General features: G+C 60.6%; 46 protein-coding genes (1 of these 46 running past the window's edge). 29 read left to right on the top strand and 17 right to left on the bottom strand.

Annotated elements, in window-relative coordinates; all coding sequences use genetic code 11:
- The 26 genes from carB to HMPREF9720_RS06025 all read left to right on the top strand — a co-directional run.
- Positions 1–1535, top strand: partial view of a carbamoyl-phosphate synthase large subunit gene (carB, locus tag HMPREF9720_RS06150; protein ID WP_009597371.1) — the end only. It extends 1648 nt beyond the left edge of the window; the window shows 1535 of its 3183 coding nt (coding positions 1649–3183); its start codon lies off the left edge, out of view; the stop codon is at positions 1533–1535.
- A gap of 123 nt (positions 1536–1658) precedes the next feature.
- The gene (locus tag HMPREF9720_RS06145) at positions 1659–2399 is read left to right on the top strand and encodes a dihydroorotate dehydrogenase electron transfer subunit (protein ID WP_009597414.1); all 741 of its coding nucleotides are present in this window, start codon (positions 1659–1661) and stop codon (positions 2397–2399) included.
- Positions 2393–3352, top strand: coding sequence for a dihydroorotate dehydrogenase (locus HMPREF9720_RS06140; RefSeq protein WP_009597387.1), 960 nt, complete (start codon positions 2393–2395; stop codon positions 3350–3352). The genes HMPREF9720_RS06145 and HMPREF9720_RS06140 overlap by 7 nt, the downstream gene beginning before the upstream one ends.
- Before the next feature lie 17 nt (positions 3353–3369).
- Positions 3370–4074 carry an orotidine-5'-phosphate decarboxylase gene (gene pyrF / locus HMPREF9720_RS06135; RefSeq protein WP_039940061.1) on the top strand — a complete coding sequence of 235 codons (705 nt, stop codon included), beginning with the start codon at positions 3370–3372 and terminating at the stop codon, positions 4072–4074.
- A 22-nt stretch (positions 4075–4096) separates the two neighbouring features.
- Positions 4097–4357: a TlpA family protein disulfide reductase gene (locus HMPREF9720_RS06130; protein ID WP_009597357.1), complete on the top strand. Its 261-nt coding sequence runs from the start codon at positions 4097–4099 to the stop codon at positions 4355–4357.
- A gap of 16 nt (positions 4358–4373) precedes the next feature.
- Entirely contained in the window at positions 4374–5006 is a 633-nt protein-coding gene (gene pyrE, locus HMPREF9720_RS06125) for an orotate phosphoribosyltransferase (RefSeq protein WP_009597415.1), read from the top strand.
- Between the two features lie 151 nt (positions 5007–5157).
- The gene (pyrB, locus tag HMPREF9720_RS06120; protein ID WP_009597373.1) at positions 5158–6243 is read left to right on the top strand and encodes an aspartate carbamoyltransferase; all 1086 of its coding nucleotides are present in this window, start codon (positions 5158–5160) and stop codon (positions 6241–6243) included.
- A 341-nt stretch (positions 6244–6584) separates the two neighbouring features.
- Positions 6585–7898 (top strand): MFS transporter, encoded by a 1314-nt coding sequence (locus HMPREF9720_RS06115; protein WP_009597335.1) that lies wholly within the window; start codon positions 6585–6587, stop codon positions 7896–7898.
- Positions 7899–7915: 17 nt separating this feature from the next.
- Positions 7916–8926, top strand: coding sequence for a glycoside hydrolase family 130 protein (locus tag HMPREF9720_RS06110; RefSeq protein ID WP_009597427.1), 1011 nt, complete (start codon positions 7916–7918; stop codon positions 8924–8926).
- 5 nt (positions 8927–8931) lie between these two features.
- Positions 8932–11196: a GH92 family glycosyl hydrolase gene (locus HMPREF9720_RS06105; protein WP_039940059.1), complete on the top strand. Its 2265-nt coding sequence runs from the start codon at positions 8932–8934 to the stop codon at positions 11194–11196.
- A complete protein-coding gene (locus HMPREF9720_RS06100; RefSeq protein ID WP_009597348.1) occupies positions 11197–13392 on the top strand; it encodes a DUF4838 domain-containing protein in 2196 nt (731 codons plus the stop codon). It abuts the gene before it with no gap.
- A gap of 31 nt (positions 13393–13423) precedes the next feature.
- Positions 13424–15640, top strand: coding sequence for a GH92 family glycosyl hydrolase (locus tag HMPREF9720_RS06095; RefSeq protein WP_039940037.1), 2217 nt, complete (start codon positions 13424–13426; stop codon positions 15638–15640).
- A gap of 15 nt (positions 15641–15655) precedes the next feature.
- Complete coding sequence (locus tag HMPREF9720_RS06090) at positions 15656–17986, top strand: GH92 family glycosyl hydrolase (RefSeq protein ID WP_009597336.1); 2331 nt, start codon at positions 15656–15658, stop codon at positions 17984–17986.
- A 313-nt stretch (positions 17987–18299) separates the two neighbouring features.
- Positions 18300–18767: a 5-(carboxyamino)imidazole ribonucleotide mutase gene (purE, locus tag HMPREF9720_RS06085; protein ID WP_009597424.1), complete on the top strand. Its 468-nt coding sequence runs from the start codon at positions 18300–18302 to the stop codon at positions 18765–18767.
- Entirely contained in the window at positions 18768–19862 is a 1095-nt protein-coding gene (gene purK / locus HMPREF9720_RS06080) for a 5-(carboxyamino)imidazole ribonucleotide synthase (protein WP_009597368.1), read from the top strand. It abuts the gene before it with no gap.
- A gap of 116 nt (positions 19863–19978) precedes the next feature.
- Positions 19979–23689 carry a phosphoribosylformylglycinamidine synthase gene (locus HMPREF9720_RS06075; protein ID WP_039940035.1) on the top strand — a complete coding sequence of 1237 codons (3711 nt, stop codon included), beginning with the start codon at positions 19979–19981 and terminating at the stop codon, positions 23687–23689.
- A 22-nt stretch (positions 23690–23711) separates the two neighbouring features.
- Positions 23712–24674, top strand: coding sequence for an endonuclease/exonuclease/phosphatase family protein (locus HMPREF9720_RS06070; protein WP_009597411.1), 963 nt, complete (start codon positions 23712–23714; stop codon positions 24672–24674).
- Between the two features lie 37 nt (positions 24675–24711).
- The gene (gene purC, locus HMPREF9720_RS06065) at positions 24712–25428 is read left to right on the top strand and encodes a phosphoribosylaminoimidazolesuccinocarboxamide synthase (RefSeq protein ID WP_009597338.1); all 717 of its coding nucleotides are present in this window, start codon (positions 24712–24714) and stop codon (positions 25426–25428) included.
- Complete coding sequence (purF, locus tag HMPREF9720_RS06060) at positions 25428–26849, top strand: amidophosphoribosyltransferase (protein ID WP_009597386.1); 1422 nt, start codon at positions 25428–25430, stop codon at positions 26847–26849. The genes purC and purF overlap by 1 nt, the downstream gene beginning before the upstream one ends.
- 23 nt (positions 26850–26872) lie before the next feature.
- A complete protein-coding gene (gene purM / locus HMPREF9720_RS06055) occupies positions 26873–27898 on the top strand; it encodes a phosphoribosylformylglycinamidine cyclo-ligase (protein WP_009597426.1) in 1026 nt (341 codons plus the stop codon).
- 4 nt (positions 27899–27902) lie between these two features.
- A complete protein-coding gene (gene purN / locus HMPREF9720_RS06050) occupies positions 27903–28466 on the top strand; it encodes a phosphoribosylglycinamide formyltransferase (RefSeq protein ID WP_009597404.1) in 564 nt (187 codons plus the stop codon).
- Positions 28463–28882 carry a pyridoxamine 5'-phosphate oxidase family protein gene (locus HMPREF9720_RS06045; RefSeq protein ID WP_009597366.1) on the top strand — a complete coding sequence of 140 codons (420 nt, stop codon included), beginning with the start codon at positions 28463–28465 and terminating at the stop codon, positions 28880–28882. The genes purN and HMPREF9720_RS06045 overlap by 4 nt, the downstream gene beginning before the upstream one ends.
- A gap of 6 nt (positions 28883–28888) precedes the next feature.
- Positions 28889–30418, top strand: coding sequence for a bifunctional phosphoribosylaminoimidazolecarboxamide formyltransferase/IMP cyclohydrolase (gene purH, locus HMPREF9720_RS06040; protein ID WP_009597345.1), 1530 nt, complete (start codon positions 28889–28891; stop codon positions 30416–30418).
- A 171-nt stretch (positions 30419–30589) separates the two neighbouring features.
- Entirely contained in the window at positions 30590–31837 is a 1248-nt protein-coding gene (gene purD, locus HMPREF9720_RS06035; protein ID WP_009597384.1) for a phosphoribosylamine--glycine ligase, read from the top strand.
- Between the two features lie 9 nt (positions 31838–31846).
- On the top strand, positions 31847–32701 hold the full coding sequence (gene folD / locus HMPREF9720_RS06030; protein WP_039940033.1) for a bifunctional methylenetetrahydrofolate dehydrogenase/methenyltetrahydrofolate cyclohydrolase FolD: 855 nt from the start codon (positions 31847–31849) through the stop codon (positions 32699–32701).
- A gap of 681 nt (positions 32702–33382) precedes the next feature.
- On the top strand, positions 33383–34132 hold the full coding sequence (locus HMPREF9720_RS06025; protein WP_175282397.1) for a fimbrillin family protein: 750 nt from the start codon (positions 33383–33385) through the stop codon (positions 34130–34132).
- Between the two features lie 103 nt (positions 34133–34235).
- Here the strand turns inward: HMPREF9720_RS06025 and HMPREF9720_RS06020 are convergent, their stop codons facing one another.
- The 8 genes from HMPREF9720_RS06020 to HMPREF9720_RS05985 form a co-directional block, all read right to left on the bottom strand.
- Positions 34236–35621, bottom strand: coding sequence for a GNAT family N-acetyltransferase (locus HMPREF9720_RS06020; protein WP_009597385.1), 1386 nt, complete (start codon positions 35619–35621; stop codon positions 34236–34238).
- Positions 35614–37524 (bottom strand): LTA synthase family protein, encoded by a 1911-nt coding sequence (locus tag HMPREF9720_RS06015; protein ID WP_009597349.1) that lies wholly within the window; start codon positions 37522–37524, stop codon positions 35614–35616. The genes HMPREF9720_RS06020 and HMPREF9720_RS06015 overlap by 8 nt, the downstream gene beginning before the upstream one ends.
- Positions 37525–37560: 36 nt before the next feature.
- Positions 37561–38415, bottom strand: coding sequence for a carboxylating nicotinate-nucleotide diphosphorylase (nadC, locus tag HMPREF9720_RS06010; RefSeq protein WP_009597398.1), 855 nt, complete (start codon positions 38413–38415; stop codon positions 37561–37563).
- 4 nt (positions 38416–38419) lie between these two features.
- Positions 38420–38896: a hypothetical protein gene (locus tag HMPREF9720_RS06005; RefSeq protein WP_009597374.1), complete on the bottom strand. Its 477-nt coding sequence runs from the start codon at positions 38894–38896 to the stop codon at positions 38420–38422.
- A 15-nt stretch (positions 38897–38911) separates the two neighbouring features.
- Complete coding sequence (locus HMPREF9720_RS06000; RefSeq protein ID WP_009597418.1) at positions 38912–41275, bottom strand: TonB-dependent receptor; 2364 nt, start codon at positions 41273–41275, stop codon at positions 38912–38914.
- 76 nt (positions 41276–41351) lie between these two features.
- Positions 41352–41939, bottom strand: coding sequence for a helix-turn-helix transcriptional regulator (locus tag HMPREF9720_RS05995; protein ID WP_009597406.1), 588 nt, complete (start codon positions 41937–41939; stop codon positions 41352–41354).
- Between the two features lie 4 nt (positions 41940–41943).
- Positions 41944–42417, bottom strand: a complete 474-nt coding sequence (gene rlmH, locus HMPREF9720_RS05990; protein WP_009597397.1) for a 23S rRNA (pseudouridine(1915)-N(3))-methyltransferase RlmH — start codon at positions 42415–42417, stop codon at positions 41944–41946.
- A gap of 141 nt (positions 42418–42558) precedes the next feature.
- On the bottom strand, positions 42559–43917 hold the full coding sequence (locus tag HMPREF9720_RS05985) for a glycoside hydrolase family 2 TIM barrel-domain containing protein (protein WP_039940031.1): 1359 nt from the start codon (positions 43915–43917) through the stop codon (positions 42559–42561).
- Positions 43918–44032: 115 nt separating this feature from the next.
- On the opposite strand from HMPREF9720_RS05985, the gene asnS reads away from it, so the two are divergent.
- The 3 genes from asnS (at position 44033) to HMPREF9720_RS05970 (ending at position 47783) form a co-directional block, all read left to right on the top strand.
- The gene (gene asnS / locus HMPREF9720_RS05980) at positions 44033–45421 is read left to right on the top strand and encodes an asparagine--tRNA ligase (RefSeq protein WP_009597341.1); all 1389 of its coding nucleotides are present in this window, start codon (positions 44033–44035) and stop codon (positions 45419–45421) included.
- A 185-nt stretch (positions 45422–45606) separates the two neighbouring features.
- On the top strand, positions 45607–47028 hold the full coding sequence (rpoN, locus tag HMPREF9720_RS05975) for an RNA polymerase factor sigma-54 (RefSeq protein ID WP_009597405.1): 1422 nt from the start codon (positions 45607–45609) through the stop codon (positions 47026–47028).
- Positions 47029–47177: 149 nt separating this feature from the next.
- Complete coding sequence (locus HMPREF9720_RS05970) at positions 47178–47783, top strand: hypothetical protein (RefSeq protein WP_009597364.1); 606 nt, start codon at positions 47178–47180, stop codon at positions 47781–47783.
- Between the two features lie 67 nt (positions 47784–47850).
- Here HMPREF9720_RS05970 and gdhA read toward each other — a convergent pair whose 3' ends face one another.
- The 9 genes from gdhA to HMPREF9720_RS05930 form a co-directional block, all read right to left on the bottom strand.
- Positions 47851–49206, bottom strand: a complete 1356-nt coding sequence (gdhA, locus tag HMPREF9720_RS05965) for an NADP-specific glutamate dehydrogenase (protein WP_009597394.1) — start codon at positions 49204–49206, stop codon at positions 47851–47853.
- Positions 49207–49444: 238 nt separating this feature from the next.
- Entirely contained in the window at positions 49445–50071 is a 627-nt protein-coding gene (locus HMPREF9720_RS05960) for a DUF4923 family protein (RefSeq protein WP_009597420.1), read from the bottom strand.
- Entirely contained in the window at positions 50068–52005 is a 1938-nt protein-coding gene (locus HMPREF9720_RS05955) for an NAD(+) synthase (RefSeq protein ID WP_175282395.1), read from the bottom strand. The genes HMPREF9720_RS05960 and HMPREF9720_RS05955 overlap by 4 nt, the downstream gene beginning before the upstream one ends.
- 118 nt (positions 52006–52123) lie before the next feature.
- Positions 52124–53341: a peptidase T gene (pepT, locus tag HMPREF9720_RS05950; protein ID WP_009597383.1), complete on the bottom strand. Its 1218-nt coding sequence runs from the start codon at positions 53339–53341 to the stop codon at positions 52124–52126.
- A 13-nt stretch (positions 53342–53354) separates the two neighbouring features.
- Positions 53355–53657 carry a hypothetical protein gene (locus tag HMPREF9720_RS15050; protein ID WP_009597339.1) on the bottom strand — a complete coding sequence of 101 codons (303 nt, stop codon included), beginning with the start codon at positions 53655–53657 and terminating at the stop codon, positions 53355–53357.
- Positions 53658–53670: 13 nt separating this feature from the next.
- Positions 53671–55677, bottom strand: a complete 2007-nt coding sequence (locus tag HMPREF9720_RS05945) for an OPT family oligopeptide transporter (protein WP_009597343.1) — start codon at positions 55675–55677, stop codon at positions 53671–53673.
- Entirely contained in the window at positions 55678–56085 is a 408-nt protein-coding gene (locus tag HMPREF9720_RS05940; RefSeq protein WP_009597340.1) for a hypothetical protein, read from the bottom strand. It lies immediately after the preceding gene.
- A gap of 2 nt (positions 56086–56087) precedes the next feature.
- Complete coding sequence (locus HMPREF9720_RS05935; protein ID WP_009597369.1) at positions 56088–56414, bottom strand: nucleoside triphosphate pyrophosphohydrolase family protein; 327 nt, start codon at positions 56412–56414, stop codon at positions 56088–56090.
- A gap of 275 nt (positions 56415–56689) precedes the next feature.
- A partial coding sequence (locus HMPREF9720_RS05930) for a 4-alpha-glucanotransferase (RefSeq protein WP_009597356.1) occupies positions 56690–57671 on the bottom strand: 982 nt, incomplete at its 5' end.

Genomic DNA, 57671 nt, shown 5'->3' with positions numbered 1-57671 from the left:
AGATCGTGGTGCTCGGTTCCGGTCCGATCCGCATCGGTCAGGGCGTCGAGTTCGACTATTCGACCGTACACGCCATCTGGTCGATCCGCGAAGCGGGCTATGAAGCCATCATCATCAACAACAACCCCGAAACCGTCTCGACCGACTATACCACCAGCGACAAACTCTACTTCGAGCCGCTGATGGTCGAGGACGTGATGAACGTCATCCACCTCGAAAAACCGAAGGCGATCGTCGTGTCGCTCGGCGGACAGACCGCCATCAACCTCGCCGAGCCGCTCTCCCGGCTGGGCGTGCCCATCATCGGCACCGACTGCGAAGCCATCCGCAACGCCGAGGACCGCGGCTGCTTCGAGAAGATCATGGAGGAGCTGCGCATCCCGCAGCCCGAAGCCGAAGCCGTCACCGACATCGAGTCGGGCGTGAAGGCCGCCGCCCGCATCGGCTATCCGGTGCTGGTGCGTCCGAGTTACGTGCTGGGCGGCCGCGCCATGCAGATCGTTTCGAACGAGGAGCGCCTGCGCCACTACCTGCAGACGGCCGTCGAGGTCAACGACGACTCGCCGGTGCTGGTAGACCGCTACATCATGGGCAAGGAGCTTGAGGTGGACGCCATCTGCGACGGCAAGGACGTCTTTATCCCCGGCATCATGGAGCATGTCGAGCGCACGGGTATCCATTCGGGCGACTCGATCAGCGTCTATCCGACCTTCAGCGTCAGCCAGAAGGCCAAGGACAAGATCATCGACTACACGGTGAAACTCGGTCTGCGGATCGGCATCATCGGTCTCTACAATATCCAGTTCATCCTCGACGGCAACGACGAAGTCTACGTCATCGAGGTCAATCCCCGCTCGTCGCGCACGGTGCCGTTCCTCTCCAAATCGACGGGCGTCCCGATGGCCCATATCGCCACGCAGGTGATTCTGGGCAAGACGCTGAAGGAACTGGGCGTCACCGAAGTATACGGCAAGGAGAAGAAACGCTGGTACGTCAAGGCGCCGGCCTTCTCGTTCGCCAAGATCCGCGGCATGGATTCCTACCTCTCGCCTGAGATGAAATCCACGGGCGAGGCCATCGGCTACGACGACAAGCTCACCCGCGCGCTTTACAAGGCGTTGCAGGCGACGGGCATGAACGTCTGCAACTACGGCACGATCTTCGTCACCATCGCCGACCACGACAAGGAGCAGGCGCTGCCCCTCGTGCGGCGTTTCTACGACCTTGGCTTCAACGTCGAGGCGACGACCGGGACCGCCGAATTCCTGCGCGAACACGGCATCCGCACCCGCACGCGGCGCAAGCTGAGCGAGGGCAGTTCGGAGATCATCGACGCGCTCCGTCAGGGCCACGTGAGCTACGTGATCAATACCATCGACATCAACCAGCACAATACCCGGCTCGACGGATACGAAATCCGCCGCACGGCCGTCGAGAACAACGTGACGATCTTCACGGCGCTCGAAACGGTGCAGGTGCTGCTGGACGTGCTCGAAGAGATCACCTTCGGAGTCTCGACCATCGACGCGAAGTGATTTCCGGCGTGAGGACGCCTTCCGTACGCACCTCTTTCGCTCCGAACGGGATACGGTCCCGTCCGGAGCGAAACGAACGAAGCGCGGGGGCTGTTCTCCGGATCAAAAATCGAAAGGGAATACATGTATAAGAAAGGCATCTATAAGATTCTTGCGAACGAGCCGCTGACGGCCTCGGTGTGGCGCATGGTGCTGGAGGGCGATACCGAATGGATCGTCCGTCCGGGACAGTTCGTCAATATCGCGCTCGAAGGCCGCTACCTGCGCCGTCCGATTTCGGTGTGCGACTGCGATGCACGGACCCTCACGCTCATCTATAAGGTCGTGGGCGGAGGTACGGAGCAGATGAGCCGCATGGCGGCGGGCGCGGAGCTGGACCTGCTGACGGGACTCGGCAACGGCTTCGACACCTCCAACGATGCGCGGCGGCCCCTGCTGGTGGGCGGCGGCGTAGGCGTGCCTCCGCTCTACAAGCTGGCCAAAGCGCTGCTGGCGGAGGGCAAACCGGTGAGCGTCGTGCTGGGATTCAACACGGCGGACGAGATCTTCTACGCCGACGAATTCCGGGCGCTGGGGTGCGACGTGCATGTCGCCACGGCCGACGGTTCGGCCGGGACGAAAGGCTTCGTCACGACGGCCATCGCCGGCGACGGCATCGACTTCGACTACTTCTATGCCTGCGGTCCGCTGCCGATGCTGCGCGCGCTGTGCGACTCGGTCGCGCAGGACGGCCAGCTGTCGTTCGAGGAGCGTATGGGATGCGGTTTCGGCGCCTGCATGGGCTGTTCGTGCAAAACGAAATACGGCAACAAACGCATCTGCAAGGAGGGACCCGTATTAACGAAAGGGGAGATCATATGGTAAGCAAGCAGTTCATCGCACAGAACCGGCCGGCAGGAAAACCTGCCCCGGATATGTCCGTCACCCTGAGCGGTCTGAAGCTGGACAACCCGGTCGTTCCGGCCAGCGGTACGTTCGGATACGGCAACGAATTCCGGGATTTTTACGATATCAACATCCTCGGTTCGTTCTCGTTCAAGGGCACCACGCGCGAACCGCGCTTCGGCAATCCCACGCCCCGCATCGCCGAATGTGAGGCGGGGATGATCAACGCCGTGGGACTGCAGAATCCCGGCATCGACGCCGTGATCGCCGAGGAGCTGCCGCGCCTGAAGAGCTTCTTTCATAAACCCGTGATCGCCAATATCAGCGGCTTCTCGATCGAGGAGTACGCCTATTGCTGCGAGCGGATCGACCGCGAGGAGCAGGTCGGCATCATCGAGGTCAATGTCTCGTGCCCCAACGTGCGGCACGGCGGCATGTCGTTCGGCACTTCGCCCGAATGTGCGGCCGAGGTGACGCGCGCGGTGAAGACCGTGACCACCAAACCGGTCTATATCAAACTGTCGCCCAACGTGACGGACATCGTCTCGATCGCCCGCGCCTGCGAAGAGGCCGGTGCCGACGGCATCTGCCTGATCAACACCCTGCTGGGAATGCGGATCGACGTGAGGTGCCGCAAGGCGGTGATCGCCAATACGATGGGCGGTTTTTCGGGCGCTGCGGTCTTTCCCGTGGCCGTGCGGATGGTTTATCAGGTCGCCAAAGCCTGCTCCGTACCCGTCATGGGATGCGGCGGCGTGACGACGGCCCGCGACGTGATCGAAATGATGATGGCCGGAGCCACGGCCGTGCAGGTCGGCGCTGCGAATCTGGTGAATCCCTATGCCTCGAAGGAGATCGTCGAAGCCCTGCCCGCCGAGATGGAGCGGCTGGGGATCGAGCGGCTGAGCGACATTATAGGAATCGTAGAATAAAGTTAAAATCGGATATGATGCAACACGACGTAATTATCGCCTGCGACTTCAAGTCGGCGGAAGACACTTTCAAGTTCCTCGACCTGTTCCGGGACGAGGAGCGCAAACCGTTCCTCAAGATCGGCATGGAGCTTTTCTATGCCGAAGGCCCTGCCATCGTGCGCGAAATCAAGCGCCGGGGCCACCGGATTTTCCTCGACCTCAAACTGCACGACATTCCCAACACCGTGAAGAAGGCGATGGCCGTGCTGTCGCGTCTGGACGTCGATATGTGCAACGTCCATGCGGCCGGAACGGTCGAGATGATGAAATACGCCCTCGAAGGGCTTACCCGCGAGGACGGCACGCGGCCCCTGCTGATCGCCGTGACGCAGCTCACCTCGACCAGCGAGGAGCGCATGCGGCAGGAGCTGCTTATCAACGCTTCGATCAACGACACGATCGTCAAATACGCGCAGAACACCCGTGCCGCGGGGCTGGACGGCGTGGTTTGCTCGCCGCTCGAAGCGGGCATGGTGCACGAAGCCTGCGGAAAAGAGTTCCTGACCGTCACGCCCGGCGTGCGTTTTGCAGACGGAGACGTTGCGGACCAAGTGCGCGTCACCACGCCCGCCCGTGCGCGGGAGATCGGCTCCGACTTCATCGTCGTGGGCCGTCCGATCACCGCCGCTGCGGACCCCGTGGCCGCGTACCGCAGGTGCGTAAGCGAATTTTGCGATTAAACACGATTAAAAACAGTCGATTATGAAACCGGTAAAACTTTTCTACCTGAAAAACTGTCCCTTCTGCCGCAAGGTGCTGCGTTACATCGAAGAGGCCAAGGCCGCACACCCCGAACTGCAGCCGGTGGCGATCGAAATGATCGAGGAGTCGGAGCAGTCCGATTTGGCTGACACATTCGATTACTACTATGTGCCGACGTTTTACGTCGATGGCGTGAAGGTCCACGAGGGCGGCATCTATGCCGAGGAGGTGGAGAAGATTTTGCGTTCGGCGCTGGAATAAACCACTACAGAATATCATGGAGAAATCAATTGCTAAAGACCTGCTTTCGATCGGCGCGGTGTTCCTGCGCCCCGAACAGCCGTTTACATGGGCCAGCGGCATCAAAAGCCCTATTTACTGCGACAACCGCCTGACGCTGACGGCGCCTGTCGTGCGCGGACACGTCGAAGAGGGGCTGGCGCAGATCGTCCGCACCCGCTTTCCCGAAGCCGAGGTGCTGATGGGAACTTCGACCGCGGGCATCGCCCACGCCGCCATCACCGCGACGATCCTCGACCTGCCGATGGGCTATGTGCGCAGCGGTTCGAAGGATCACGGCCGCGGCAACCAGATCGAGGGCAAGCTCGAAAAGGGGCAGAAGGTGGTCGTGATCGAGGACCTGATCTCGACCGGCGGTTCGTGCATCGAGGTGGTGACCGCCCTGCGCGAAGCCGGCGCCGAGGTGCTGGGCGTGGCGTCGATCTTCACCTACGGCATGAAGAAGGGACTGGACCGCATGAAAGAGGCGAACGTCGTCAATTACAGTCTCTCGAATCTCGACGCATTGGTGGAAGTGGCCGCCGAGGAGGGATACATCAAGCCCGAAGACAAGGCCCGTCTGCTGAAATTCCGCGACAATCCGTCGGACGAAAGCTGGATGGAAAAATAGTTTGCCGGGATCGCACGACGCTTTTCCGCACCTCGCTTGGGGGCATGGAAATGCGGCTTGCACTCCCTCCGCACTCCGGTCGGCGCCGCGTGCAATCCGCAGCATGCCGCCGGCCGGCTGCAAACCCCGATTTTGATAAATGAAACAACCTATGAGACACCTGATTGACCCGACCGACCTGACGGTGGCCGAAACCGAACAAATCGTGGCGCTGGCCGAAGATATCATCGCCAACCGCGCCAAATACAGCGAAGCGTGCAAGGGGCGCAAGCTGGCGACGCTCTTTTACGAGCCTTCGACCCGCACCCGCCTGAGTTTCACCTCCGCCATGATGGAGCTGGGGGGCAGCGTCATCGGCTTTTCGGACGCCAATTCGTCGTCCGTGTCGAAAGGCGAAACCGTGGCGGACACCGTACGCGTGATCCGCTGTTTCGCGGACATTATCGCCATGCGCCACTTCAAGGAGGGCGCGCCGCTCGTAGCTTCGCAGTACGCCGGAATTCCGGTCATCAATGCGGGCGACGGCAGCCACAGCCACCCGACGCAGACCCTTACGGACCTTCTGACGATCAAGCGCGAGAAGGGGCGTTTCGACAACATGACGATCGGCTTCTGCGGCGACCTGAAATTCGGCCGCACGGTCCATTCGCTCATCAAGGCGCTGTCGCGCTATTCGGGGATCAAGGTGATCCTGATCGCCCCGCAGGAGCTGCGTCTTCCGGACTACATGCTGGCCGAGATGAGCGAGAATTCGAAACTCGAATTCCGCGAAGTCGAGACCATGGAGGAGGTGATGCCCGAACTGGACATACTCTACATGACGCGTGTGCAGAAGGAGCGTTTCCTCGACGAGGAGGAGTTCGACCGCGTGAAGAACAGCTTCGTGCTCGATCCCGGAAAGCTCGAAACCGCCAAGGAGGATATGATTATCCTGCACCCGCTGCCGCGCGTGAACGAAATCACGCGCGCCGTGGACAACGATCCCCGCGCAGCCTATTTCCGACAGGTCGAAAACGGCAAGTTCGTACGCATGGCGCTGATCCTTACGCTGCTGCGCTGGGCCGACGAAAACAAGCCCTTCGAGAAGACTCCCGTTTTCAGCGAAGACTACGTCGTCAATGAGATGGAGTGCTCCAACCGGCGCTGTATCTCGGCGACCGAAGATGTCGACCGGCTTTTCCACCGCCTGCCCGACGGCTCGTGCCGCTGCGCCTACTGCGAGGCCAAGGCGAAGTGATCTCCGGTATGGCCTTTCATATAAAGCTCCCATAAGGGAGCTTTTTTTCTTCCGCCTGCCTGAGTCTGTCTTCCGTTTTTCCTGAGTCCGCCGCTCTTCCGGGCCTTAGGGCGTGTTCCGGTCCGGGCGGTGCTTTCCGGCGGGTCGGACGGAGTGCATGCGCCCTGTTCGGCCGATTTTCCGGTTTCGAATGTAAAATTTGTTATTTCGATTAGTAACCTGTCTTGTGAAATTGTATTATTTATAGAAACAAAGGCGCAGAACGGGGTGCAATAACGTCTGCGGTTGCAAAAAGTTTTACTATCTTTGCATCAATTCTAACCTTAACCTGAAAAGAACCGATGTCTGCAAATTCCCGAAAAGTATCGCCGCTGGCATGGGTCCCCACGGTCTATTTTGCCATGGGGCTCCCGTTTATTATCGTAAACATGGTAGCGACGCTGATGTTCCGAGGGCTGGGTATCGACGATGCCCGCATTACGCTCTGGACTTCGCTGATTATCCTGCCGTGGTCGCTCAAACCCTTCTGGAGTCCCTTGATGGAGATGTTCAGGACCAAGAAATTCTGGGTCGTCGCCACGCAGCTGGTTTCGGGTCTGGGACTTGCGCTGGTCGCCCTGTCGCTTCCGCTTCCCAACTTTTTCCCCTATGCCATCGCCCTGATGGCTGTCGTGGCCTTCAGCGGCGCGACGCACGACATCGCCACCGACGGCGTCTATATCACCGAACTTTCCAAAGACCTGCAGGCCAAGTTCATCGGCTGGCAGGGCGCCTTTTACAACATCGCTAAGGTCTTCGCCATGGGCGGACTGGTCTATCTGGCCGGCGCGCTCAAGGACCATGTCGGAATCGTGCAGGCGTGGATGACCGTGATGGGCCTTTGCGGCGGCATTCTCTTCCTGCTTGGGCTGTACCACATCCGCATGCTGCCTTCGGGCGGCGCCGCGACGGCCCACGCCGATAGTTTCGGCGGCGCCATGCGCGAGACGAAGCGCATCTTTCTGGAGTTCTTCAAGAAGAAATACATCTGGATCTATTTCGCCTTCATCCTCTTCTACCGCTTCGCCGAAGGTCTGGTCATCAAGATCGTGCCGCTGTTCCTCAACGCTCCGCTCGATCAGCAGGGCATGGGCCTTACCGAACAGCAGATCGGACTCTATTACGGTACGTTCGGCGTGATCGCCTTCGTCGTGGGGTCCATTCTGGGCGGCTATTTCATTTCGTGGCTCAAACTGCGGCGCGCCTTGTTCCCGCTGGTCTGCATCTTCAACGTTCCGTTCGTGGTCTATGCGCTGCTGGCGTGGTTCCAGCCTTCGAGCCCCGTGCTGATCTGCGCGGCCATCGTGTTCGAATATTTCAGTTACGGCTTCGGCTTCGTGGGACTCACGCTCTTCATCATGCAGCAGGTGGCGCCCGGCCCGCACCAGATGGCGCACTACGCCTTCGGGTCGTCGCTTGCCAACCTCGGCGTGATGCTTCCGGGTATGATCAGCGGCTGGCTTTGTGACAGTTTGGGCGGCTATCACTACTTCTTCATGTGGGCGCTGCTGGCGACGGTTCCCGCCTTCCTGCTCGCCGCGCGCATTCCCTTCACCCATCCCGATACCGAAGAGGTGACGGCCGAGGAGATCGACAAAGAATTGATCAACGAATAAACAGATAACGTAAAACTATGGACAACAACCTGAAAATCGTAGGCCCGGCCATGCCGGATATGCCGTGGGAGGATCGTCCCGCCGGCTCCAAGGAAGTGATGTGGCGCTATTCGGCCAATCCGATCATCCCGCGCGACGCGCTTTCGACGTCGAACAGCATTTTCAACTCGGCGGTCATTCCCTTCAAGAAAGGCAAGTATAACTATGCGGGCGTTTTCCGCTGCGACGACACCAACCGCCGCATGCGCATCCACGCCGCTTTCTCGGTGGACGGCATCAAGTGGGATATCTGCGAGGAGGATTTCAAACTCGTGGGCGCCGATCCCGAAATCGCCGAGTGGGTTTACGGTTACGATCCCCGCGTAGCCAAGATCGAGGATAAGTATTATGTGACGTGGTGCAACGGCTACCACGGCCCGACGATCGGCATCGCGTGGACCGACGACTTCGAGACGTTCCACCAGCTGGAGAACGCCTTTATCCCCTTCAACCGCAACGGCGTGCTGTTCCCCCGCAAGATCAACGGCCGTTTCGCCATGCTGTCGCGTCCGAGCGACAACGGCCATACGGCTTTCGGCGACATTTTCTACTCGGAGTCGCCCGACATGGAGTTCTGGGGCCGCCACCGTCATGTGATGTCGCCCGCGGCCTTCGAGGTGTCGGCATGGCAGTGCATGAAGATCGGTGCAGGTCCCGTACCCATCGAGACGAGCGAGGGCTGGCTGCTGCTCTACCACGGCGTGCTGCGTTCGTGCAACGGTTATGTCTATGCGTTCGGTTCGGCGCTGCTCGACCTCGACCAGCCGTGGAAGACGATCGCCCGCAGCGGCCCGTACCTGATTTCGCCGCGCGAGATCTACGAGCTGACGGGCGACGTTCCGAACGTCACGTTCCCCTGCGCGTCGCTCCATGACCCCGAAACGGGCCGGATCGCCGTCTATTACGGATGCGCCGACACCGTCACGGGCCTTGCCTTCGGTTATATCCCCGAAATCGTCAAGTTTACCAAGGAAAACAATATTCTCTGACGATGCTGCGACGAACGCTCTTAACTGCTGCGCTCGCCGCAGCCGTTTTCTGCGCACCGCTGCGTGCGCAGGAACCTGCCGACTGGGTCGATCCTTTCGTCGGCACGACCAACTTCGGCACGACCAACCCCGGTGCGGTGTGTCCCAACGGCATGATGTCCGTGGTTCCCTTCAACGTGATGGGTTCCGACGAGAACGTCTACGACAAGGACGCCCGCTGGTGGTCCACGCCCTATGAGTTCCACAACAAGTTCTTCACGGGTTTCGCCCATGTCACGTTGAGCGGCGTGGGGTGCCCCGAACTGGGATCGCTGCTGGTGATGCCGACCACGGGCGCGCTCGACGTCGATTACCGCAATTACGGCAGTAAGTACACCGGTGAAACCGCTTCTCCGGGCTACTATTCGAACCGGCTCACCAAATACGGCGTTCTTGCCGAAGTGACGGCCACGCCGCGCAGCTCGGCCGAACGCTACACCTTCCCGGCGGGCGAGAGCCATATCCTGCTCAATCTGGGCGAGGGCCTTACCAACGAATCGGGGGCTTGGGTGCGCCGTGTGAGCGACACCGAGGTCGAGGGCATGAAACTGCTCGGCACGTTCTGCTACAACCCGCAGGCGGTGTTCCCGATCTATTTCGTGATGCGCGTCTCGAAACGCCCCTCCGCCACGGGATTCTGGAAGAAACAGCCCCCCAAATACGGCGTCGAAGCCGAGTGGGACAAGGATGCCGGCAATTACAAACTCTATACGCACTACGGCCGTGAACTCGCGGGCGACGATGTGGGCGTGTGGTTCAGCTACGATACGACGGAGGGCGAGCAGCTCGAAGTCCGCATGGGCGTTTCGTTCGTGTCGGTCGAGAATGCGCGCCTGAACCTCGAAGCCGAGCAGCAGGAGCGTTCGTTCGACGACATCCGTGCCGCGGCGCGCCGCTCGTGGAACGACGATCTGGGCCGCATCCGCGTCGAGGGCGGCACCGACGCGCAGAAGAAGGTCTTCTATACGGGGCTCTATCATGCGCTGATCCATCCCAACGTGCTGAGCGACGTCAACGGTGAATACCCCGCGATGGAGAGCGCCGAAATCCGCACCGCCGAGGGCAACCGCTATACGGTCTTCTCGCTCTGGGACACCTACCGCAACCTGCACCAGCTGATGACGCTGGTCTATCCCGAACGCCAGTTGGAAATGGTGCGTTCGATGATCGGCATGTACAAGGAGTGGGGCTGGCTGCCGAAATGGGAGCTTTACGGCCGCGAAACCTTCACCATGGAGGGCGATCCGGCCATCCCGGTGATCGTCGATACGTGGATGAAGGGCCTGCGCGATTTCGACATGGACGCCGCTTACGAGGCGATGCGCAAGTCGGCCACGACGCCCGGCGCGCAGAACAGGATGCGCCCCGACATCGATCCCTATGTCGAAAAGGGCTACGTGCCGCTGGGCTTCTACGCCCGCGACCTTTCGGGCGACAACTCCGTGTCGCACGCGCTGGAATACTACATCGCCGACCATGCCCTGTCGCTGCTGGCCGATTCGCTCGGCCGCAGGGAGGACGCGGCGCTGTTCCGGAACCGTTCGCTCGGCTATAAGAACTACTACAGTCCCGAATCGGGCACTTTCCGTCCGATCACCGGGGAGGGCGGTTTCCTGACGCCGTTCGATCCGCGGCAAGGCGAGAATTTCGAGCCGGTCCCCGGTTTTCACGAAGGCTCGGCATGGAACTATACGTTCTATGTCCCGCACGACGTCTACGGACTGTCGAAGCTGATGGGCGGCCGGCGCAAATTCATCGCCAAGCTGCAAATGGTCTTCGACGAGGGGCTTTACGATCCCGCGAACGAACCCGACATCGCCTATCCCTACCTTTTCAGCTATTTCCGGGGCGAGGAGTGGCGTACGCAGCGCGAGGTGAACCGCCTGCTGGCCAAATACTTCACCACCGCGCCCGACGGCATTCCCGGCAACGACGATACCGGAACCATGTCGGCGTGGGCCGTCTTCTCGATGATGGGCTTCTATCCCGACTGTCCGGGCGAGCCGTATTACACGCTTACCTCGCCCGTTTTCGATCGGGTGACCGTTACGCTCGACAGGAAATACTATCCGGCCGGGGAACTCGTCATCGAGACGAAGCGTCCCGATTCCGGCGCGGTCTATATCCGCTCGATGACGCTCGGCGGCAAACCGCTGAAGCGATACCGCATCGGCCACGACGAGCTGCTGCGGGGCGGACGGCTGACTTTCGAACTTCAAAACCGCAAATAGATGAGACTCTTCCGCTGGATATTCGTTGTGTCGCTGCTGCTCGTCTCGTCCGGAGTCCGGGCGCAGACCCGGCTGACCCGCAACGGCAAACCTGCGGCCCGGATCGTCGTGGCACAGCAAACTGCCGCCGATCTCACGGCCGCGCAGCTGCTGCAGCGATTCGTCCGCGAATCGACCGGTGCGACACTGCCCCTGCTGCATGACGTGACGCCCCGCAAGGGCAACATCCTGATCGGCGCTTCGGACACCGCGGGACTTGCCGAGGACGGCTTCCGCCTGCGCACGCAGGACGGCGTGCTGCGCATCAGCAGCGGCGGCGACAAGGGGGCGGTTTACGGCGTCATGACGCTGCTGGAACGTTACTTGGGGCTGGATTACTTCGCCGCCGGGGTCTATGACCTCGACCGGAATCCGACCGTCACGCTTCCGGCGATGGACTTCGCCGAAAATCCGGCGTTCCGCTATCGCCAGAGTCAGGGCTACGGCATGGCGCAGGACTCCGTGTACCGGCTGGCCCTGCGTCTGGAGGAGCCGCGCGACATCTTTGCCGGCGGGTTGTGGGTGCACACCTTCAACAGCCTGCTTCCGGCGTCGGTCTACGGCGCGGAGCATCCCGAATACTACTCGTTCATCAACGGCGAACGACGTCCCGGCCGCGCCAGCCAATGGTGTCTCACCAACGACGAACTCTTCGAACTGGTGGCGGCGAAAGTCGATTCGATCTTCCGGGCCAACCCCGGCATGAACATCATCTCCATAAGCCAGAACGACAGCAATTTCACCTACTGCCGCTGTGAGGAGTGCGAGAAGGTCAACCGGCACGAAGGCGCGCTTTCGGGCAACTATGTCCGCTTCCTGAACAAGCTGGCGGAGCGTTTCCCCGACAAGGAGTTTTCGACGCTGGCCTACCTCTTTACGATGCAGCCCCCGAAGCACGTGAAGCCGCTGCCCAATGTCAATATCATGCTGTGCGACATCGACTGCGACCGCGAAGTGCCCCTTACGGACAATGCGTCGGGCCGCGAGTTCATCGAAGCGATGGAGGGGTGGGCAGCCCTGTCGGACAATATCTTCGTGTGGGACTACGGCATCAATTTCGACAACATGGTCGCTCCGTTCCCCAACTTTCCGATACTCAAACCCAACATCGGGCTTTTCCGTCGCAACCACGCCACGATGCACTTCTCGCAGATCGGCGGCTCGTACGGCGGCGATTTCTCGGAGATGCGCACCTATGTGGTCGCCAAGCTGATGTGGAACCCCGATCAGGATACCGATTCGCTCATGCTGCGTTTCATGCGCGGTTATTACGGACCCGCTGCGCCTTATATTTATCAGTACGAAAAACTGCTCGAAGGCGCATTGCTGGCGGGCGGCCAGCGGTTGTGGATATACGATTCTCCCGTCTCGCACAAGGACGGCATGCTCAACGCCGCCTGCCGCAAGCGTTACGGAGAGCTGTTCGACTGCGCCGAGCGGGCTGTGGCGGGGGATTCCGTCCTGCTGCGCCGCGTGCGCCTGACGCGTCTGCCGCTGATGTACTCCAACCTCGAAATCGCCCGCACGACGGCCGACAAGGATCTCGGCGCCGTGGTGAGCGAGCTGGACGCGTTCGAGAAATACGTGACCCAATTCGGCGTGAAGACGCTCAACGAACGCAACAACAGCCCGCAGGAATACTGCCGGCTCTACCGCGAACGTTATCTTCCTGCGGAGAACTCCAATCTGGCGCTGGGCGCGCGGATCGTCTGGATCGACGCTCCTGCGGAGAAATACCGGGCGTCGGGCGAAAAGACCCTGACCGACGGTCTTTTCGGCGGCGCGTCGTTCGTCGAGAGCTGGACGGGCTGGGAGGGCAAGGACGGCGCCTTCGTCGTCGATCTGGGCCGCGACGTGGCCTTCTCGACGGTCGAGACCGATTTCCTGCACCAGCTGGGCCAGTGGATTCTGCTGCCCCGTTCGGTGCGCTACTCCGTTTCGTCCGACAACGCGGACTGGACACCGTTCGGGCAGGTGGAATTTCCTGAGGACCAGTCGGTGCCCGTGAAATTCGTTCCGGCTGCCGTCACGGCCGCACAGCCGGTGCGGGCCCGCTATGTCAAAGTCGAAATCGAAGGCGTCAAGACCTGTCCGCCGTGGCATTACGGCGTAGGCTGCCCCTGCTGGTTCTTCCTCGACGAAGTGACCGTGAAATAAAACGTTGCGAAAAATTTTAAACGATTGCATAATGAAACCCAAGCATCTTCTTTCCTTATCCGTTCTGCTGATTTCGGCCGCCTGTTCGCAGCCTGAGCAGAAGCCGCTGACGCAGTATGTCGATATGTACATCGGCACGGGCGGCCACGGCCATGTCTTCATGGGGGCCAACGTTCCGTTCGGCGCCGTGCAGCTCGGCCCCACCAGCATCCCGCAGTCGTGGGACTGGGTGTCGGGATACCACATTTCCGATACGACCGTCATCGGTTTCAGCCATACCCACCTCAACGGAACGGGTATCGGCGACCTGTTCGACGTCACGGTGATGCCTGTCGTGGGCGGGGTGACCTACGCCCGCGGCACGGAGGACGACCCGCAGTCGGGGCTTTGGTCCTATTTCAGCCGTAAGAACGAAAAAGCCCGTCCGGGCTATTACGCCACGCGGCTCGACCGCTATGGCGTCGATGTGGAGCTGACCGCCACCAAGCGCGTCGGGCTGCACAAATACACCTTCCCCGCGTCGCAGGAGGCCGCCGTGGTCTTTGACCTCGAAAACGGCGGCTGCTGGGACAAGGCCACCGAGACCGCATTCGTTTCCGACGGACTCCGGCTCAGCGGTTACCGCTATTCGACGGGCTGGGCCAAGGATCAGCGCGTTTACTTCACGGCCGAATTCTCGAAGCCGGTGAAGAATATCTCCTATCCCGATGCGTCGGAGACGGTTCCGGAGGAGGGCGACGTTACGGTCAAGGGCCGTTACGCCCGCGTGGAGTTCGATACGACCGACGGCGAGCCGCTCTATATGAAAGTGGCGATTTCGCCCGTGAGCATCGAGAACGCCAAGCTCAACATGCAGGCGGAACTTCCCGGCTGGGACTTCGAAGCCACGGCGGCGGCGGCCGACAAGGCGTGGAACGCCGAGCTGCAGAAGGTGCGTGTCGAGACTTCGGACGAAGCCGCCCGCCGCATCTTCTATACGGCGCTCTACCACACGATGGTCGCTCCGTCGGAGTTCTGCGACGTGAACGGCGACTATCGGGGCGCTGACGGCGAGATCTACCGCGCCGCGCCGTTCGTGAACTATACGACCTTCTCGTTGTGGGACACCTACCGCGCCGCCCAGCCGCTGATGACGATTCTCCATCCTGAGAAGATGCCCGACATCGCCAATACGATGCTTCATATCTACACGCAGCAGGGCAAGCTTCCCGTCTGGCACCTCGCGGGCAACGAGACCGACTGCATGGTCGGCAATCCCGGCATCCCGGCCATGGCCGACATCGTGCTGAAAGGTTACGACGGCTTCGACAAGGAGCTGGCCTACGAGGCGCTGAAGAAGTCCGCCATGCTCGGCGAGCGGGGTATGGACCTGCGCATGAAATACGGCTATATCCCCTGCGACCTCTTCAACGAAGCGGTGGCCTACGACATGGAGTACGCGCTGGCCGACTGGGCCGTGGCTCAGGTCGCGGCGCAGCGCGGCGATACGGCCGATTACGACTATTTCCTCGATCGCAGCAAATCCTACCGTCACTTCTTCGATCCCGAAACCCGCTTCATGCGCGGGCTCGATTCGAAAGGCGGCTTCCGCACGCCCTTCAACCCGTTCGCTTCGACCCACCGCGAGGACGACTACTGCGAGGGTAACGCATGGCAGTATACGTGGCTCGTGCCGCACGACGTCGAGGGGCTGATCGGGTGCTTCGGCGGCAAGGAGGCTTTCGTCGAAAAACTCGACTCGCTCTTCACGGTCAGCTCCGTGCTGGAGGGCGCCGCTTCGCCCGATATTTCGGGTCTGATCGGTCAGTACGCCCACGGCAACGAACCCAGCCACCACGTCGTCTACCTCTATACGATGATCGGCCAGCCCGCGAAGACCGCCGACAAGGTGCGCGAAATCCTGACCACGCTCTACCACGACCAACCCGACGGATTGTCGGGCAACGAGGACGTCGGCCAGATGTCGGCGTGGTACGTGCTTTCGTCGCTGGGATTCTATCAGGTCGAGCCGGCCGGAGGACGCTACTTCTTCGGTTCGCCGCTCTTCGACAAGGCCGAGCTGCGCGTGCGCGACGGCGTGTTTACCGTGATCGCGCACAACAATTCGGCGGCTGACAAATACATTCAGCGCGTGAAGCTCAACGGCAAGCCTTACGCCAAACCCTATATCGGTTTCGATGACATCGCCGCGGGCGGCACGCTCGAATTCGAAATGGGACCGGATCCTGCCGTATGGTACGAACTTTAAACGGAAATGACAGTTATGAAGAGTAGAAATATCTTTTTCGCGGCCCTTTGCGCCGCCGTTTTGGCCGGCTGTTCGTGCCCTTCGGCCGGGCAGCGATCCCCTCAGCGTCCGTCGGACTATGTTTCGACATTGGTAGGCTCGCAGTCGGATTTCACGCTTTCGACGGGCAATACCTATCCTGCCGTCGCTCTGCCTTGGGGTATGAACTTCTGGACGCCCCAGACCGGTAAGATGGGCGACGGCTGGGCCTATACCTACGGGGCGCACCGAATCCGGGGCTTCAAGCAGACCCATCAGCCCTCGCCGTGGATCAACGACTACGGCCAGTTCGCGCTGATGCCCGTGCGCGGGAATGATAAGCTGGACGAAGAGTCCCGCGCGAGCTGGTATTCGCACCAAGCCGAGGTGGCGAAGCCTTACTATTACAAGGTCTATCTGGCCGACCACGACATCCGCGCCGAGATCGCCCCGACCGAACGTGCCGCGATGATGCGCTTCACCTTTCCCGAAAGCGACGAGTCGGGCGTTGTGATCGACGCCTTCGACCGCGGTTCGCAGATCGGCATGCTCGACGCCCGCACGATCGTGGGTTACACCACGCGCAACAGCGGGGGTGTTCCTGATAATTTCCGAAATTACTTCGTCGTGCGTTTCGATACGCCGTTCACCGCCGTCGAACTGACCGACGCCCCCGGCGAGTACGAACCCGGCAGCAGCTTGCTCTATCCTGACGGCAGCAAGTCGGTGACGGGCGGACACGCCGTGGCGAAGGTGCACTTCCCGACCCGCCGCGGCCAGCAGGTCTGCGCCAGCGTGGCTTCGTCGTTCATCTCGCCCGAACAGGCCGTTCAGAATCTCAGGGAGCTGGGGGCCGACGACTTCGAGACCGTCAAGTCCAAGGCGCAGGAGCGCTGGGACGAAGTGCTGGGCCGCATCGAGGTCGAGGGCGGCGCCGAAGAGCAGATGCGCACCTTCTATTCGTGCCTGTACCGTTCGGTGCTTTTCCCGCGTAAATTCTATGAAGTGACCGCTTCGGGCGAAATCATGCACTACAGCCCCTACAACGGCGAAGTGCTGCCCGGCTACATGTATACCGACACCGGGTTCTGGGATACGTTCCGCAGTCTGTTCCCGCTGCTCAATCTGGTCTATCCTTCGGTGAACGCCGAAATCCAGCAGGGACTGGCCAACACGGCCCGCGAAAGCGGCTTCCTGCCCGAATGGGCCTCGCCGGGCCACCGCGGCTGCATGGTGGGCAACAACTCCGCATCGGTGGTGGCCGACGCGCTCCTCAAGGGCGTCACGCCCGAAAAGGAGTGGCAGACGCTCTACGAGGCCATGATGCACGCGCGCACGAACGTCCACCCCGGCGTCTCCTCGACCGGACGTCTGGGGCACGAGTATTACAACCGGCTGGGATACATTCCCTACGACGTGAAGATCAACGAGAATGTCGCCCGCACGCTCGAATACGCCTACGACGACTGGTGTATCGCGCAGGTGGCCCGCAAACTGGGTAAGACGGAGGATGCCGCGGCGCTTGAGGAGGCTTCGCGCAACTACCGCAACGTATTCGACAAGACGACCAAGCTGATGCGCGGCCGCAACGAGAACGGGGAGTTCCAGTCGCCGTTCAGCCCCTACAAGTGGGGCGACGCCTTCACCGAGGGCAACGCATGGCACTACACATGGTCGGTGTTCCACGATGTGCAGGGACTTGCCGAGCTGATGGGCGGCCGGGAAGGATTCGCCGAAATGCTCGACTCTGTGTTCGTCGTGCCGCCGATCTACGACGACAGCTATTACGGGACCCGCATTCACGAGATCACCGAAATGCAGGTGGCCGACATGGGCAACTACGCCCACGGCAACCAGCCTGCGCAGCATATGATCTACCTGTACGACTATGCGGGCCAGCCGTGGAAGGCGCAGTACTGGACGCGCGAGGTGATGGACCGTCTCTATTCGTCCAAGCCCGACGGCTACTGCGGCGACGAGGACAACGGCCAGACCTCCGCGTGGTATGTCTTCTCGGCCATGGGATTCTATCCCGTATGTCCGGCTTCGGACCAGTACGTCATAGGGTCGCCCCTGTTCCGCAAGGCGACCGTGAAACTGGAGAACGGAAAGAAGATCGTGATCGAGGCTCCGGACAACGCTCCCGAAAACCGCTATATCGGAACCATGAAGCTCGACGGGAAGCGATACGACCGCAACTTTATCCGCTGGTCGGACCTCGTAAAAGGCGCGAAAATAGACTTCGCGATGCAGCCCGATCCGGCGTACAAACGGGGTGTCGGCCCGCAGGACGCGCCCTATTCGCTCAGCCGTGAAGAATGTCGATAATTTGTCAATAGAATCTGACTTTCGGTTTTGAAAATTGGCCGGAAAATACTACTTTTGTAGCGTTGTTTTTACAATTGTTAGGTTAATCCGGACATATCTCATGACCTCCACAGGCAAAATCGATCAACGCGAACGAAAGAAACAACAGGGCCAAGCCGCTGCATTCTATTCGTCGTGCCGACAGCAGGGTCAGAGCGCGCAGTCGCAGGGGCAGCAAATGTCCTGCAGCGGGATGCGCGGATAGATACCAGACCGCCATGACATGCGATGTCGTGGCGGTCTGCTTTTTTGAAAAAACTTAAAACCAAAGGATATGAAGGTCGGTGTGATTATGGGCTCGGTGAGCGATTACGAGGTGATGGCCGACGCCGTCGCCACGCTCGAACAATTCGGTGTCGATTTCGAAAAGCGCGTCGTAAGCGCCCACCGGACGCCCGATCTGTTGTGCGAGTATGCCAAGACGGCCAAGGCGCGCGGTATCGGCGTGATCATCGCCGGTGCGGGCGGCGCGGCGCATCTGCCCGGCATGGTGGCTTCGATGACGACGCTGCCCGTGGTGGGCGTTCCGGTCAAGTCGCGCGCCCTGAACGGGCTGGACTCGCTGTTGTCGATCGTGCAGATGCCCGCGGGCGTTCCCGTGGCCACCACGGCGATCAACGGTTCGAAGAATGCGGCGCTGATCGCCGTCTCGATTCTCGCTTTGCAGGATGCGGAACTCGCGGCCCGGCTCGAAGCGTTCCGCGCCAAACAGACCGCCGACGTACTTAAAGCGGAACTTTAGATGAAGACGATCGGCATCATAGGCGGCGGCCAGCTGGGGCTGATGATTATCGAACAGGCGCACCTGCTCGGTGCGCGCACGGTGTGTCTCGATCCTGCGGCGGACGCTCCGGCCTTTGCGCTCAGCGACGAGCGGATCGTGGCGGCGTACGACGATCCTGCGGCGCTGGAGGAGCTTTGCCGCCGCAGCGACGCGGTGACCTACGAGTTCGAGAACGTGCCGGGCAGCGTGCTGATTCCGCTTGAGAAGAGATACAACATCCCGCAGGGCTTCCGTCCGTTGTACGATTCGCAGGACCGCCTGCGCGAGAAGGACAACGCCCGTGCCGGCGGGCTGGCGACGCCCGAATACGCCGCCGCGGACGACGAAGCGTCGCTGCGTGCCGCCGTGGCGAAGATCGGCCTGCCCGCCGTGCTGAAGACCCGGACGCTGGGGTACGACGGTCACGGACAGCTGGTGCTGAAGACCGAGACCGACATCGAGAAGGCTTTGCCGATGCTCGCCGTGCCCTGTATTCTGGAGCAGTTCGTGCCCTTCGATTTCGAAGCCAGCGTCGTGCTGGTCTCCGACGGCAGCCGTGTCGTCACCTTTCCGATCGGTCGCAATGTCCACCGCGACGGCATCCTCGATCTGTGCTTCGTGCCCGCCGGGGAGATGGACGACGAGCTGCGCGGACGGATGGCCGCCGCCGGCGAGCGGTTTATGCTGACGTGCGGTTACCGGGGAATTCTGGCGATCGAATTTTTCGTGAAGGGCCGCGAATTCTTCTTCAACGAAATGGCGCCGCGCCCCCACAATTCGGGACACTATACGATCGAAGGCTGTACGACCAACCAGTTCCGCGAGTTGGTGCGCTTCCTTTTGGGAGAGCCGCTGCAGGAGCCGCGGCTGGTGGCGCCGACCGTGATGAAGAATATCTTGGGACAGGACCTCGAAGCGGCCGAAGCGATCGCCGCCGAAAACCGTCCGGGCGTGCATGTCCGTCTCTACGGCAAGACCGAGAGCCGGCCGAAGCGCAAGATGGGACACATTACCTTCGTGGGCATGACTCCGGCGGAATACGGGGCCGTCTGGGCCGACCGGTTTGTGAAATAACGGGGGCCGGCCCCGCAGGCGGACGGGAGGAGCCCGGAAGCGGCGGCGAGGACGAAGACCGGCGGAACGGTCGGTAAGGACCGCAGAAACGAATGAAGAATATTAAACGATATAGGATGAAAAACTACCGGATTTTTGTTGAAAAACATCCCCGTTTCCGGGTCGAGGCCGAAAGCCTGCGCCGGGAACTGAACGCCAACCTGAACCTCGATATCCGCGAACTGCGGCTGCTGAACGTTTACGATCTGTTCGGCTTTTCGGAGGAATTGCTCGAAAAGACCCGCTACAGCGTCTTCGGCGAAGTGGTGACCGACAGCGTGACCGATGCGTGCGACCTTGCGGGGCAGAAGTATATCGCCGTGGAGTATCTTCCCGGCCAGTTCGACCAGCGCGCCGCGTCGGCCGTGGACTGCGTGCGGCTGATCGACCCGTCGGCCGAGGTGCGTATCCGTTCGTCGAAGCTGCTGCTGTTCGACGGCGCGGTGACCGACGAGGAGATCGCGCGGATCAAACGCTACTATATCAATGCCGTCGAGTCGCGCGAAAAGGACCTGAGCGTGCTCAGCGACATGGAGCAGGCCGAGGTGAAGCCCGTCGCCGTGCTCGAAGGCTTCACGAAGATGACCGACGCCGAGCTGGCGCCCTACTGCGCGCAGTACGGACTGGCGATGAACGCCGACGATCTGCGCGAGGTGGTGAAATATTTCCGCGCCGAGGGCCGCGATCCCTATGAAACCGAACTGCGCATCCTCGATACCTATTGGAGCGACCATTGCCGCCATACGACCTTCACGACCGAGCTGGAGGGAATTACGGTCGAGGAGTCGTTCGTCAAGGACGAAATCGAAGATTCGCTGGCCCTCTACCTGCGCATCCGGCGTGAGCTGGGCCGCGAACACAAGAGCATCTGCCTGATGGACATGGCCACGATCGGCGCCCGCTATCTGCGCAAGAAGGGGCTGCTGGACGATATGGAGGTGAGCGACGAGAACAACGCCTGCTCGGTCTATGTCGATGTCGACGTGGACGGCCGGACCGAGAAGTGGCTGCTGCAGTTCAAGAACGAAACCCACAACCATCCGACCGAGATCGAGCCGTTCGGCGGCGCTTCGACCTGTCTGGGCGGCGCTATCCGCGACCCGCTGTCAGGCCGCAGCTACGTCTATCAGGCGATGCGCGTGACGGGTGCGGGCGACATCTACCAGAAGGTGGGCGACACGCTCGAAGGCAAACTCCCGCAGAACGTGATTTCGAAAAAGGCCGCGGCCGGTTATTCGAGCTACGGCAACCAGATCGGTCTGGCTACGACCCACGTACGCGAGGTGTACCACGACGGCTATGTGGCCAAGCGTCTCGAAGTGGGCGCCGTGGTGGGCGCCGTGAAGGCGGAGAACGTCCGCCGCGAGAAACCCGCTCCGGGCGATAAGATCATCATGCTGGGCGGCCGTACGGGCCGCGACGGCATCGGCGGAGCTACCGGATCGTCGAAAGAGCACAACACCAAGTCGCTGGAGACCTGCGGCAGCGAGGTGCAGAAGGGCAACGCTCCTGAGGAGCGCAAGCTCGAACGTCTGTTCCGCCGTCCGGAGGTGACGCGGCTCATCAAGAAATCGAACGACTTCGGCGCAGGCGGCGTCAGCGTCGCCATCGGCGAGCTGGCCGACGGGCTGGACATTTACCTCGACCGCGTGAAGACCAAGTACAGCGGCCTGAACTCCACGGAGTTGGCCATCAGCGAGTCGCAGGAACGCATGGCGGTAGTCGTCGAAGCGAAGGACGTCGAGACGTTCATGCGCTACTGTCTCGAAGAGAATATCGAAGCCGTCGAGGTGGCCGACGTGACCGACACGGCCCGCATGCGGATGTTCAACAAGGACCGCAAGGTCGTGGACCTCTCGCGCGAATTCATCGACAGCGCAGGCGCCCGGCATTATGCCGAAGCGAAGGTCGGCGAGGTGGAAAACCGCAATCCGTTCGTACGTGAAATCGCCGGCGATACGCTTGCCGCGCGTTTTGAGAATAACCTCAGGGACAACAACGTCGTTTCGCAGCGGGGGCTTGTCGAAATGTTCGACTCGACGATCGGCGCCTCGACCGTACTGATGCCCTTCGGCGGCCGTACGCAGGGCAGCGAGACGCAGGTCTCGGTGCAGAAGCTTCCGACCGACGGCTACACCGACACGGCCAGCATCATGGCCTTCGGTTACAATCCCTTCATCGCTTCGTGGAGTCCCTACCATGGCGCAGCCTATGCCGTGGTGGAAGCCGCGGCGAAGGTCGTGGCGGCGGGTGCGCGCTACGACAGGATGCGTTACTCGTATCAGGAGTATTTCGAGCGCATGACCAAGAATCCCGAATCGTGGGGCAAGCCTCTCGGCGCACTGCTCGGCGCGCTGAAGATGCAGGTCGAGCTGGGACTTCCGTCGATCGGCGGCAAGGACTCGATGAGCGGCACGTTCCAGCATATCAACGTCCCGCCGATGCTGATGGCTTTCGGCATCACGACGGTCGATGCCGGAACGGTCATCTCGACCGACTTCAAAAAGGCCGGCAGCCGCATCTACCTCGTGCGCCATACCCCGGCGGAGAATTATATGCCCGACACGGCGCAACTGAAGGCCAACTTCGATTTCGTGTGCGGGCAGATCGAGAGCGGGAAGATACTTTCGGCGTGGTCCGTCGGATTCGGCGGCGTGGCCGAGGGCCTTGCGAAGATGGCTTTCGGCAACCGGATCGGCGCCGAGGTGACGACGGACGAAAGCAGACTTTACGAATACGCCTACGGTTCGATTCTCGTGGAGAGCGACGGCGAACTGGACTTCCCGGCGGCCGAACTGCTGGGTGCGACCGTCGCCGACGAAGCCCTGACCGTGAACGGCGTACGGATGCCGCTCGACGGGTTGTACGAAGCCAATACCGTGAAATTCACGACGGTTTACCCCGACAAGGGCGAGAACCGTGCCGACGTGATGAGCGCCGAACCCGAATGCCGCACCTTTGCCTATGAGGGCGAAGCCGTCGAGCGTCCGGTGGCCTACCTGCCCGTATTCCCCGGTACGAACTGCGATTACGATACGGCCAAGGCGTTCCGCAACGCGGGAGCCGAGGTGACGACCAGCGTATTGTGCAATCTGGGCGGCGACGACATCCTGCGCTCGATCGCCCAGATGAAGGAGCATATCCGCCGCGCCCATATTTTCGTGCTTTGCGGCGGCTTCTCGTCGGGCGACGAGCCGGACGGCAGCGCGAAGTTTATCGTGAACGTACTTAACAACAAGGATATACGCGAGGAAATTCACGCGTTGCTTGACCGCGGCGGCCTTATCCTCGGCATCTGCAACGGTTTTCAGGCGCTGGTCAAGTCGGGACTGCTGCCGTACGGCCGTCTGGGCATGGTGACGAAGGATTCCCCGACGCTGTTCCGCAACGACGTCAACCGGCATATCTCGCAAATCGTCTCGACGCGCGTCTCGACGCTCAACTCTCCGTGGCTCGCGGGCTTCGAACTGGGCGAGGTGCACTCGATCGCCGTCAGCCACGGCGAGGGCAAGTTCGTCGTCAGCGAGGAGCTGGCCAAGGAGCTTTTCGCCAACGGGCAGGTGGCCTTCCAGTACGTCGATGCCGAAGGCCGCGTGACGGCCGAGGCGCCCTATAATCCCAACGGCTCGTCGTACGCCATCGAAGGCATCGTATCGCGCGACGGCCGGATTCTGGGCAAGATGGGCCATACGGAGCGTTACGGGAAGAACCTTTTCAAGAATATCGCCGGCAACAAGGAGCAGGCGCTGTTCCGCAATGCCGTCGAGTATTTCCGCAAATCGAAATAGTGTAAACCGAAACCATATGCCTATGAAGACCTCTTTTTATCGTTTTGCGGCGCTCCTGCTTTTTGCGGCGGCGCTGACCGCAGGATGCGGCGAGCGGACGGACGACATGCGTCTGCTCTATTGGAATATTCAGAACGGCATGTGGTCGGACCAGAGCAACGGCTACGACAATTTCGTGGCGTGGGTCAAAGGCTACGATCCCGACGTATGCGTGTGGTGCGAGGCCCAGTCGATCTATAAGTCGGGTACGGCGGAGAGGGTGGATTCCGTCGATCGCTACCTGACGGCGAACTGGGGTGAGCTGGCGGCCCGTTACGGTCATAAATACTGGTATGTGGGCGGCCACCGCGACAATTTCCCGCAGGTCGTTACGTCGAAGTATCCGATCGAGAACGTGCGGCGGATCGTCGGCCAAGCTCCCGACAGCATCGTTTCGCACGGCGCGGGCTGGGCCCGGATCGTGAAGAACGGCAGGCCGGTCAATATCGTGACGCTCCATACGTGGCCGCAGGCGTATGCCTTTCAGGCCGTGGACCGCGACGCCAGCAAGGCCGAACACGGCGGTGACCGTTACCGGCGCATGGAGATCGAGTATATCTGCTCGCATACGATCGCTACGCAGTCTGACGCCGGACAGCAGTTGTGGATGATGATGGGCGACTTCAATTCGCGCTCGCGCCTCGACAACCGGATTTACAACTATCCCGACGACGACACGCGCCTGCTGGTGCATGATTATATCGCGGAGCATACGCCCTATGTCGACGTGATCGCGGAGAAGCACCCCGGCGAATTCCACACCACGACCCACGGGCAGAGCCGCATCGACTTCGTCTACTGCACGCCGCCGCTCTGCGAGCGGATCACCCGTGCCGAGGTGATTGCGGACGACTTCACCGAGCCGGTGCGCGATCCGGGCAAGTTGTCGAACTTCTACCACCCCTCGGACCACCGTCCGATTCTGGTGGACTTTGATATGAAATAGAACGAATCAACAAATAAACTTAAAAAACACAAACATCATGAAACAGCTCGAAATGCTCTACGAGGGCAAGGCAAAACAGGTTTTCCGCACCGACGATCCCGAAAAGATCATCATTCACTACAAGGATGCGGCGACGGCTTTCAACAACATCAAGAAGGCTACGATCGAGAACAAGGGCGTGCTGAACAACGCCATCTCGACCCTGATTTTCAAAGAGCTTCAGAAGGCGGGCATCAAGACGCACTACATCGAGACGATCAACGACCGCGACCAGATCTGCCGCAAGGTGACGATCATTCCGCTGGAGGTGATCGTGCGCAACATCATCGCAGGCTCGATGGCCCAGCGTCTGGGCATCGAGGAGGGCACGCAGCCGTCGAACACCATTTACGACATCTGCTACAAGAAGGACGAACTGGGCGACCCGCTGATCAACGACCACCACGCCGTAGCGCTGGGCGCCGTGACCTACGACGAGCTGGATCTGATTTACGCCATGACTTCGCGCATCAACGAAGTGCTGCGGAACATGTTCGCCAAGATGAACATCAACCTCGTGGACTTCAAGATCGAGTTCGGCCGCACGTCGGACGGCGAGATCGTCCTCGCCGACGAGGTGTCGCCCGACACCTGCCGTCTGTGGGACATGTCCACCAACGAGAAACTCGATAAGGACCGTTTCCGCCGCGATCTGGGCAAGGTGCGCGAGGCTTACGAGGAGATTCTTGCCCGTCTGCAGAAAATCGTGGAGTAATGGCGATGCGGCAGATTAGCGACCGGGAGTTGCATGAGGAGTGCGGTGTGTTCGGCGTCTTCGGGGTGCCCGACGCTGCATCGCTAAGCTATTACGGCCTGCATGCGCTGCAGCACCGCGGACAGGAGGGCGCGGGTATCGTGGCCGTCGACGAAGGGGGAACTTTCCGCCGCATCAAGGGCAGCGGACTGGTGACCGAGGTGTTCGACGAGGCGAAACTGGCGACGCTCAAGGGAAATACGGCCATCGGCCATGTGCGCTATACGACCGCCGGAGGCGGCGGCATCGAGAATGTGCAGCCGTTTCTGTTCCGTCACAACACGGGCGATTTCGCGCTGGCCCACAACGGCAACATCGTCAATTCGGCCCTGTTGCGCGAGTATCTGGAGAACAAGGGCAGCCTGTTCCAGTCCACGTCGGACAGCGAGATTCTGGCCCACCTGATCAAGAAGGAGACCCGCTACCACGACCGGCCGCGCATCTTTTCGATCATCGATGCGCTGAACATGCTGGAGGGGGCGTTCGCGTTCCTGATCATGACCGCCAACCGCATTTACGCCTGCCGGGACAAATACGGCCTGCGTCCGCTGGCCATCGGCCGGCTGGGCGACGGCTATGTCGTGTCGAGCGAAACCTGCGCGTTCGACGTGCTGGGTGCCGAGTTCGTGCGCGACGTCGAGCCGGGCGAGATCGTGACGATCGACAGGCAGGGTATCCGCAGCCGCGACTACTCGATGTACAAGCGCTGCGAGATGTGCTCGATGGAGTATATCTACTTCGCCCGTCCGGACAGCGACATCGACGGCTGCAACGTCCACGCCTACCGCAAGGAGTCGGGGCGTCTGCTCTTCAAGGAGTCGCCGGCCGATGCGGATATCGTGGTCGGTGTTCCCGATTCGAGCCTCAGCGCGGCGATGGGCTACGCCGAAGCGAGCGGCCTGCCGTACGAAATGGGACTCATCAAGAACAAGTATATCGGCCGTACGTTTATCCAGCCTTCGCAGGAGCTGCGCGAGAAGGGTGTGCGGATGAAGCTTTCGGCCGTGCGCAGCATCGTCAAGGGCAAGCGCGTCGTGCTGGTGGACGACTCGATCGTGCGCGGCACCACTTCGCGCCGCATCGTCACGATGCTCAAGGAGGCCGGGGCGACCGAGGTGCATGTGCGCATCGCCAGTCCGCAGATGACCCATCCGTGTTTTTACGGCGTGGACACTTCGACGCGCGACGAGCTGATTTCGGCCCGCAAGGACCTCGAAGGCGTACGCGAGGAGATTTGCGCCGATTCGCTGGCGTTCCTGACGCCCGGCGCGCTGCTCAAGGCCGGCAACCGCAAGGAGCTTTGCATGGCCTGCTTCACGGGCGAGTACCCCACGGCGCTGTACCAGTCGGTCGATGAGGCGAACAAAGATGTAAAATGTTAAGTAAACCATTCAAGTAGACTATAATGGCACAGAGTTATGAGAAGGCCGGCGTAAACCTCGAAGCCGGATACGAAGTGGTGCGGCGCATCAAGAAGCACGTCGCGTCGACCTCGCGTTTGGGCGTGATGGGCAATATCGGCGCCTTCGGCGGCATGTTCGACCTTTCGGCGCTGAACGTGAAGGAGCCGGTGCTGGTGAGCGGCACCGACGGCGTGGGCACCAAGCTCAAGCTGGCGTTCGAGATGGACAAGCACGACACGATCGGCGTCGATGCCGTGGCCATGTGCGTGAACGACGTGCTGGCGCAGGGCGCGGAACCGCTGGTGTTCCTCGATTACGTGGCCGTGGGCCACAACGAGCCGAAGAAGATCGAAGCCATCGTCAGCGGCGTGGCCGAGGGCTGCCGTCAGGCCGGCTGCGCGCTGGTGGGCGGCGAGACGGCCGAGATGCCGGGCATGTATGCGCAGGGTGAGTACGACATCGCGGGCTTTACGGTCGGCGTGGTCGAGAAGTCGAAACTGATCGACGGCTCGAAGGTCAAGGCGGGCGACGTGCTGGTCGGCATCGCGTCGAGCGGCGTGCACTCCAACGGTTTCAGCCTTGTGCGCAAGATCGTCGCCGACAACTGCTTCGACCTGCACGAGGTATATCCCGAACTGTCAAACAAACTGTTGGGCGAGGTGCTGCTGACTCCGACCAAAATCTATGTCAGGCAGGTGCTGGAGGTGATCCGCAACTGCGACGTACACGGCATCAGCCACATCACGGGCGGCGGATTCGACGAGAATATTCCCCGCATCCTGCACGACGGGCAGGGACTCGAAATTGAAGAGGGGGCATGGGAGATTCTGCCCGTGTTCCGCTTTCTCGAAAAGTACGGCAAGGTGGCGCACCGCGAGATGTTCAACATCTTCAACATGGGTATCGGCATGGTCATCGCCCTCGATGCGTCGGAGGCGGACAAGGCCATCGGCATCCTGACCGCGCAGGGCGAAAAGGCCTCGGTGATAGGACGTGTAACCGACGCCGAAGGTGTCGTAATCCGCTAAGGTCGTGCGACGCCTCGCAGTCTTCGCCAGCGGCAGCGGCACCAATTTCGAAGCCATCGTCTCGGCCTGCGAGCAGGGCGTGACCGGGGGCGAGGTGGTGCTCATGGTCTGCGACAAACCCGGAGCGCGGGTTGTCGAACGCGCCGCCGCGCACGGTGTCGAAACGTTTGTCTTCGCGCCGAAGGAGTACGCTTCGAAGGCCGATTACGAACGTGAAATCGTGCGGCTGCTCGATGCCGCGGGCGTGGAACTGGTTTGTCTGGCGGGGTATATGCGCATCGTCGGCGACGTGTTGCTGGAGGCTTACGGAGGACGGATCGTCAATATCCATCCCTCGCTGCTGCCGGCGTTCCGCGGAGCGCATGCCATCGAACAGGCGATGGAATACGGCGTCAAGGTGTTCGGGGTGACGATCCACTATGTCGATGCGTCGCTCGACGGCGGACGGATCATCGCCCAGCGGGCCTTCGAGTACGACGGTGACGACATCGAAGAGCTGGAAGCCCGGATTCATGCGGTGGAATATCCGCTTTACGTAGAAACGATAAAAAAACTGCTCGATCCATGAGTGTCGCATTCAATACGCTCGAATCGCTCGTCGACCGGCAGGCCGTCGCCTTTATCGGCTCGGTCGATGCCGAGGGTTTCCCCAATATGAAGGCCATGCTCGCACCGCGCGTACGGGAGGGGCTGAAGGTCTTCTACTTTACGACCAACACCTCGTCGATGCGGGCGGCGCAATACCGCCGCAATCCCAAGGCAGCCGTCTATTTCTGCGACGGGGCTTCTTTCGAGGGGCTGATGCTCCGCGGGACGATGGAGGTACTGGAGGACGCCGCCAGCCGGCGGCTGATCTGGCGCGAGGGCGATACGGAGTATTATCCGCAGGGCGTGGACGATCCGGACTACAGCGTACTGCGGTTTACGGCCGTGGAAGGCAGGTATTACAGTAATTTTCATTCGGAAAATATCGAAATAAAATAGTAACAGATGAGAGCATTGATAAGTGTCAGCGACAAAACGGGTGTCGTTGATTTCGCCAGGGGCCTGCGTGCCCTGGGCTGGGAGGTGATCGCTACGGGCGGCACGATGAAACTGCTGGCCGACAGCGGTGTCGAGGTTATCAACATCAGCGACGTAACGGGATTTCCCGAAATCTGCGACGGCCGCGTCAAGACCCTGCACCCCAACGTACACGGCGGCCTGCTGGCCCGCCGCGACGATCCCGAACACCTGAAGGCGCTGAAGGAGAACAACATCGAATTTATCGACATGGTCTGCGTGAACCTCTATCCGTTCCGGGAGACGATCTCGAAGCCCGACGTGAAGATGGAGGACGCCATCGAGAATATCGATATCGGCGGTCCCTCGATGCTGCGTTCGGCGGCCAAGAACTGGGCCGACGTGACGGTGGTCTGCGATCCTGCGGACTATGCGCAGATTCTCGACGAAATCCGCGCCGGCGGCAACACCGAGAAGGCCACGCGCCTGAAGCTCTCGGCCAAGGCCTATACCCATACCGCCGAGTACGATTCGATGATCGCGACCTACATGCGTGCGCAGGCCGGGCTGAACGAGAAGCTATTCCTCGAATTCGACCTCGTGCAGTCGCTGCGTTACGGCGAGAACCCGCACCAGTCGGCCCGATTCTACCGCGAGGAGAAAAAGGTTCCCTATTCGTTGGCTTTTGCCAGACAGCTCAACGGCAAGGAGCTGTCGTACAACAATATTCAGGATGCCAACGCCGCGCTGTGCATCGTGCGCGAGTTCGACAAGCCCTTCTGCGTGGGTCTGAAGCATATGAATCCCTGCGGCGCGGCGGTAGGAAAGGATGTCGTAGAAGCGTGGACCAAGGCCTATGAAGCCGACAAGGTGTCGATTTTCGGCGGTATCGTGGCGACGAACCGCACCGTTACGAAGGAGGCGGCCGAGTTGATGAAGCCGATTTTCCTCGAAATCATCATGGCCCCCAAATTCGACGAGGGCGCGCTCGAAGTGCTTTGCACGAAGAAAAACCTGCGGCTGCTGGAGGTCGATATGGAGCAGGGCGCGGTCGATCCGAAGCAGTATGTCAGCGTGAACGGCGGTCTGTTGGTGCAGGACCTCGACGTGGAGACGAAGAGCGTGACGGCCGATATGTGCGTGACGGCGGCGAAGCCCGCAGCGGAGCAGATGGACGACATGAACTTCGGCTGGCATATCGTCAAGCATGTGAAGTCGAACGCCATTGTGGTCGTGAAGGACGGCCGGACGCTGGGCGTCGGCGCAGGCCAGATGAACCGCATCGGTTCGGCCGAGATCGCCCTCAAACAGGCGCATGCCGCGGGCGTTACCGAAGGGCTGGTGCTGGCTTCGGACGGCTTCTTCCCCTTCGACGACTGCGTGACGCTGGCCGCCGAATACGGCGTGACGGCGATCGTGCAGCCGGGCGGCTCGGTGCGCGACGAAGATTCGGTCAAGAAGGCCGACGAGAAGGGCATCGCCATGGTATTTACGGGCGAAAGGCATTTCAAGCACTAAACCCTTGCTTTAGTGCTTGACCATGCGGCGAACTATATTGATAATCCTCCTGAATCCCCCTTTTTGAAGGGGGACTTTGGATAAAGATTGTCAGATGTGTCGCTTGATTCATCTGTGAAAAACTGGATGTTTTTTGAAATTTCTTTGAAAGAACGGATAAAATAAACGGATATGAAAGTTCTGGTAATAGGCGGCGGCGGCCGTGAACATGCGATCGTAGATGCCCTCGCACGCTCGGCGCAGGTGGAGAAAATCTGGTGCGCTCCCGGCAATGCGGGCATTGCGGCGCAGGCCGAGTGCGTGGCGATCAAGGAGACCGAGGTGGAGAAACTGCGCGACTTCGCAGCGGCCAACGAAATCGGCCTTACTGTCGTGGGGCCGGAGGTGGCGCTGGCGGCGGGAGTCGTCGATGCGTTCAAGGCCGCCGGGCTGAGGATCTTCGGCCCGACGAAAGCCGCCGCGCGGATCGAATCGAGCAAGGAGTTCGCCAAGGACCTGATGGCCAAATACGCCATTCCGACGGCGGGGTACCGCGCTTTCACGGAGTATGCCGAAGCGTTGGATTACGTGGCTTCGCGTCCGCTTCCGGCGGTGTTGAAGTACGATGGGCTGGCGGCCGGCAAGGGCGTGGTGATCGCCGAGACGCTGGAAGAGGCCGACGCCGCACTGAAAGACATGCTGCTCGACGACAAGTTCGGCGAAGGCAAGGTCGTGGTCGAGGACTTCCTTACGGGACCCGAATTTTCGTTCATGTGCTTCGTGTCGGGCCGCAAGGTGTGGCCGATGGCGCTGGCGCAGGACCACAAGCGCGCCTTCGACGGCGACAAGGGGCCCAACACGGGCGGTATGGGGGCCTATTCCCCGCTGCCGTTCGTTACGGCGGAGGATGAGCGGTATGCGCTCGAAAAGATCCTGCAGCCGACGGCCGACGCGATGGTCGCCGAAGGGTGTCCGTTCGAAGGGGTGCTGTACGGCGGTCTGATGAAGACTCCGCAGGGGATCAAGGTGATCGAGTTCAACGCCCGTTTCGGCGATCCCGAAACCGAGGTCGTGCTGCCGCGCCTGAAGAGCGATATCGTCGATATCTTCTGCGCTGTGGCCGATGGAGCGGATACGCAGCTCGAATGGCATGATTTCGCGACGCTGGGCGTCGTATTGGCGTCGAAGGGCTATCCCGGCTCCTATGAGAAGGGACACGAGATCAAGGGACTCGACCGGGTCGGAAGCGCTGTGTACCATATGGGCACGAAGGCCGACGGCGGCCGTATTCTGACGGCGGGCGGCCGTGTGCTCTTCGTCGTTGGCAAGGGGGCGACGCTGGCCGAAGCCCGTGCGAATGCGTTGAAGGACGTGGCGCAGATCGAATGCGACAATCTTTTTTACAGGACCGATATCGGGCACTGGGCATTTGAAAAATAGTTGGGAAATATGATAATCAGCGGAAAAGAACTTTCAGCGAAACTTAAGGCCGAAATGGCCGCCGAGGTGGCGGCGATCGGCGAAAAATACGGCCGGGTGCCCCATCTGGTCGTGATTCTGGTGGGCGAAGATCCCGGCAGCGTGTCGTATGTGACGGGCAAGGCCAAGGCGTCGGCCGAGGTGGGGATTCGCAACACGACGATCCGCAAGCCGGAGACGATTTCGGAAGCGGAGCTGCTCGGCATTATCGCCGAATTGAATGCCGACGCAGAGGTGGACGGTATTCTGGTGCAGCTGCCCCTGCCGAAACATATCGACGAGGACAAGGTGATCGAGGCGATCGACAAGGCCAAGGACGTGGACGGCTTTCATCCCCTGAACGTGGCGGCTTTGTGGCAGAAACAGCCCTGCACGCTCCCCTGCACGCCGAAGGGCATCATCAAGATGCTGAAGGCCGCAGGCGTCGGGATTGCGGGCAAGGAGGCCGTGGTGATCGGCCGCAGCAATATCGTGGGGCTTCCCGTGTCGAAACTGCTGCTGGATGAGAATGCTACGGTGACGATGACGCACAGCCGCACGCGCAACCTGCCGGAGGTGACACGCCGGGCCGATATTCTGGTCGTGGCGATCGGCCGGCCGAAATTCGTAACGGCCGACATGGTGCGCGATGGCGCCGTGGTGATCGACGTGGGTGTAAACCGCGATCCTGAGACCGGGAAGTTGTGCGGCGACGTCGATTTCGCCGCAGTCGAGTCGAAGGCTTCGGTCATCACCCCCGTGCCGGGCGGTGTGGGGCCGATGACGATCTGCTGCCTGATGGAGAATACGATCGAGTGTTTTCTGCGGCGGATGGGCCGGAAATAGATGATGAATGCCTGACATCGGGTTTTCCCGGTTTGGGACAAGCATTCCGATAAGGTAGGGCTCGTGGCCCGGACCGAAATGCCCCGAAGCGAAAGCTTCGGGGCATTTGTTTTCCTGCGGGACAAACTGCGTCTTGCCTTTGCCGTTATCTCCGTGCCGCTGCGCAGGGATTGGTGCCGTGTGTTGTGTGCCGTGTGCGGCGGCGGACGGCTTTCGCTGGGTTTTGTGTGCTGTCTTTATCATTTTTGCTGGTGTCGGTGTACATTTGCGTCCACGGGCTATTCGTTGTAGTGCGGTGTGGTGTACAAAAAAGTCCTTTTGCTGGGCTTTAGCGCTTCTTAAGGTACATCTGCAGGGGATTATGCTTACCTTCGAATGTCACAATGAACGAAATTGTGTGTGCGAAATTAAACAATTCGGATCGGTGTGAATAATTGCGACCTTTTTTGATAGAACAATAAGGATTGCCCGCTTAATTCGTCCTGCGAGTTGCAGACCGTCCGGAAAATACGTACACTAATTTAAAAAAATCTCAACAATGAAACGTTTTTATTTGGTTGCTGCCCTTGCAGCGACAGCGATGGCTGCGGCCTTTTTTACTTCGTGTGACAAGCAGGATGAAGTTACCCCCCCCAGCCTGAAAGCGCAGCATTAGGATTCCAGTCGGTTGTTACTGCAGGTCTGGAAACCCGTGCGGCAGGCGATCCGACTCCGCTCAATGCCTCGTTTAAAATCAATCTCGACACCAATGATGCTTATTCCACGGCTGTAAATAATCAGGAAGTTAAATATACGGTTGGCAGCGGCTATTCGATTTCTTCCGCGATTTATTTGTTGAAATCTTCCCGGAATATGGTCGCTTGGGCTCCGGTCGGCATCGAACCCGATGCCGAGGCTGCTCCCAATGTCTTTACGCTGAATCCGGGGAATACAACTACGGCCGCCGATTTTGTATATCAGGAGAATATGGAGGTGAATTCAGGTAAGTGCACGGATCTGGCATTGACTCTGAAACACGCTTTTGCAAAACTGACGTTTACGTTGAATGCCACGAACTATCCGTTCAGTGCGCCGAGTCTTTCGTCGCTCGTGGTCAAGGGAACTCCCGGAGTCTCGACAATAGATATTTCAAACGGTTCTTATTCGACTGTTACGGATGCCGACCTGACGGTGGTAAGTACGGCTACTGACTTTACGAGTCCGAATGCCGTTACGGCATTGGTCCTTCCCAAAACTGCAGCTTCGTTGACACTCGATTGTACGCTCGACGGGACTGCGTATCAGAATATCGCAGTCAAGGATATTGTCAAATTGGATGCCGGCGCGAATTATAACATTACGATAAACATAACGGGAACGGAGATATCGGTCTCCGGCGTGCAGGTCCCGGACTGGACTGCCGGCGGTAATGGTTCGGCAGATCTGAAATAAGGGGACTGTCCGTTTGCCCCGACCGTAAACATGAAGGGAACTGTCTGCAAGGACAGTTCCCTTTTTATTGTAAGAGCCGTTGCCGGAATCTGCTCCGGATGCGCTATTTTTTCTTATAGTAACTGCATTGCAGCGTTTCGGGCATCGGGGCCGAGGCATCGCGGCGCCAGACCATCGCAAGGTCTTTCGACGGGTCGCCTGTGCCGAAGTCGAAGCCGTCCGGCGAAGCGAAGGTTACGGGGATCGCGCCGGAGAATCCGTATGCGGCGTAGAATCCGCGCAGCCACTCTTCGCTGGGGATCAGCAGCGCCGCGTCGTCGTCGCGATCGGCGATCAGTTGCATCGCTTCGCCCATCAGCTTGCCGGCCAGTCCCCGGCGGCGGAATTCGGGAGCCGTCGCCACGCCGTAGATATAGGTCGTGCGGCCCAGCTGGCTTTCGAACGGCAGCAGGTTGAGCATCGCCGCCGTGCGGCCTTCGTATTCGGCCGTGAGCATGCGGCTGCGGCTGTAGTAGCGTATCAGGAACGAGTCGATGAACTGTTCGTCGTCGCCGAAGGCCGCGGTCCACAACTCTTTGCAGGCGATTTCGTCGGGGTGCAGGTGTATGGCCGTGAATTTGTGCTGGATGACGGCGGGGTGGTAGGAGAGTTTCGACTGGCGCAGACCGTCGATGCCGAGGTCCTCCTCGCGGTTGATCAGCGTGAAGCGTTCGGGCAGATGCTCGGCGAAGAGTTTGTTGATGATCGTAAAGGCTCCGTCGTAATCGGTATCGGCCTTTTCGACGTGGGTGTCGAACGTGTGCTCGTTGACTGCCGAGCCGAACGTAAAGGCGACCAGCTTGTCGCCGACGTAGATGCAGCCGCCCAGCATTTCCAGCTCCTCGAAGTGGTCGAAGGCCCGCTGCATGGCCCGCTGCTCGGCGCAGAGTTCCGAGGTGTGTCCCTCGTGCGCCCGGCGCCATTCGCGTTCGAGCTGCATGCACTCCGCGAAACGGTCGCGCGTCAGATTCTCGTACCAGAAGTCGGGGTATTCGGACATGAAGCGGTTGATGTGGTTGCGCTTGGGCTGGTAGCGGCGCCCCGTCAGGTTGCGCAGGTCTTCGGCGTTGTAGACGTAGTCTTCCAGTGCGCGGTCCGATTCGAATGCGAAAAGTCCCGCGTGCATGTTGCGGATCATCTCGCGGCCTTCGTCCGTCAGGCCGATCAGGCGCAGACGCTGCCCGTGGGCGTGGGCGTCTTCGCGCAGGGCGGGGATGATGCCCGCGAAATCGCCCTCGCCGACGGGCTGCATGTAGCCGATCTTCTCGCCGCCGCCGATGTGGAAGCGGATGACCAGAAAGCCGTCGATCACGGCCCATGCGCTATGGTACATTGCCTGCCAGCAGTACATGTTGGCGAATGCGAGGTCGCAGTTGAGGATGCCCGAAGGCATGGTATGGCGCTCGATGATCTGTTTGTCTTCGAGGCGTACGGGTTTGAATTCAATCATCGGGGGTGTAACTCTTGCGTTCGATATGGCTGTAATACTGCTGGATCAGCGCCCGGAACGACTGCATCAGGCTGTCGGCGGCGGGGGTGACCGGGCACTCCTGAACCTGCGCTCCCGAATCGTCGAGCACGACGGCGCCTTCGCCGGTCAGCGCGCGGAACTTCCCGTCGTACGACACCGACCAGCGTGGCCGCTCAGGCTCGTTCATCACGTCGCGTCCGAAGGCGAAATAGGGTTCCTCGCTGCCCACGAGACCCAGCACCGTGGGCATGATGTCGAGCTGCTGCACTACGTCGCCGACCTCGCCCCGCAGCGCGCCGTCGGGCGTGTACATGAAGCCTATGATGTGGTAGTTGCCGGGGTAGGTGCGGGTCACGGGTGCGAATTTTTCGGACGATACATGATCGGCCACGAATACAAAAACCGTGCGGCGGAACCACTCTTCGCGGCCGAAGCGTTCGAAAAAGAGGCGGAATGCGTTGTCGTCGTAAGCCACGCCCTTGTGGATTTTGGTGTAGCCGTCGGGCAGCGTGTTTTCGTATCGGGCGGGTACGACGAACGGATGGTGCGACGAGAGGGTGAAGAGCGTGGCGAAGAAGGGTTCCGGGGTTTCGGAAAGCTCCTCGCCCATGAATTGCAGGAACGGTTCGTCCCAGATGCCCCAGTAGCCGTCGAAATCCTCTTTGCCGTGCCGGGCTTCGTAATCCTCGCGGCTGACGAGCCGCTCCACGCCGGCCGAACGGGCATAGGCGCCGAAGCCCATCGAGCCGCGCTCCGAACCGCAGAAAAATGCCGTGGCGTAACCTTTGTCGCGCAGGATGGCCGGCAGCTGCCGGCTTTCGCCCAACGACTGCGGCATCAGCACGAACGGCGTCTTGAACGACGGGATGCTGCCCAGTACCGACGGCATGGCCTGAATCGAGCGGGTGCCGTTGGCATACATCCGTTTGAAGCACAACCCGCTGCGCATCAGCGAGTCGAGGAACGGCGTGAAGCCTTTGGTCTTTCGGTCGGCATAGATTTCGGGCATCAGGTGCGCCGAATGTTCGGCCGACATGCTCTCCATAATGAAAATCACGACGTTGCGGCCCGCGAGGTTTACGGCCGTGCTGTCTGCCGGCCGGTGGACCGGTGTGAAGCGGCGCGGCAGCTCTTCGGGCGGGAAGAATTTCCGGTAGCTGACGCCGCCCGCACTGCCGATGGTGCGCAGGATGCAGAACGGATTGCTCAGAATCAGGTTGGCCTTGCCGCTGTCCGCAGTGTAGAGCGTGGCGTTGGAGAGGGTGATCGGCCGCGTCATGCGGGTCATGCCGCCGCGCATGCCGGCGATGCAGAGTCCGGCTGCGACGGCGAAAATCGCCGTGCCGCCCGCATAGTAGCCCCAGCCCCGGCTCAGGAGACTCTCTTCGCGTATCTTGCGGCCGTAGCCCCACACGAGCAGGGCGGTCAGGGCCGCCGCCGCAATGACCAGATACCAGTTTTCGGCCATGAATTTGCCGACCAGCTGCAACGAGTTGCCGTTGTCGGCGAAGAAGATTTCATCGGCGGAGAACCGCTTCTGCGTGTAGCGGAAATAGACGCAGTCGGCCATATTGACCGCTACGACCAGCACGGCGTTTACGACGGCATAGTACCAGAACAGCAGACGGCGGTACCACTTGCGTTCGCGCGCGTGCAGAGGCAGCAGCGAGAGCAATACGAACACCCCGTCGGCGTAGACGACCGACGCGGTGTCGAATTTGAGCGAACCCGCCAGCAGCTGCCCCAGCTCTCCCCAGCTCAGCGGTCCCAGCAGCTGCGCGTTGTAGAGATAGAAAATCACGCGGCAGAGCATCAGCACCGCGTAAAGCAGTGCGATGCGCCGCAGCAGCAGGGCCGTGGGGGTGTGCAGCAGGCGTTTCATGTTCCGGGGTGTTTTCGTGCGCGGTTCGTGCGCGGGCTATTCGCAGGCTTTGAGCGACATGTCGAGCGACTTGATCTGGTGTGTCAGCGCGCCGACCGAGATGAAATCGACGCCGCACTCGGCGTAGTCGCGTATCGTGTCGAGCGTGATGCCGCCGCTGGATTCGGTCTCGCAGCGTCCGGCGACCTTCTTCACCGCTTCGCGTGTCATGGCAGGCGTGAAGTTGTCGAACATGATGCGGTCCGCGCCGCCTGCGGTGAAGACTTCGTCGATGTCCTCCAGCGAACGCACCTCGCATTCGATCGGAATATCCTTGCCCTTGGCCTTGAGGTATTCGCGGGCGCCGCAGATCGCCTTGCGGATGCCGCCGGCGAAGTCGATGTGGTTGTCTTTCAGTAGGATCATGTCGAAAAGACCCATGCGGTGGTTTTCACCGCCGCCGATCTTCACGGCCATCTTGTCCAGTACGCGCATGCCGGGCGTGGTCTTGCGGGTGTCGAGGACTTTGGTGTGCAGTCCTTCGAGCCGCGCGACGTAAACGGCGGTCTGCGTCGCTACGCCGCTCATGCGCTGCATGATGTTGAGGATGATGCGCTCGGCCTGCAGCAGCGAACGCAGGCGGCCCGATACGTAAAACGCCACGTCGCCGGGTTTTACGCGGTCGCCGTCGTGAAGCACCTGCTCGAAGTGCATGTCGGGGTCGAGACGGTCGAATACGATCCGGGCGATTTCGATGCCGGCGATGATGCCTTCCTGCTTGCAAAGCAGGCGCATGCGGCCGTGTTCGCCGGCCGGGATGCACGAAAGCGACGTGTGGTCGCCGTCGCCGATGTCTTCTTTGATGCAAAGCTCGATAAGCTCGTCTACGAAAGGTCTGTATTCGGGTTTCATGTTCTTATTTGATAAGTGTTCCGTTGAATTCAGCTGTGTGGTTCAGGTGATAGGTGGGGTTGGTGCAAGTGAAGACCAAGTGGAATTTTTCTGCGTTGTCGGTCACTTCGCATGCGAAATTCGAAATTACGTAGTCTTCGTAAGGGGCATCGTCGATTTCGGGGATGATTGCGCCTGTGCTTTCGAAAATCGTCGATCCGTCGTCGTTGTGGCGTGATAGTTTGGGAAATACGATGGTCTTTACCGGTTCACGCGGGTTGTCGGTGAATTTTACATTCTTCATCGTCAGCGCAACGCTCTTGTCCGGCTGTTCGGTAAGGTTGCAGATTACGCCCGAAGTCTGGTTTGTCACGTCGCCTGCCGTGTCGGTGACTTTCAGTGTGCAGGTATATGACCCTGAGTCGGGATTGAAGTTTTCGTCGTCGTTGTCGCAGGCGGTGACGGTTGCGGCAGCCAGCAGGAGGAATAGTAATTTTTTCATGTTGCGTTATCCGTTTTATAAGTTAATGTTCAGTGTGATGCCGAATGTGCGGGGGCGTCCGCGCTGGACGAACTCGTTGCCGATCGATTTGAAATAGAATACGTCGTAACCGGCGTCGGTGAGGTTGCGGCCCCAGACGCTGAGCGAGTAGCGGGCGTGTTCGAAGCGTACCGAAGCGTCCGTAAGCGCGTAGAAAGGTTGTGAAAGCGTATTTTCTTCGTTCCACCAGATGCGGCCCGCGCAGCGGACGCCGGCCTGAAACACCAGATCGCCGAGCCATTTCACGCCGGTCGGGACGGTCCATGCGGCTCCGGCCGAAAGGGTGAGCTGCGGGGCGTAGGGGATGCGGTTGTCCTTGTAGCTGATGCGCACGGGATCGCCGTCGTCGTTCTTTACGGTTGTTTCGTACCGGACAAACCGGGCGTCGGTGTAGCCGTACGCGAGGTTGATGTCGAAGGTGCGCCACGGCGAAATCTGAACGGCCGCTTCGGCTCCGAGACTGCGCGTGCGCCCGGCGTTGGTCATCATGCGGCCGGTGGTCTGTCCCGGCGGAAAGACGGTGAGCTGCTGGTCGCGGCAGTCGATGTAGAACAGTGCGAAATCGCCCCGGACCGCGCCCTCCATGCACGAGAAATGCCCGCCGATCTCGTAGTTCCAGCTGTATTCGGGTTTGTAGGCGACGCCCCGCTGCACGTCGTACACTTCGCCGATGCCCATGCGGTTCATCATCTTCTGCTGGAGGACGTCGGAAAATATCTGGGTGTTGAAGCCGCCCGACTTGTAGCCCTTGGCGATGGTCAGGTAGAGGTTGCGCGTCTCGTCGAAGGAGTACATGACCGAGAATTTGGGCAGCAGCTCGGTAAAGGTCTGTTTCAATGTGCTGCGGTCGTCGATGTCTATTGGCCGTTCGTAGGCAGTCTCGTTTTTGATGTGGGTTTTGGTGTACCACGTATCCGTATAGTTGCGGTAACGCAGGCGGGCGTGCTCGAAGTCGAAGCGCAATCCTGCGGTGAAGCGCCAGCGTCCCAGCGTATAGTTGGATTCGTGGTAGAGGGCGCCGCCAGCCGAAGGCATGCGGAAATCGCTCCCCAGAAAGAGCTCGTCGCCGCCCGTTCCGTCCTTCAGCCCCCAGCTGTAGCGGTAGCTCTGGTCGTTTTCGTTGGCGTATTTGAGGATCAGCTCCTCGATGCCCGTCTGTTTGAAGTGCACCGGGGCGTTCATCGTGCCGTGGCGGTAGAATCCGAATGCCCCCAGCAGCCAGCGGTAGGCTTTGTCCCCGCGCGAACGGAAGACGAGGTCCTCAGTCACGCTATGCTCGGTACGGGCCTGCCTGAGCGTGAAATACGAGAGGGGCAGGAAATCCTGATCGAGGATCATCTCGTCGTCGGAATACTGGTAGCACGTGATGGAGGCGACGGTGAAATTGCCGGCGTCGTAGCGGATCGTGAGTCCGTCGCTCAGGGCGGTGCGGCGGTAGGAGCAGGGGTCGTTGTAGCGGATTTCCCCGCGGCGGACGACGGGGCGTCCGTCGTCGCCGATGATGTCGTCGCCGACATAGGCATAGGGATAGCCGCCCTGTTCGAGCACCGAGAACGAAAGCGTATTGTCGATGCGGAGTCCCGTGCGGTTGCGCCACTGGGTTTTCCAGCGTCCGCCGCCCAGCCGTTCCCAGTCGCATTTGTCGCCCGTGGCGAGATTCTCGAAGAATCCGCCCGTGTGGGTATAATAACCCGTTACGGCCATGCCCAGATCGGGCGTGAGTTTGTAGTAGGACGAGGCGCGGAACTTGTAGCTGTCGCCGCTGCCGTATTCGGCGCTCAGGCGCACGCCCTCGTACGAGAGCGGCGAGAGGGTGTAGACGTTGATTACGCCGCCCATCGTATTGCGGCCGTAGAGCGTGCTCTGCGGTCCGCGGAGTACTTCGATGCGTTCGGCGTCGGCCAGTTCCGTGTCGTAATTGTCCTTGTTGAGAACCGGTACGTTGTCGATATTGAGTCCCATGACCGGCTGGTCGATGCGCGCACCGAGTCCCCGGACGTAGATCGACGAGGTCATGCGCGAGCCGTAGTCGGGGGCGAAGAAGTTGGGGACCTGCTGGGAGAGGTGTTTCAGTGCGCCGATGCGCTCCCGTTCGATGGCGCGGCTGCCGACAATCGTCGCCGCGACGGGCTGCGACCGCAGGACCATGCCCTGCTTGATGGCCGTCACCTGCACCTTGTCCACCACGATCACGGTATCCGCCGCGGCCGGTTCCTCCCCGGCCGTGCCGGCGACTGCCGCCGTTGCCGCGGCATGCCGTTCCGGTGTCTGTGCTCCCCCGGCCGCCGCGAGGAGCGGAAGGAGTGTCAGAAGCGGTATGGTCAGTTGTCTGAGGTGCACGGTAAAGCGTTTGATTCGGATGCAAAGTAACGGATTTATTTCGGAAGCTGCAATCCTAATTTATGAGGAGGGGGCTTCACAGTTCGCCGGCATCGACGTAACCGGCCGTCAGGGCGTAGATGGCCAGACCCGCCACCGAGCGGATACCCAGCTTCTCCATGATGTTGCGGCGGTGCGAAATGACGGTCGTAAGCCCGATTTGCAGGCTGTCGGCGATCTGTTTGTTCATATAACCGCGGGCGATCAGCGCCAGCACCTCGGCTTCGCGGCCCGAAAGGGGCGCGGCTTCAGGACGCACCGCGCCGGGAACGATGTGTTCGGACCGGTGCGCGCCGTGGTGCATGCGCAGGATGTCGCGGACGATCGCCTCCTCGTTGGTGCAGACGTCGATGCAGTGCATGTCCGCATAAGCAGGCTGGGGCTGTCCGCTGCAAAGCAGGATCGTTTTGCTGCGCCGGGCGCGGAAGAAACTGCCGTGCGTGACGAAGAGCTGCGCCGCCACGAAGAAGTGGAAGAAGCGTTCCGGGTCCGCTTCCGTGAAGGATTCGAAGTCGCCGAAAAGTTCGACGTCGGCGGCGGGAATGATCTTTTCGAGAATGGATTTCATCCCGACGCCCATCAGGACGTTGGGCGCTGCGACGGCTATGGCGGGACGGCGCTCCATCGGCTTACTCGTGGTGATAGGGTTCGTTGTTGAGAATGGTGAAGGCGCGGTAGATCTGCTCGGCGAAGATCGCCCGCACGATCTGGTGCGAAAAGGTCATGCGCGAAAGGGACAGACGGGCGTCGGAGCGTTTGTAGACCTCCTCCGAGAATCCGTAAGGTCCGCCGATGACCAGCACCAGACGTTTCACGCCGCTGTTCATGCGTTTCTGGAGCCAATAGGCGAATTCGACTGACCGCATTTCGTCGCCCCGCTCGTCGAGCAGTACGACGTAGTCGCCGTCCGACAACTGGCGCAGGATCGCTTCGCCTTCGGCCGTGCGCTGCTGTTTGACGCTGAGGTTCTTGGTGTTGCGGATGTCGGGCAGGGCGGTGACCGCGAATTTGCAGTAGAAGTTTACGCGCCGGGCGTACATTTCGACCAGCGACGCGACCTCCTTCGAGTCGGTTTTGCCTATGACTATCAGTTCGATGACCATTTCTTTTCGTAAATCGTTTCCGCAGTCTGCCGCCGCATGCCGGACCGTGACTTGGTTGCCGGTCGAAGCGTTTGCCGGAGCTGCGCGAAAGGGGGGCGGGGCGTCGTAGCCCGGCCGGGGGTCGGAGCCGTAAAAAGCGGATTACAGGTCCGAATTCCATTCGCCGTCGGCGTCGGTGTAGATCACCGGCCGCGATTTCTCGACCGACTTGAGCCACTCGTAAGCCTTGTACATGTTGTAACCGTTGCCCGATTCGCCGCCCAGCGCGAAGGCGACGACGCAGGTGTGGTTGCGCGAGCGGTAGTACATCGCCTTGACCCGTTCGAGGTATTCGTCGGCCAGCGCGGGATCGTTCGACGGCGTGCCGCCCACACGGCGGTCGTCGCGCCTGTCGGGAGCGTTGATGTTGGCCCGGTCGATGACGTAAAGACCGAGTTCGTCGCAAAGTTCGTAGAACCACGCCGGCTGCGGATAGTCGGGGCAGACGGTGTTGCTGCCCTTGGATTTGAGGTTTTTCAGCTCCGCGAGGGTGATTTTACGGTCTGCGGCGGCGTTGTAGCGGGTTTTGACGAGTTTGATCTCCTTGTCGAAGCGGGTGATGCGGCCGTCGGTGAATTCGGTCTTGCCGAAGCCGATCTTCAGCGGCATGTATTCGCGGTAAGCTCCGTCGCGGCGCGTGAAGAGCATGACTTTGTAGAGCGGCGGATTCTTGGCGCCCGGTTCCCATTTGTTGGCGTTGGTGCCGTAAATGAAGGGGCTGAAGCGCACCGTGTCGGTCGTGCGGCCCGGAATCACGACTTCGCGGATGTTGAAGTCGAGCAGCTTGCCCTGCGGCGAGTAGATGTCGTAACCCACGGTGACGGGTTCGTCGTAGTTGAATGCGTTCTGGGCGACGATGGCCAGTTCGAGTACGCCGAATTTGCGGGTGGAGTCGGGGACGAGCGCGATTTCGAAGTCGCGGATCGAGCGTTTGTTCTGGGTGTATAGGTAGCTGTTTTCGAATGCCTTGCGCGACGCCGGGGCGGCGTTGAGCGCATCGGCCGCGCTGCGGCGCAGAGTCAGCACGACGGCGTTCTTGCCTTCGCGGATGTAGGGTGTCAGCGCGAATTCGGCGGGCGTCGAGGAGTCTTCGACCTCGGCGACCTCGGTGTCGTTGACCGTGAGCGTATAGGCCGTGCCGACGTTTTCGAGGTGGAGGTACACCACGCCGTCGGTCCAGACGTAGGGAATGTCGATCACCTGCCCGACGGCCACCGCATCGTCCGTGGCCGCGAACGCTTCGGGGGTGTAGGCGATATAGGCTTCGACGCCTGCGCGGTTGCGGGCGTCGGCGTCGTGGCGCTTGTCGTAGGGAACGACCTCGGTGCGGTGGATGCGTCCCGCTTCGACCGGACGCGAGAGAATCTCGGTCGCGGGCGGCTCCTTGATATTGTAGAGGTCCTGTGCCCGGATGCCTGCGGCGCAGAGGATCGCCGCCGTCAGCAGTATGGTACGTTTCATCGTGCGTGTTCTTATATAGGTTAGGCAAAGGTACTTTTTTTTTGTCAAATCGCAAATAATAGGTATCTTTGTAAATTCGAAAAGAACGAATAGGAGCATTGATAAAATGAAAGATATGAAATCGCAGAGAATCGCAGAAATTCTGAAGTCGGGTGCCGAGGACACCGACATCGTCGTCAAAGGTTGGGTGCGCACCAAGCGCGGAAACAAGAATGTGGCGTTCATCGCCCTCAATGACGGATCGTGCGTTGCGAATATCCAGATAGTGGTCGATCTTGCCAAGTTCGGCGAAGAGCAGCTCAAACCCATCACCACGGGCGCCTGCATCCGTGTGGACGGACGGCTCGTGGCGTCGCTCGGATCGGGCCAGCGCGTCGAGGTGCAGGCCGAGAAGATCGAGATCTACGGCACGGCCGATCCGGAGACCTATCCCCTGCAGAAAAAGGGGCATTCGCTGGAGTTCCTGCGCGACATCGCCTACCTGCGTCCGCGCACCAATACCTTCGGCGCGGTGCTGCGCATCCGGCACGCCATGGCCTACGCCATTCACGAATATTTCAACAGGGAGGGTTTCTATTACTTCCACACGCCGCTTATCACGGCTTCGGACTGCGAGGGCGCAGGCGCCATGTTTCAGGTGACGACGCTCGACCTGAACGACGTGCCCAAGAATGAGCAGGGACAGGTCGATTTCTCGCAGGACTTCTTCGGCAAGGCCTGCAACCTGACCGTGTCGGGCCAGCTCGAAGGCGAGCTGGGTGCGCTGTCGCTGGGCCGCATCTACACCTTCGGTCCCACGTTCCGCGCCGAGAATTCCAACACTCCGCGCCATGCGTCGGAGTTCTGGATGATCGAGCCGGAGGCCGCCTTCTATGAGCTGGAGGACAACATGGAGCTGGCCGAGGATTTCCTCAAGTACCTGATCCGGTATGCGCTGGACAACTGCGCCGAGGACCTCGAATTCATGAACAAGATGTGGGACAACGGATTGCTGGACCGCCTGCACTTCGTGCTGGAAAACGACTTCAAGCGTCTCGACTACACCGAGGGCATCGAAATACTGAAGGCTTCGGGCCGCAAGTTCGAATTCCCCTGCGACTGGGGCTGCGACCTGCAGTCGGAGCATGAGCGTTATCTGGTCGAGGAGCATTTCAAGCGTCCCGTCATCCTGATCAACTATCCCAAGGACATCAAGGCCTTCTACATGAAGCAGAATGACGACGGCAAGACCGTACGCGCTATGGACGTATTGTTCCCCGGAATCGGCGAAATCATCGGCGGATCGGAGCGTGAGGCCGATTATGGCAAGCTTCATGCAAGGGTCGCCGAATTGGGCATGAACGAAAAGGAGCTTTGGTGGTATCTCGACACCCGCCGCTGGGGTTCGGCTCCGCATTCGGGCTTCGGTCTGGGCTTCGACCGGCTGCTGCTTTTCGTGACGGGCATGACCAACATCCGCGACGTGCAGCCGTTCCCGCGCACGCCGAAGAACGCCGATTTTTAAAACCGCCCGGAAAGGCTGTTTCACGCCTCTTGCTGCCGGACCCGAACGAATTTCTTGTTCGGGCTGTGCGGGGCAGGCCTAGAAATAAGCGCCTTTCCATACGATTTCCCCGGTTGCGGCCGTTTGTTTACTAACCGAAAGAAGAAACCAAATTCAGAACGAACTATTCTTAATTTGGAAAAAGTATGGCTATTAATCAGAAACAGGTATTATCGCTTCAGCAGAAGCTCTCTCCGCAGCAGATTCAGATGATCAAGCTCTTGGAGCTGCCCACCGTGCAGCTCGAACAACGTATCAAACAGGAGATTGAGGACAACATCGTGCTGGAGGAGGAGGAACATGCGTCCGAAGAGGAGGAGCAGCCACAGCAGATCTCCGTGGACGAGTATCTGCGCGAAGACGATACGCCTTCCTATAAAAGCCGCATAAACAACTATTCGAAAGACGACAAACAGCGTCCGGTTTTCCTGACCGAAGGCCGTTCGCTGCCCGAATATCTGCTCGAACAGCTCGGTTTCCGCAACCTTTCGGAGCGTGACATGCGTCTGGCCGCCTATCTGGTCGGGAGCATCGACGAGGACGGTTACCTGCGCCGCGATCTGGAATCCGTTGCCGACGACATCGCCTTCACGCTCGGAATCGAGACTTCGGCCGAGGAGCTGGAGCGCCTGCTCGGAGTCCTGCACGAACTGGAACCGGCCGGTATCGGCGCCCGCAACCTGCGGGAGTGCCTGCTGCTGCAGATGGCGCAGATTCCGATCAACAGCCGCCCCCGGCGGTTGGCCCGCAAGATTCTGACCAACTATTTCGAAGAGTTCGTCAAGAAGCATTACGAGAAACTGATGTCGCGCCTGCAGGTGTCGGAGGAGGATTTCCGCGAAGCGATCGCCGAGATCAGGCGGCTCTCGCCCAAGCCCGGCAACCTCTATGCCGAGGGCGGCACCGACACGACGCCCTATATCATTCCCGATTTTATCCTCGATTATCAGGACGGGCGGTTCCAGCTCTCGCTCAATTCGTACAACGTTCCCGAAGTCCGCGTGAACCGCCGCTATATGGACATGATCCGCGAGATGGTCGGCTCCGACGGCACGGTCCGCGAGAAGGACAAGGAGGCGATTCAGTTCGTGAAGAACAAGATCGACTCGGCCAAATGGTTCATTTCGGCCATCAAGCAGCGGCACGACACGCTGATGCGCACGATGCAGACCATTCTCGACTACCAGCAGGAGTACTTCAAGGACGGCGACAAATCGAAACTGCGGCCGATGATCCTCAAGGACATCGCCGACCGCACGGGACTCGACGTTTCGACGATCTCGCGCGTGGTGAACAGCAAGTACGTGCAGACCCAGTTCGGCATCATCCTGCTCAAGTCGCTCTTCTCGGAGGCGATGCAGACCGAGAGCGGCGAGGAGGTGTCGAGTTATGAAATCAAGAACATATTGCAGGAGTGTATCGACGAGGAGGACAAGCGCCATCCGCTGACGGATGAGACGCTGATGGACATTCTCAACTCGAAAGGCTACCGGATTGCCCGCCGCACGGTGGCCAAGTACCGCGAAATGCTCGGAATCCCCGTCGCCCGGCTCCGCAAACAGATATAGATGAAGAACAGAAAACCGGCCGCCGGCCGTTTGCGCCCCGTGCGGGGCGTTGCGGCCGGATACGGAACCGATTTGCGCTGATCCGCCGGGCCGCCCCGGAAGGCGGCGGCAGGTCTGAGGCAGTTGCGGCCGGTGTGATAATTTGAAGAATGTACAGAAAACTCTCGAACGGCATATCGTGGGCTTTGCACCCGTTTCTGCTGCCTCTCTACATGATCGGCGTACTGCTGACGCTTACCGTCTTCGCGCATTATCCGTCGGGCGTGAAGATCTACCTGCTGTGGGTGGTGGCGCTTTATGCCATTATCATCCCCCTGCTGGCGCTGGGGGTGCTGCGGTCGCTGGGCCGGATTTCGGATTACAGGATCGACGACCGCCGCGAGCGGCTTCTGCCGCTGCTGGTGGGCGCCGTGTGCTATGTGCTGTGCGCCATTACGATCGCCAAAATTCCCTCCGCCATCTTCCTGCGTAAGTTCATGATCGCCGCCGCCTGCTGCGAGGTGATGTGTCTGGCGGTGTCGCTCTATTGGAAGATTAGCCTGCACCTGACGGCGATGGGGGCTGTCGTGGCGTTGCTGGTGGTGATGAATATCGCGGGCGTGGGCGACATGATGGTTCCGCTGATGATCGCCATACTCTGCGCCGGGGCGCTGGCTTCGGCCCGTCTCTATCTGGGGTGTCACAACGGGCAGCAGGTGCTGGCCGGATTCTGCGGCGGGTTCGCCGTCGCGGCGCTGGCCGTGCTGTTTCTGTAGTCGGTGCGGATCTGAAATAGGAAAGCCCGGAGCATTGCTCCGGGCTTTTTCGTATGCGGACTGCGGATCAGACGCATCCCTGCGCCAGCATGGCGTTGGCGACCTTCATGAAGCCGCCGATGTTGGCGCCGTTGACGTAGTTGATGTAGCCGTCGGCCTGAGTTCCGTACTGCACGCAGACGGAGTGGATGTTCTGCATGATCGAGCGGAGCTTGGCGTCCACCTCTTCGGGCGACCACGTGATGCGCATCGAGTTCTGCGTCATTTCGAGACCCGACGTCGCCACGCCGCCTGCATTGGCGGCTTTGCCCGGCGCGTAGAGCAGCTTGTGCTGCTGGAAGATGCGGATGGCGTCGGGCGTCGAGGGCATGTTGGCGCCTTCGGCGACGCAGATGCAGCCGTTGTCGACGAGCGCCTGCGCTTCGTCGCCGTTCAGCTCGTTCTGCGTGGCGCACGGCATGGCGATGTCGCACTTGACGCCCCACGGACGCTGGCCGGGGTAGTAGGTCGCCGAAGGATAGCGGTCGGCGTACTCCTTGATACGGCCGCGGAAGATATTTTTCAATTCCATTACGTACTCCAGTTTCGCGGCGTCGATGCCTTCGGGATCGTGGATGTAACCCGACGAGTCGGAGAGCGTCACGACTTTGGCGCCGAGCTGCGTGGCTTTCTGGCAGGCGTACTGCGCCACGTTGCCCGAACCCGAAATGCAGACGGTCTTGCCTTCGAAGCTCTCTTTGCGCGTGGCGAGCATCTCCTGCGCGAAGTAGCAGGTGCCGTAGCCCGTGGCTTCGGGGCGCAGCGGGCTGCCGCCCCAGTCGCGGCCCTTGCCGGTGAGCGTGCCCGTGAATTCGTCGCGCAGACGTTTGTACTGGCCGAACATGAAGCCGATTTCACGGCCGCCGACGCCGATGTCGCCCGCCGGAACGTCGGTGTCCTGTCCGATGTGACGCTGCAATTCGGTCATGAACGACTGGCAGAACTTCATCACCTCGTTGTCCGAACGGCCTTTGGGGTTGAAGTCCGAACCGCCTTTGCCGCCGCCCATGGGCAGGGTCGTCAGGCTGTTCTTGAAGGTCTGTTCGAAGGCGAGGAACTTGAGGATCGAGAGATTGACCGAAGGATGGAAGCGGATGCCGCCCTTGTAAGGGCCGATGGCGCTGTTCATCTGTACGCGATAGCCGCGGTTGATTTCGATTTCGCCTTTGTCGTTGAGCCACGGCACGCGGAAAATGATGACGCGTTCGGGTTCGGCGATGCGCTCCAGAACTTTCATTTTCTGCAATACGGGGCTTGCCACGATGTGGGGTGCCAGCGATTCGGCCACCTCGCGGACAGCCTGATGGAATTCCGGCTCGTTGGGGTTGCGGAGGGTGAGTTGCGCCATGAAATCTTCGACGTACTGATGGGCTTGAGCGTTCATAGTCAATCTGTGTTTTGAGGGTTATTATTCGAGTACCGCCGTAAAAATAATGTATCTTCGGGAGTTTTGCAAGTTCTTTAAGAATTTGCTAAAATATTTTACTTATGCGATTTTCAGTTTCAGACCCTGTTGTGCTTACTGTCTGCGGGAAGGGACGGACCGGGGATGAAGATCCGTAATAAAAAATGACAGATCCGTTGTGAATCTGTCATTTGAAAAAAAATGTAATTTTTTTCGCCTACTTCGCATTTTCTCCCGCTTGACGGCTGAATTCGAAGCCGATGTAGACGTTTTTGTAGTTTTCGAGCAGCGCGACGATGGTCTCCATCGACGATATTTTGCTGCCCATCGCCTTGACCATGTCGATGAGTTTGGTGACGGGGAAGACCAGCAGCAGATCAGAGCCGTCGATGTAGGCGTGCCCCGGAACCGAACCCAGATCGAGTTTGTCCTTGGCGAAGCTGAGCGTGGCGACGTGCGTCGAAGCGTCGAATTCGTAGGTTCCCGAAAGTTCGTATTTGCCCATCAGGGTGGTGAATTTGCCGTCTTTGGCGAATGTGACCGTACCGGCACCGGGTTTGATGCCGGCCATCTGGTAGCCCTTGTCGAGCTGCTGTTTGATGTTGTCCTGAAGTACCGTGCCGCCGAGCTGGCTCAGCAGGTCGTTGCCCTCGAATTTCACGCCCGGAGCGGTGTAGTTCCATGTGCCGGTGAGCGCATATTGCGTCAGCTTGCCGTCGGTGGCCTTGTCTGCGGCGGTCGTGGCGGCTTTTTTCAAGGCTTCCTTCCAGTCCTGCGCCGTGGCGGAGCTTCCGGCGAGCAGGAGCGTCGCAATCGCCAGTAAGAGATTTCTTTTCATGATCATTTCAGGTATTTCAGGGTTTCGAGTTCTTTGAGCCACACGGCCGCCGAGGCGTCCGAAGGCATGCGCCAGTCGCCGCGCGGCGAGAGCGCCGCGGAGCCGACCTTCGGGCCGTCGGGCATGGCCGAACGCTTGAACTGCTGCGAGAAGAAGCGGCGGAAGAAGACCGTAAGCCATTTGAGGATCGTCGCGCGGTCGTAACTGCCGTGGAAGGCCTGCTCGGCGAGGAACAGGATTTTAGCCGGGCCGTAGCCTGCGCGGATGAAGTTGTAGAGGAAGAAGTCGTGGAGTTCGTAGGGACCCACGAGGTCCTCGGTTTTCTGGGCGATTTTTCCCTCCTTGTCGGCCGGGAGCAGTTCGGGGCTGACCGGGGTGTCGATGACGTCGAGCAGCGTCGCGCGCGCGGCCATGTCGGATTCCGTGTCCGCGACCCATTTCACGAGGTGGCGCACCAGCGTTTTGGGCACCGAGGCGTTCACGCCGTACATCGACATCTGGTCGCCGTTGTAGGTGGCCCAGCCCAGCGCCAGCTCGCTCAGGTCGCCCGTGCCGACCACCAGACCGCCCTCCATGTTGGCGACGTCCATCAGTATCTGCGTGCGCTCGCGGGCCTGACTGTTTTCATAGGCCGCCGAGCGGTCTTCGGGATCGAGTCCGATGTCGCTGAAGTGCTGCGTGCAGGCGTCGCGGATCGGAATTTCGCGGATCGTGACGCCCAGCCCGCGCATCAGTTCCAGCGCGTTGTTGTAGGTGCGGTCCGTGGTGCCGAAGCCGGGCATGGTGATGCCGATGATTCCGGCGCGGTCGAGTCCCAGCTTGTCGAACGTGCGGACCGTGACGAGCAGGGCCAGCGTCGAATCCAGTCCGCCCGAAATGCCGATTACGGCCTTTTCGCAGCGGGTGTGCACCAGCCTTTTGGCCAGCCCGTGCGACTGTATCTGGAAAATCTCCTCGCAGCGTTCGCTGCGGTGCGCTTCGTCCTGCGGCACGAACGGCATCGGGTCGATGTCGCGGTCGAGCGCCGCGGCCCGGAGTCCTTCGGGGACCTCCATTTCGATTACGGTGTTCTCCGCCGCCCCTTCGTGCATGCGGAACGAGGTGTTGCGGCGGCGTTCGAATTCCAGCCGCTGAATGTCGATATCGGCCACGACGAGCTGCTCTTCGAGCCGGAAGCGTCCCGATTCGCGGAGTATCCGGCCGTTTTCGGCGACGATGCCGTTGCCGGCGAACACCAGATCGGTGGACGATTCGCCGAAGCCTGCCGAGCAGTAGACGTATCCCGCGAGGGTGCGGGCCGACTGCTGGGCCACGAGCTGACGCAGGTAGGCGTGCTTGCCCACCGATTCGGGCGACGCCGAGAGGTTGAAGATCACCTTGGCGCCGTTGAGCGCGAGGTGCGACGAAGGCGGAATGGCGGTCCAGAGGTCCTCGCAGATTTCGACGCCGAATTCCGTGCCGTTGATCCCGAACGTGAGGTCCGCGCCGAAGTCGGCGCTCTGTTCCGCGACGGAGATCGTCTCTTCCGAGATGCCGGCGCCGGATGCGAACCAGCGGTTTTCGTAGAACTCCGTATAGTCGGGGATGTAGGTCTTGGGTACGACGCCCAGCACACGGCCCTGCGTGAAAACGACGGCGCAGTTGTAGAGCGTCGAGCCGTGGCGCAGGGGGGCGCCGGCGATGATGACCAGCGGCAGTTTGCGCGTGGCTTTTACCAGCCGCGCAAGGGCTTCGTCGGCCGCGTCGAGCAGCGCCGGCAGCAGCAGCAGGTCGGCGCAGGTGTAGGCCGTGACGGCCAGTTCGGGAAACGCGACGATCTCGACGCCCCGCTGCGCGGCCTCTTCGGCCATCGCGGCGATCCGCTCGGTGTTGAAGTCGCAGTCGCCGACCCGTACGTGCGGCACCGCTGCCGCCACTTTCAGAAAACCGAAATTATCCATAGGTCTGTATGTTGTTTTGCCGTCTTCTTCGCTCCGGATCCCCGCTTTGCGGCGGGGACGGAGATGCGGCGGATTCGTCACGGCGGCGGTCCGGACTGCCGCCGTCGCGGTCATATGTTTATTCGGCCCACAACTGCGCGAGGTTCAGGATCACCTGCTGGGCCTTGCGCATCGTGGTGAGCGAGCAGTATTCGAATTTGCCGTGGAAGTTCATGCCGCCCGTGAAGAGATTGGGGCAGGGGAGTCCCATGAACGAGAGCCGTGCGCCGTCCGTGCCGCCGCGAATCGGGCGGACGAGCGGTTTCACGCCGGCCCGCTCCATCGCTTCGAGCGCCTTGTCGATCACCTGCGGATGCGGTTCGACCATTTTGCGCATGTTGAAGTACTGGTCCTTGACGGTGAGGGTCAGCACTTCGTCGCCGTATTTCTTTTTCAGCAGATCGACGCAGGCCCACATGAAGACCTTCTTCTGTTCGAATTTGTCGGCGTCGTGGTCGCGGATGATGTAGCTGACGGAAGCCTTCTCGACCGTGCCGTTCAGTCCCACGCAGTGGTAGAATCCCTCGTACCCTTCGGTATGTTCGGGGCGCTGGCAGGCCGGAAGGAAACGCTGCAGGTCGCAGGCTACCTCGATGGCGTTGATCATCTTGTCCTTGGCGTATCCGGGGTGGACGTTGCGGCCTTGGATGTCGATTTTGGCGCTCGCGGCGTTGAAGTTCTCGTACTCCAGTTCGCCCTCCATGCCGCCGTCGACGGTGTAGGCGAAGTCGGCGCCGAAAGCCTTGACGTCGAAGAAATCCACGCCCCGGCCCACCTCCTCGTCGGGCGTGAAGCCGATGCGGATTTTGCCGTGTTTGATTTCGGGATGCGCGAGCAGGTACTCCGCGGCGGTCATGATCTCTGCCACGCCCGCCTTGTCGTCGGCGCCGAGCAGCGTCGTGCCGTCGGTGTGGATCAGCGTGTGGCCTTTGAAGAACTCCAGTTCGGGGAAGTCCGCGACCCGCATCGTGAGCTGGCCGTTCAGCGCGATGTCGCCGCCGTCGTACTCCTCGATGATGCGGGGCTTGACATCCTTGCCGCTCATGTCGGGCGACGTGTCCACATGGGCGATGAAGCCGATCACGGGAGCGTTCTCGCAGCCCGGCGTCGCGGGGACGGTGCCCATCACGTAGCCGTATCGGTCCATCGTGACTTCGGTCATGCCGAGCGCCTGCATTTCGTCGCGCAGGGCGGCCAGCAGGACTTTCTGTTTCTCGGTCGAAGGGAACGTGCCGCTCTCCTCGGACGACTGCGTGTCGTAGGAGACGTATTTCAGGAATCTTTCTTTGAGGTCCATGGTGTTGTGTTGTTTATGGCGTTACTATTGTGGCTGTCGAGCCGTTGACGATTGCTATGGAGTGCGAGCCGTCGGGGTTTACCACCACCGACCTGCTGCCGCACGGAGGCATGACGACCGCATGGCCTCCTTCGGGCGTGACGACGACGGAGGGATAGGAGGGGCCGGTAAGGGATATGTGCGTTCCCGCCCTGTTCTTCCGCTGCGGAGCGTCGGCCGTCGCCGGGGTTTTCGTGCCGCTTTGCTGCGCGACGGTCAGCGGGGCGCAGCCTTGCAGCAGCGTCGCGGCGACGAGGAGTATGACGGCGGTTTTCATGCGGTGCGGTTTCCTATTCTTCTTTTTTAGCCCGGAGCGTGTGCCAGCCGAAGTAGCCGATCAGTGCGAGGTACATGATCAGTCCGGTCCACTCTGCGGCGTTCGACGAGGCCCATCCGCTCAGGAACCAGTCCACCTCGGCGAATTTCAGCAGGGCGCTCACCACGCCCATCAGCGCGCCGCCGGCGATGAAGCCCGACGCGATCAGCGTGCCGCGGTCGAAGCGCGCCTTGTTGAGAGCTTCGTCCTTCGAGCGGTTCGAAACGAACCACGCTACCAGACCGCCGACTACCAGCGGAGCGTTCAGCTCCATCGGGATGAACATGCCCAGTGCGAAAGCGAGTGCCGGAACGCCGATCGAGGTCAGCACCAGCGCCAGCGCCGCGCCGCAGAAGTAGAGCATCCACGGGGTTTGGCCGCCGGTCATCAGGGGCTGGATCACGGCCGCCATGGCGTTGGCCTGCGGAGCCACGAGGGCGCCCTCGCCCACGAATCCGTACGATTTGTTGAGGATGATCATCACCCCGGCCACGGTTGCCGCAGCAACGAACGTGCCGAGGAATTTCCATGCCTCCTGCTTGCGGGGCGTGGTGCCGAGCCAGTAGCCGATCTTGAGGTCGGTGATGAAGCCGCCGGCCATCGAGAGCGCCGTGCAGACCACGCCGCCGATGATCAGCGCCGCCGTCATGCCCGTCGTGCCGCTCAGTCCGACGCTTACGAGCACCAGCGACGAGAGGATGAGCGTCATCAGCGTCATGCCCGACACGGGGTTCGTGCCGACGATGGCGATGGCGTTGGCCGCCACGGTCGTGAAGAGGAACGAGATGACGAAGACGATCAGAATGGCCGTCACGGACTGTACCCAGCCGTCGAGCAGTCCGAAGTGGAAGAAGACGAAGATCGAGACGAGCGTGGCGATCAGGATCGTGAGGATGCGCTTCATCGTCAGGTCGCGCTGCGTGCGTTCGGTAGCGGCGGCTTGGGTTTTGTTGCCCCCCCCCAACTCCGAAACGGCCAGCCCTACGGCCTGACGGATGATCTTCGACTGTTTGACGATGCCGATAATGCCCGCCATGGCGATACCGCCGATGCCCAGCGGCTTGCCGATGAAGGCGAAGAGGTTCTCGGCCGTGAAAAGACGCTGCGGATCGGCCATGATGTCGGCGCGCGTTACGCCCAGCAGCGAAGCCATGGCAGCCGGGTCGATGCTGTCGGCCAGCGAACCCACCAGCGGCACGACGAGGAACCAGACCAGACACGAACCTGCGGTGATGATCATGGCGTATTTCAGACCGATGATGTAGCCCAGACCCAGCACGGCGGCCGAGGTGTTGAGCGAAAAGACGACCTTGAACTTGTCGGCGGCGACCTGTCCCCATGCGCAGATGCGCGTCGAGACCGCTTCGGTCCACATGCCGAACGTGCCGACGGCGAAATCGTAAAGACCGCCTATGAGTCCCGCCACGGCCAGCAGCTTGGCCTGATTGCCGCCCTTCTCGCCGGAGATGAGCACTTCGGTCGTAGCCGTCGCTTCGGGGAAGGGGTATTTGCCGTGCATCTCCTTGACGAAGTATTTGCGGAACGGGATCAGCAGGACGATACCCAGCAGGCCGCCGAAGAGCGACGAGAGGAATACCTGATAGAATGCCGCGTCGAGTCCGAGGATGTAGAGCGCCGGGAGGGTGAAGATGGCGCCCGCGACGATTACGCCCGAACAGGCGCCGATCGACTGGATGATGACGTTCTGTCCCAGCATGTTCTTTTTACCCAGTACGTTGCCCATGCCGACGGCGATGATGGCGATCGGGATCGCCGCTTCGAATACCTGTCCGACCTTCAGGCCGAGAAATGCCGCCGCGGCCGAGAAGACGACGGCCATGACGATGCCCATCGTGACCGAATAGGGCGTCACCTCGCGGGGCGACGACGAGGCGGGCATGATGGGCGTGTACTCTTCGCCCGGTTTGAGTTCCCGGTAAGCGTTTTCGGGCAGCGATGTAAGTTGTTTTTCCTGTTCCATTTATTGAGGTTCTTTGATGTATTTGTCCAGATCCTTGAGAATGTAGTAGCGGTTGAGCGATGCGGGCGCCTTCTTCTCGTCGAGGTAGCTGTAGAGGGCGCCGATTGCGGCTGCCAGACGCAGCCGTTCGCCGCGCTCTTCGGATGCCGCGGCGAAGTCGAACAGCAGTTCGGCGAATTTTTCGAGGTCCGCGTCGCTGAATCCGTATTCGTCGACGAGGGTGGCGATGAAATCCGCTCCGGCCAGCAGCGTGTCGATGTCCAGATTCAACTGCTCGGCCAGCTCCGTTTTGGCGGTTTCCCGGATGAGTTCGGGTGCGCCCGACTTTTTGAGGAGACCGATTTTGTCCAGAAGGGCTGCGATCAGCTCTCCGATGCGGTTGATTTCACGTAAGATATAGTCTTCCATAGTTAGCGGTTGTCGCCGCTGCCCGAAATGATGTGACGCTGCATGCGCGAGCGGAGCTTATCGACGTTCATCTGCGCCACGTCGTCCAGTTCGTAGCCCAGATCGCGCGAGAGCGTGGCGCAGTACCACAATACGTCGCCGATCTCCTTGACGATTTCGAGCCGTTTCTCGTCGGAGAACTCCTCGTGTCCGTCGCGGATGACTTTCTTGACTTTGTCGGCCACCTCGCCCGCTTCGCCCGTCAGTCCGAGCGTGGGGTAGATGATGCGACGGTTTTCGGGGTAGATCGCCGTTTCGAGCGCGTGCTGCTGATATTCGTTGAGTGTCATGAATGCTGAGAATTTGAACGTTTGGGAATAACTGTCGGACAAAAATAACAAAATAATTTAGAAATACGCACCAAAAAGCCCTTGTTCCTCACGAACAAGGGCCGAAGAATCGCGCCGCTTCCCCGGCGGCGGGGTGTTTTGCCGCCTTCGGCCCGATTCGCACGAATCCGGATTCCGGACGGCGGGACGAATCGGGGAGTGCTGCGGTTATGCGCGGGGCGGTTCCGAACGCGGTCTTTCCGCTGTTGGAAATCAACGGGAACAGTCTGGCCGGATTAACGGCGGCCGCCGGCGATTATCATTTCGCGGAGCGTGGCGTTGAACGGCTCCTGCCGGAGCAGCTCCTCCAGCGTGAGGTGCATGCGGTAGCGCCAGTAATAGCGGGGCGCGGCCGGGATGTTGATGCGCTCCCTGTCCGCATGCGGACTGCGCAGGGCCGCGTCGGTCGCGAGCCAGTCCTGCAGCGGAAGTATGGCGAGCATGGCCGGGGAGCGTAGGTGCATGTCGACGATGCGGCGGCAGATCCACGGTTCGCAGGTGCGGGGAGCGTCGCCCTCCATGCCCAGCACTTCGCGGTAGAAACGTTCCGAGAGTTCGCGGTTCTCCTCCCACCATGCCCGCAGCGGGTTCATGTCGTGCGTCGAAGTGGTGCAGACCGAGAAATAGGGGTAGTGCGCCGGGTCGGCGAAGAGTTCCCCCGGCGTCTTGGGCATGCGCTGGATTTCGAGCGAAAGGATTTGCAGTGCGCGCATCGTTTCGGGAACGCTGTCGGGAATCATGCCCAGGTCTTCGCCGCAGGTCAGCATCTCGGTCGCCGAGAGGAGCACCGGGAGCTTGCGCAGGGCGGATTCCTGCCAGAAACGGTTGTGCCGGTGGTAGAAGAAGTCGGTATAGAGCCGGTCGAAAGCTGCACGGCGCTCTCCGTCGAGCCGGCGGTAGGCGTGCGTCGAGTGGGGGGCGATGCGGGGGTGGAAATAGCCCTTGCGGCGCGGGTCTTCGATGAAGAGCACGTCGTCGAGCAGCGTCATCAGCCCTTCGCGCAGGCGGCTTCGGCGCGGATCGTCGCCGGGAAAGCGCTCGGCGACCTTGCGTTGCGTCGCATAGGCGGGCAGCAGCCGGCCCTCCTTCATGCAGGTCGTGCGCACTTCGTCGGCCAGCTCGCCGAACAGTTCGCCGAGCATCCGGTCGTCGGGCGCGGGAACGGTGAAGCGTCCCCCGGCCGTATCGAAGCCCATGCCGCGCAGTTCGTCGGCGGAG

It is taken from the genome of Alistipes sp. HGB5 (assembly GCF_000183485.2).
Taxonomy (GTDB): Bacteria; Bacteroidota; Bacteroidia; order Bacteroidales; family Rikenellaceae; genus Alistipes; species Alistipes finegoldii.
This window is presented reverse-complemented; position numbering and strand designations above follow the sequence as displayed.

Coding starts and splice junctions, on each gene's coding strand:
- HMPREF9720_RS06145 (WP_009597414.1), top strand. CDS start 1,659: ATGTATAAGAAAGGCATCTATAAGATTCTTGCGAACGAGCCGCTGACG.
- HMPREF9720_RS06140 (WP_009597387.1), top strand. CDS start 2,393: ATGGTAAGCAAGCAGTTCATCGCACAGAACCGGCCGGCAGGAAAACCT.
- pyrF (WP_039940061.1), top strand. CDS start 3,370: ATGCAACACGACGTAATTATCGCCTGCGACTTCAAGTCGGCGGAAGAC.
- HMPREF9720_RS06130 (WP_009597357.1), top strand. CDS start 4,097: ATGAAACCGGTAAAACTTTTCTACCTGAAAAACTGTCCCTTCTGCCGC.
- pyrE (WP_009597415.1), top strand. CDS start 4,374: ATGGAGAAATCAATTGCTAAAGACCTGCTTTCGATCGGCGCGGTGTTC.
- pyrB (WP_009597373.1), top strand. CDS start 5,158: ATGAGACACCTGATTGACCCGACCGACCTGACGGTGGCCGAAACCGAA.
- HMPREF9720_RS06115 (WP_009597335.1), top strand. CDS start 6,585: ATGTCTGCAAATTCCCGAAAAGTATCGCCGCTGGCATGGGTCCCCACG.
- HMPREF9720_RS06110 (WP_009597427.1), top strand. CDS start 7,916: ATGGACAACAACCTGAAAATCGTAGGCCCGGCCATGCCGGATATGCCG.
- HMPREF9720_RS06100 (WP_009597348.1), top strand. CDS start 11,197: ATGAGACTCTTCCGCTGGATATTCGTTGTGTCGCTGCTGCTCGTCTCG.
- HMPREF9720_RS06095 (WP_039940037.1), top strand. CDS start 13,424: ATGAAACCCAAGCATCTTCTTTCCTTATCCGTTCTGCTGATTTCGGCC.
- HMPREF9720_RS06090 (WP_009597336.1), top strand. CDS start 15,656: ATGAAGAGTAGAAATATCTTTTTCGCGGCCCTTTGCGCCGCCGTTTTG.
- purE (WP_009597424.1), top strand. CDS start 18,300: ATGAAGGTCGGTGTGATTATGGGCTCGGTGAGCGATTACGAGGTGATG.
- purK (WP_009597368.1), top strand. CDS start 18,768: ATGAAGACGATCGGCATCATAGGCGGCGGCCAGCTGGGGCTGATGATT.
- HMPREF9720_RS06075 (WP_039940035.1), top strand. CDS start 19,979: ATGAAAAACTACCGGATTTTTGTTGAAAAACATCCCCGTTTCCGGGTC.
- HMPREF9720_RS06070 (WP_009597411.1), top strand. CDS start 23,712: ATGAAGACCTCTTTTTATCGTTTTGCGGCGCTCCTGCTTTTTGCGGCG.
- purC (WP_009597338.1), top strand. CDS start 24,712: ATGAAACAGCTCGAAATGCTCTACGAGGGCAAGGCAAAACAGGTTTTC.
- purF (WP_009597386.1), top strand. CDS start 25,428: ATGGCGATGCGGCAGATTAGCGACCGGGAGTTGCATGAGGAGTGCGGT.
- purM (WP_009597426.1), top strand. CDS start 26,873: ATGGCACAGAGTTATGAGAAGGCCGGCGTAAACCTCGAAGCCGGATAC.
- HMPREF9720_RS06045 (WP_009597366.1), top strand. CDS start 28,463: ATGAGTGTCGCATTCAATACGCTCGAATCGCTCGTCGACCGGCAGGCC.
- purH (WP_009597345.1), top strand. CDS start 28,889: ATGAGAGCATTGATAAGTGTCAGCGACAAAACGGGTGTCGTTGATTTC.
- purD (WP_009597384.1), top strand. CDS start 30,590: ATGAAAGTTCTGGTAATAGGCGGCGGCGGCCGTGAACATGCGATCGTA.
- folD (WP_039940033.1), top strand. CDS start 31,847: ATGATAATCAGCGGAAAAGAACTTTCAGCGAAACTTAAGGCCGAAATG.
- HMPREF9720_RS06020 (WP_009597385.1), bottom strand. CDS start 35,621: ATGATTGAATTCAAACCCGTACGCCTCGAAGACAAACAGATCATCGAG.
- HMPREF9720_RS06015 (WP_009597349.1), bottom strand. CDS start 37,524: ATGAAACGCCTGCTGCACACCCCCACGGCCCTGCTGCTGCGGCGCATC.
- nadC (WP_009597398.1), bottom strand. CDS start 38,415: ATGAAACCCGAATACAGACCTTTCGTAGACGAGCTTATCGAGCTTTGC.
- HMPREF9720_RS06005 (WP_009597374.1), bottom strand. CDS start 38,896: ATGAAAAAATTACTATTCCTCCTGCTGGCTGCCGCAACCGTCACCGCC.
- HMPREF9720_RS05995 (WP_009597406.1), bottom strand. CDS start 41,939: ATGGAGCGCCGTCCCGCCATAGCCGTCGCAGCGCCCAACGTCCTGATG.
- rlmH (WP_009597397.1), bottom strand. CDS start 42,417: ATGGTCATCGAACTGATAGTCATAGGCAAAACCGACTCGAAGGAGGTC.
- HMPREF9720_RS05985 (WP_039940031.1), bottom strand. CDS start 43,917: ATGAAACGTACCATACTGCTGACGGCGGCGATCCTCTGCGCCGCAGGC.
- asnS (WP_009597341.1), top strand. CDS start 44,033: ATGAAATCGCAGAGAATCGCAGAAATTCTGAAGTCGGGTGCCGAGGAC.
- rpoN (WP_009597405.1), top strand. CDS start 45,607: ATGGCTATTAATCAGAAACAGGTATTATCGCTTCAGCAGAAGCTCTCT.
- HMPREF9720_RS05970 (WP_009597364.1), top strand. CDS start 47,178: ATGTACAGAAAACTCTCGAACGGCATATCGTGGGCTTTGCACCCGTTT.
- gdhA (WP_009597394.1), bottom strand. CDS start 49,206: ATGAACGCTCAAGCCCATCAGTACGTCGAAGATTTCATGGCGCAACTC.
- HMPREF9720_RS05960 (WP_009597420.1), bottom strand. CDS start 50,071: ATGATCATGAAAAGAAATCTCTTACTGGCGATTGCGACGCTCCTGCTC.
- HMPREF9720_RS05955 (WP_175282395.1), bottom strand. CDS start 52,005: ATGGATAATTTCGGTTTTCTGAAAGTGGCGGCAGCGGTGCCGCACGTA.
- pepT (WP_009597383.1), bottom strand. CDS start 53,341: ATGGACCTCAAAGAAAGATTCCTGAAATACGTCTCCTACGACACGCAG.
- HMPREF9720_RS15050 (WP_009597339.1), bottom strand. CDS start 53,657: ATGAAAACCGCCGTCATACTCCTCGTCGCCGCGACGCTGCTGCAAGGC.
- HMPREF9720_RS05945 (WP_009597343.1), bottom strand. CDS start 55,677: ATGGAACAGGAAAAACAACTTACATCGCTGCCCGAAAACGCTTACCGG.
- HMPREF9720_RS05940 (WP_009597340.1), bottom strand. CDS start 56,085: ATGGAAGACTATATCTTACGTGAAATCAACCGCATCGGAGAGCTGATC.
- HMPREF9720_RS05935 (WP_009597369.1), bottom strand. CDS start 56,414: ATGACACTCAACGAATATCAGCAGCACGCGCTCGAAACGGCGATCTAC.